Origin of the sequence: Pseudomonas marginalis (genome assembly GCF_001645105.1) — a bacterium.
Lineage (GTDB): Bacteria > Pseudomonadota > Gammaproteobacteria > Pseudomonadales > Pseudomonadaceae > Aquipseudomonas > Aquipseudomonas petroselini.
Genome location: NZ_LKEG01000026.1, coordinates 649 through 57,386 on the forward strand (window position 1 = coordinate 649; position 56,738 = coordinate 57,386).

Here is a 56,738-nt window from a genome sequence, read left to right on the forward strand (position 1 = left end):
CTGGTGGCGGACTTGTTCGAAGCCGTACCCGAGTTGGAGAAGCTGGTCTAATCCAGTCGCTTCACTTATAAAGAGCCCGGTCCTTGTGACCGGGCTTTTTTTTGACTTGCTGGAGACACTCGCCATGGAACTGCGCCCCTGGGCCGTACTGCTGGGCCTCACACTGCTGCCGAGCCTGACGCTGGCCGCCGGCAAATGCGACCGCCTGGTGATCACCGGCAGCCCGGACGCACCGCCTTTGCTCTGGCGCGACCCGCAAGACCCCACGCACCTGATCGGCGCCACCGCTGATGTGTTGCAGCAAGTGGCCAAGGACCTCGGGTTGAAAATCGACCTGCTCTACGGCGGCAAACGCTCCCTGGCCCTGGATGAAGTGCGCAGCGGACGCATGGATATCCTGGCCGATGCGCCGCTGAACCTGGGCGAACTGGAAACCCTCGACTACATTCACCCGGCGCTGGTGCAGCTCGACTACCTGGTCTGGACGCGCAAGGATTCGGCGCTGGCCTACACCACGGCGGCCGACCTGCACGGGCACAAAGGTGCAGTGTCGGAGCGTGCACGTTTGAGCGCCGACTTTGAGACCTTCGCCGGCCAGCAACTGAGCCTGCAGCGCTTGCCTTCACTGACGCCGGCGTTCCAGAAGCTGCTGCTGGGGGAAGTGGACTATGTGCTGGCGAGCCGTTATTCCGGCATGGCCATGGCGCAGAGCCTGGGCATGAGCAATGACCTGATCGCCCGCGACGTGCCCATCGATCAGCCGGGCCTGTACCTGGCGATTTCCCACAACTCGGCCTGCAATGATCCGTGGTTACGCGGACAGCTCGCTAAAAAGATGACAGAATTGCCCGCGTCCGGTGTGGCGGAAACCGCGCTGCAGCGCAATCTGGAGCGCTGGAAAGCACAATTGCAGCAACCCGTCGGCACCCCAACAAAGTAGGGATTTTCAGTGACTCTTCGACCTCTTTTCGCGGCCCTCGCCGTTGTCGCTCTGGCGGGATGTGCAGCCGATCCTGCGCCGAATGAACAAATACGCCTCACCCAGCAAGCCTTGGAACAAGCCGGCGCCGTGGGTGCCAGTGCCGATGAATCACCCGAACTGAAACTGGCCGAAGACAAATTCGCCCAGGCCAAGGCCGATATGGCTGATCAATCCTACAAGGACGCACGCATGCAGGCCGAACAGGCCGAGCTGGACGCGCGCCTGGCCGAAGCCCAAGTGCTGACCCGCAAGAGCCAGGAACAACTGAACGTGCTTAACACCCGCATCACCCGTCTGCGCAAGCAATTGCAACTGGGGGAGGCCCAATGAGCCCGATGATCCGTGGTTTGGGCTGTGCCGTGTTGTTGGGCAGTGCGGTGCTGGGCGGTTGCGCCAGCCACCCCAATGGCGAGCAGGCCTTGCAGCAGGCGGGCAGTGACTTCCAGAAGGTCAAGGAAGACGCCAATGTGTTACGCATCGCGCCCAAGGATGTGATCCGTGCTGGCGAGTCCCTGGCCCGCGCCGATCGCTTGTCCAGCTACTGGGGCAGCGGCGCCGACGTGGTGCATTACGCCTACCTGAGCCAGCGCTACAGCGCCATTGCGCGCGAACACACCGAACAGGCGCTCAACGAAGAGCGCGGCGCCAAGCTCGAGCTGGAACGCCAGCGCCTGCAGCTGGCGCTGCGTGAAAGCAAGCTGATCAGCGTGCAGCAGCAAGGTAAGTGGCTCGAAGAACAGATCGCCAGCCTGGCCACCACCCAGACCGATCGCGGCCTGGTGATGACCCTGGGTGACGTGCTGTTCGACACCGGTGAGGCGGAGCTGAAAAACTCGGCCAACCGCACTGTGCTGAAAATCGTACAGTTCCTGCAACTGAACCCCAAGCGTGTGGTGCGCATCGAGGGGTATGCCGACAACACCGGCGGTGAGCGGGAAAACCTCAAACTGTCTCGCGACCGCGCACAGTCGGTGGCCGATGTACTGGTAGACCTGGGGATCGACGAAAAACGCATCCAGGTCGAGGGTTATGGCGACCAGTACCCGGTCGAAGCGAATGCCTCCGAGCGGGGCAGGGCGCAGAACCGTCGGGTGGAAATTGTGTTCTCCGACGCTAAAGGCCAGTTGGGCGCCGCCCGCTAGAAGCCTGGCGCAGATCAAAAATGTGGGAGGGGGCAAACCCCCTCCCACATTTTTTATGTGCACCTGAAATCCCAGTCACCCGCCCTACAGTTTTTACTGTCACTCCCGCCCGCGCTCGACTATTGTGGCAACTGTCCCCGTACACTTCTAAACTGTGCCGGTATGTTTCACACAAAAATAAAATACCCGTGAAATCGAGTGCTGCGTCATGACCAATCTGTTGCTTTACCAACGTATCGCCCAGCAACTGGCTGAGGATATCCGGCGCGGTGTCTATCAACCGGGGGAGCGCGTGCCTTCGGTGCGCAAGATGAGCTCCCAGCTCAACGTGAGCCACGCCACGGTGTTGCAGGCCTACGCCAACCTGGAAGACCAGGGGCTGATCCGGGCACGTCCGCAGTCCGGTTATTACGTGCATCAGACACCCGCGCTCACGGCCCCCACGCCGGACATCGCGCGGGTCGAGCGGCCGGGGTTGGTCACCCGCAGCAGCATCATTCAGCAAGTGTTGGGCGAATCCCGCCGCGAAGGGGTGTTCCCGTTGGGCGCCGCGGTGCCGAGCGTGGATTACCTGCCGGTACGGGCATTGCACCAGCAGTTGGCCAAGGTCACGCGCTTTCAGAGCCCTCGGGCCTTCAGCTATATGTTCAGCCCCGGTTTCGAACCGCTGCGCCGTCAGGTGGCGATCCGCATGCGCGATGCGGGTGTGGTGGTGGATCCTTCCGAAGTGGTGATCACCCACGGTTGCGTCGATGCCTTACAGATGTCACTGCGGGTGTTGACGCGGCCGGGCGACCTGATTGCCGCTGAGTCGCCGACGTATTACGGCCTGCTGCAGCTGGCCGATCTGCTGGGCCTCAAAGTCATCGAGATTCCCAGCGACCCGTCCACCGGCATGAGCCTGGAAGCCCTGCAACTGGCGGCGAACCAATGGTCGATCAAGGCGCTGGTATTGACCACGCGCCTGAGCAACCCGCTCGGCGGCACCATGCCCGAAGAACGGCAAAAACAGTTACTGCGCCTGGCCTCGGATTTCGATATCCAGATTGTCGAGGACGATATCTACGGCGAACTGATGTTCGAGCTCGGCCGCACCAAGGCCCTGAAAGCCTATGACCGCCTGGACCGGGTGATCTATTGCTCGAGTTTTTCCAAGACATTGTCCCCCGGCGTGCGCATAGGCTGGATGATCGCCGGCAAGTACCAGCAGGAAATCCAGCGCCTGCAGATGTTCAGCACCCACTCCGCATGCAGTGTCACGCAGATGGGCGTTGCCGCTTATCTTGAGAATGGCGGCTACGACCGGCACCTGCGCTACATCCGTCAGGAATACCGCAAGAACCTCAGCGCTTTCCAACTGGCGGTGCAGCAGTATTTCCCCGAAGGCACGCAGATGACTCGCCCGACCGGCGGTTTTATCCTGTGGGTCAGTTTGCCCGGACGGGTCAATACCCAGGAACTGCACGTGCGTGCCCTGCAACAGGGCATTAGCATTGCGCCAGGGTTGATTTTCAGCAACACAGAACAGTTCAACCACTGCATTCGCCTTAACTGCGGTACGCCGTGGAACCGCGAGGCAGAGCGGGCGCTGATGACCCTGGGGATGCTGGCCAGCCAGTTATGCCAGGAAACTGCAGCCGGCCTCTGAGGCGCAAAAAAGGGACAACTCCGACAGTGGGCTGATCACCACGCTTGTCATGCCGTGCACAACAAGCGAGCATATGGCCCTCTGCCGTTAATGCTGTAGGCAATATGACTCAGATTTTTCGCGCTGTTCTGGTAATTGGCCTGTTAAGCCTGTGCAACGTCAGCACAGCGCTGGCGGCGGCCCCTGTGAGCGAAACCAAGCCTGCTGCGAGCTCTGAACAGAAGACCCCTGCGAAAAAACCGGCGCCGGCCAAAAAAGCGCCCGCTGCGAAGAAGAACGCGGCCACTGCCAAAAAACGTGCTGCGAGCAAATCCAAGGCCTCCCGTGAAGTGGCCCAGACGCAATTGCCCCCTGCACAGTTGGACCTGTCACTGCCTTCGGACATGGTCAGGCACTTGCAGCCCATCGGCACCATGCCCAAGCCCAAGAGCGTGCCCCTGCTGCCGCCGATGTTCGGCGAGAAGCCCACCGACAACAGTGCATTCCAGATCAACGGCCGCCTGCTCAGCAATGAGATGAGGCTGCAATTGCGCAATGAAGAGCGGCGCGATGTGGAAGGTGCAGCGCTGGATTTCGAATTCAAGCAGTAAACTTTTCCCCCAGACGTGACGTGTCCCTTCGACCATCTGTCGCAGACTGGTCAGTCACTTTTGTTTTCTGCGAAAAACCCCTGTTAGACCATTTTAAAACGGCTGTTTTAGGGCGTACTCTAGCCCGGCCATCCACATTGAGTCGTCGAGGACCTGCTGGTCATGAATTGCCGTGAAGGCTGTGGCGCTTGCTGCATCGCCCCCTCCATCAGTTCGCCATTACCGGGCATGCCACAAGGCAAACCGGCCGGCGAACGCTGCCTGCACCTGTCGGTCGAACAGCTATGCCTGCTGTTCGGGCAACCGGAGCGACCGGCGGTGTGCAGCGATTTCAAGGCGGATATTGAGGTCTGCGGCACCGACCAGGCCGATGCGATTCGCTTGATCGGCTGGTGGGAGCAGATGACGGCGGCTTGATGGGCTTTACTATCGGAACTTTTTTCGGAACTTCGACAATAAGGAATACAACAATGGGTTCGCTGAAACGAATGGCTGTGCTGTGCGGTTTTACGGTGTTGTTTGCTGCCACTGCCCAGGCTGAGGATTGGCAAGTCGCCAAGGATGAAGACGGTATCAAGGTGTCCCTGAGCGAAGTGGCCGGCTCCAAGTACAAGGCGTATCGCGGTGTGACCACGATCAAGGCGCCTTTGGCAAAAATCGTCGCCTTGCAGGAAGACGTGGCCGGTGCCTGTAAATGGATTCACGAGTGCAAGTCCCAGAAGCTGGTCGATAAGAAAGGTGACGAGAGCTGGACCTACACCCAATTCAAAGCCCCGTTCCCCGTGACCGATCGCGATTCCTACCTGCATATCACCACGACCAAGGCCGCCGACGGCACGCTGACGCGTAAACTCGAAGGTGTCCCGACCTACAAGCCTGAAGAAAAAGGCTACGTCCGCGTGGCTCAGGTCGACGGTTTCTGGAAACTGGTGCCAAAGGGCGACAACCAGACCGAAGTCACTTACCAGGTGCACACCGAACCAGGTGGCAGCGTGCCTTCGTGGTTGGCCAACAAATTTGTGGTGGACGCGCCGTTCAACACCTTGAAAGCCTTGAAAGAACACGCTGAAAAATAAGCGCAGTTGATCGGGTGTCTCCGACCTTGGGTGGAACGTTTGCCAAGCCCCCAAGGTCCAGATAGAGGTAAGCCCACACACGGGTTTTATCGAGGAGGCACCGATGCAAAAGTGGCAGATTACCTTCGTTGATGATCACGGCGTGCAGTCCGTTGAACAGTTCACCTGTGACCAGAAGCCCAGCCTCGAAGATGCGGCACACATGATTCGCAACAAACTGGTGCCCGTTGCCGCCGAACTGGACCTCAACGACCTGGAGGGCCGCAAGCCCGAGCCTACGGTCAAGATCCTCAAAGACCAGAACAGTATCCAGATCCTCGACATCTCTCCTGCCGCCTGAATATTCCCTGTCCACCCTTAAAGCGCCTCTGGTGGAGGTGATAGCTTCGCGCTACTCTGCAAATGAGATCAGCGAATGAATCGCTAAGGTCTGGTCTTGTCAGCTACATGCTTGTTTTCCAGCGGTGATGTTATTGCCGTAGTCCCCACGCCAGTACGGCGTGGGCTTCGGGAAGCACGGAAAGTCTATCCATCAATTTGAGGAGCACTTTTCATGAGCACAGCCTATCAAGAAGATATCAGCACCAACGTTCTGCGCCGCATGAAAGAGGGCGGCTTCGACTTTTCGCGTTTTCACCCCATCGAGTTCTACGCCATTTTCCCGGATGAGGAACGGGCGCGCAGGGCTGCGGGTGAGTTTCGCGGGGAATCCCTGAATGCCCAGGTCAGTGCGCGCGACGATGGCGCCTGGTACCTGGAACTGAGCAAAATCATGTTCGCTACCTACGACGGCATAGGAGACTTCGAGCAAGACTTTGAGGCGGTGGTCGAGCCGCTGGGCGGGATCATCGAGGGATGGGGCGTGAAGCAGGAGGTGCGTGGGTTACCCATGTAGCAGTTAGCAGTATGAGAACCACAGCGTATCGGCTGACCTTTGGGTCGGCCGATTTTGTTTGTGCTGTAGGAAAACTACTCGGAACTTGTAGCCCACTTTTCTGCACCAAAAAAAAGCCACCCAGAGAGGGTGGCCTAAAGGGAAGAGCGGTGGGCTGAACCTGTAGGACGCATCCTGTTCAGCAGATGGTTGTGATTATCCGCAGGCTTGGCCGGGCAGTGAAATCAACTCTGGCTATGCTGTTGATAGTCAAAGCCCGCATTGCGATGAAGCGTGGGGCTGTGCACCGGGCATTCTGCGCACCAGGACGGTGCGGTCAGATTTTTATGTTTATTTAACTCACTGATTTTTAAGTGTTTATGCCGCTGGCACGGGCCTTGCGATGGTTCTTGCGTCCGGGTGACAAGGAGTTCGGCATGATCCGCACTTATTACGATGAGATGTACGATGGGGCAGGGCAGGTCCGGCCTCATTACCGCGAGTTCGCCCGCTGGTTGGCCGACACGCCTGCTGAACTGCTGGCGCAACGCCGGCGCGAAGCCGATTTGCTGTTCCACCGCGCAGGGATCACCTTCACGCTCTACGGGGACGAGCAGGGCACCGAGCGCCTGATCCCCTTTGACACCATCCCACGCAGCATCCCCGCCAGCGAATGGCGGATTGTCGAGCGCGGCTGCATCCAGCGGGTCAAGGCGCTTAATATGTTTCTCGCCGACCTGTATCACGAACAACGCATCATCAAGGCCGGGATCATCCCCGCCGAACAGGTGCTGGCCAACGAGCAATACCAACTGGCCATGCAAGGCCTGGACCTGCACCGCGACCTGTATTCCCACATCTCCGGGGTCGACCTCGTACGCGATGGCGACGGCACGTACTACGTGCTGGAAGACAACCTGCGTACACCGAGCGGCGTCAGCTACATGCTCGAAGACCGCAAGATGATGATGCGCCTGTTCCCCGAACTGTTCGCCGCCCAACGCATCGCGCCCATCGATCACTACCCCAACCTGCTGCTGGATACCCTGAAAAGCTCCAGCCCCCTGGACAACCCCAGCGTGGTGGTATTGACCCCGGGCCGCTTCAACAGCGCGTTCTTTGAACATGCCTTTCTGGCCCGTGAAATGGGCGTGGAACTGGTGGAAGGCGCCGACCTGTTCGTGCGCGATGACCGCGTCTTCATGCGCACCACCGATGGCCCCAAGGCCGTGGACGTGATCTACCGTCGCCTTGATGACGCCTTCCTCGACCCCTTGGCCTTCAACCCGGACTCCATGCTCGGCGTGCCCGGCCTGCTCGCGGCCTACCGCTCCGGCAATGTGGTGCTGGCCAATGCTATCGGCACCGGGGTGGCGGATGACAAGTCGGTGTACCCCTTCGTCACCGAGATGATCCGTTTTTACCTGGATGAAGAACCGATCCTGAAGAATGTTCCGACCTTCCAGTGCCGTAAGCCCGACGAACTTTCCCACGTATTGGCCAACCTGCCCGACCTGGTCGTGAAGGAAACCCAAGGCTCCGGCGGCTACGGCATGCTGGTGGGCCCGGCGTCCACCGCAGCGGAAATCGAAGCCTTCCGTGCCCGTATCAAGGCCAAGCCCCACGCCTATATCGCCCAGCCGACCCTGTGTTTATCCACCTGCCCGACGTTTGTCGAAAACGGCATTGCGCCCCGCCATATCGACCTGCGCCCGTTCGTGTTGTCCGGCAAGGAAACCCGTGTGGTCCCCGGCGGCTTGACCCGCGTTGCATTGCGCGAAGGCTCGCTGGTGGTCAACTCGTCCCAGGGTGGCGGCACCAAAGACACGTGGGTGGTCGAGGACTGATGCCATGTTGAGTAGAACTGCCTCGGATTTGTACTGGATGTCGCGCTACCTTGAACGCGCGGAGAACCTCGCGCGCATGCTCGACGTCAGCTATTCGCTGTCGCTGATGCCCCAGGATGGGCGCGGTGATGGCCTGCATGAACTGGCCATGCCGCTGTTGATCACCGGCACCCTGGAGGATTACCACGCACGTCACGGTGAATTGCACGCTGAACGCCTGCTGCACTTCTTTGCTCTGGATGCGGCCAACCCGGCCAGTATCTACAGTTGTCTCGGCGCCGCGCGGGCCAGCGCCCATGCGGTGCGTGGGCGAATTACCGCCGACATGTGGGAAAACATCAACGCTACCTGGTTGGATATCCGTGATATCGCCCAGCAGGGCCTGAGCCGTTATGGCATGAGTCGGTTCTGTGAGTGGGTCAAGGAGCGTTCCCATCTGTTCCGGGGCGCCACCTACGGCACCATCATGCGCAACGATGCCTTCCGCTTTATTCGCCTCGGCACGTTTATCGAACGCGCCGACAACACGCTGCGCTTGCTGGACGCACGCTATGAAATGGCCGGTGACCAGGCCGAAGCCGTCACCGATGGCACTGCGCATGCCTACTATCAATGGAGTGCTTTGCTGCGGGCCTTGTCGTCGTTCGAGGCCTACACTGAGATTTATCGCGATGCGCCCGGCGCCCGGCAAGTCGCTGAGTTGCTGCTGCTGCGCGCCGATGTGCCGCGCTCACTGCGTGCCTGCAGCGAAGAGATTGACCAGATCCTGGCCAGCCTGCCCGGCATCAACGGCCGCCCGGCCCAGCGCCTGGCCGCCGAGATGGATGCGCGCCTGCGCTTTACCGCCATTGATGAAATCCTTGAGGAAGGCCTGCATGCCTGGCTGACCGACTTTATCCCCTTGGTCCGCCAATTGGGCGACGCCATCTACAGTTCCTACCTGGAGGCCGCATGAGACTCTCCATCAGCCACGAAACCACTTACCACTACGAAGACCAAGTGCGCGCCAGCATCCAGTACCTGCGCCTGACGCCCCATGACAGCGAGCGCCAGCATGTGCTCAGTTGGCAACTCGACCTCCCGCGTCCGGTGCGTGCCCAGGTGGACCCGTTCGGCAACATCCTGCATGTGCTGACCCTGGATGAACCCCACGACGCCATCATCATCGGAGCGCGTGGCCAAGTGGACATCGACGAACTGCGCGAGGCCGAACACGAGAGCCAATCGCCATTCCCGTTCCTGCGCTGCACCCGCCTGACCGAGCCCGATGAAGCGCTGCGCGGCTTTGCCGACCAGCATTGCCATCAACGTCGCGATCGCACGGCGTTGATCGACCTGATGCATGCACTTAACCAAGCGATGGTCTACACGCCGGGCGCGACCGAAGTCGACACCTGCGCCGCCCAGGCTTTCGCCGGCCGTGCGGGCGTGTGCCAGGACCACACCCACGCGTTTTTGGCCTGCGCACGCAGCCTGGGCATCCCTGCGCGGTATGTGTCGGGGTATTTGTATTCCGAGGACAGCACGCACCTGGCCAGCCATGCCTGGGCCGAAGCCTGGCTGGATGACGCTTGGTACAGCTTTGACGTGACCAACCAGCTGGCCCGCCCGGAGCGGCATTTGAAACTGGCGGTAGGGTTGGATTACCTGGATGCCTGCCCGGTGCGCGGCATGCGTCGCGGCGGCGGTCATGAGCAGATGCACGCGAAGGTGTTCGTGGCGCCGACGCCGGTGATTTCCGTCCAGCAGCAATAGCCTGATCGTGGGTCTGCCAGCGGTTTTGTGGCTTGTAGTGAGCGGGCTTGCCCCGCGCTGGGCTGCGAAGCGGCCCTAATCAAGCAGAATGCGGTGCATCAGGTATTGCCGAGGCGCCTGGATCAGGGCTGCTTCGCCGCCCAGCGCGGGGCAAGCCCGCTCACTACAAGGGCTGTTTGCGCGCGGCCATGTGCTTTAGATACTCAACCAATAAATCCAGCTCATTGTCCGGCAACACGCTGGCGGCGAATGCCGGCATCTTCGCCTGTGGCCAATGCCGCAGGCTCTGCGGGTCACGGATATAGCGCTTGAGGAAATAACCGCCAAAATACTCGGTGGGGTTATAGGGGACATTCAGGTCCGGCCCCACCTGTGCATCACCGGCGCCATTGAGGCGGTGACAGGCCAGGCAGTTTTTCTGGAACAGCGCAAAGCCCTGGTTGATCGGGTCATTGGGCGCCAGCGTCGGGTCGGGCAACAACGCCGGAAAACGCTCCGCCACGGTCTTCAACTGCTTTATCCCGGAGATCTGGAACGGCCACTGCTCCGGGCTGATAGACCCGGCCTGTGGATCGGTCCACACCAGGTAGAACGGCCCGGCACTCGGTTTGCCATCCGCCAGTGCGGGCCATGGCTGGGCGGGGTCCTCCACCGCGAGCCAGGCGCGTGCACCGTGGTTTTCCAGCAGCGGCGCAGCCGTGAGTTCGGCGGCGAATCCATCGAGGGCAACGGCTTGCAGGTGGCTCTCAGGTTTCAAACCCGGTAGGAGCACCGCCAGCGGCACTGCACGATAGGTCATGGTGCGCTTGTAGGACACGTCATCAACGATCTGCACCGTTTGCGCTTGCGGGTGCTTGAGCAGGTCGGCGGTCTGCCAGGTCTTGCGGGTGTGGTCGAGTTCGACGGTCAATTGCGCGGCTGAAGCGGGAAGGCCGATCAGCAAGGCGAGGAGGGCAAGGATAGCTTTCAAGATGCAGGCTCGAATCAACGTGGCGATTGGGCTCACGATACCGGAAATCGGCGCGCAAAAAGACAGCCCCTGCAGGACCGCTATGCGCAATGTCCCGGCAGGCGCTGCCAAAAGCTGCAAACCCTGTGCTGTGATTGCACGGAATGGGGCCGTGGAGGGGTCACCCAATAACCTTGGTTAAGTTGGGCAAGATCAAAATCAGTGTGGTGGCGAACAGAATGAGTCCCGCCTGACGTACTTTCGAATGTTTAAACATGGCTGACTGCCTTTTGTTGTTATTCCTGAGCGTCAAATACGTGCCGGTTTTATTTCAGTATGGCGAGATGACGTGTCACTTTTCTTACAGCTGCTCCAGCAAAACCCGGCAGCAACTTCTTACTGATTCAACCTTAGAGCCCTCGTTCTTCTTGGCTTAGACCCATTTCATATCAGCTAATCAGCATTTCAGCTTAAAAAGGCATGAGGCATAACGCCATCTTGGCGCCAATGCCTTGGCTAGACAGCTAAAACGATTAATCAGGTAATTACCTTAGGAGGCTACCGTTCGTCCGAGCGAGGGGGTCAACAGCAATGAGCGCATCCGTCATTGAAACCGTGTCAATCGGGCCTAAGGTGGAGGCACACCTGCACATCGGTTCGAGGACATCATGACCCAAGCTTTGATCTTTGATGCGATACGTACGCCCCGTGGCAAAGGCAAGTCGGACGGCGCCTTGCACAGCGTCAAACCGGTTAACCTGGTAGCCGGTTTGCTCACCGCCCTGGCCCGACGCAGCGACCTCGACACCCAACAAGTGGACGACATCGTGCTCGGTTGCGTGACCCCGGTGGGCGACCAGGGTGCCGACATCGCCAAGACCGCCGCCCTGGTGGCCGATTGGGACGTCAGCGTCGCAGGCGTCCAGATCAACCGCTTCTGCGCTTCTGGCCTGGAAGCGGTCAACCTGGGCGCGATGAAGGTGCGCTCCGGCTTCGAAGATCTCGTGGTGGTCGGTGGCGTCGAATCCATGTCCCGCGTGCCCATGGGCAGTGACGGAGGCGCCTGGGTGCTCGACCCGCAGACCAATCTGCACAGCCACTTCACCCCACAGGGCATCGGCGCGGACCTGATCGCTACCCTCGAGGGGTTCACCCGCCAGGACGTCGACGCCTTTGCCCTGCATTCACAACAGAAAGCGGCCAGGGCATGTGCAGACGGTTCCTTCAACACGTCGCTGATTGCGGTGCAGGACCAGAACGGCATTGTGCTGCTCGACCATGACGAATTTATTCGCGGCGACTCCACCCTCGAAGGCCTTGGCAAGCTCAAGCCCAGCTTCGAAATGATCGGGCAGATGGGCTTCGATGCCACTGCGCTGCGGGTCTACAGCCATGTGGAGCGCATCAACCACGTACACACGCCGGGCAACAGCTCCGGCATCGTCGATGGCGCCGCATTGATGTTGATCGGCTCCGAGGCCAAGGGCCGCGAACTTGGCCTGCAGCCCCGGGCGCGTATTGTCGCCACGGCGGTCACCAGCACTGACCCGACCATCATGCTCACCGGCCCCGCGCCTGCCACGCGCAAGGCCCTGGCCAAGGCTGGGTTGCGCGTTGAAGACATCGACCTGTTCGAGGTCAACGAAGCGTTTGCCTCGGTGGTGCTCAAGTTCATCAAGGACATGCGCATCGACGCGGCACGGGTCAACGTGAACGGCGGCTCTATCGCCATGGGCCATCCGCTGGGCGCCACCGGCTGCGCGATCCTCGGCACCCTGCTCGACGAACTGGACGTGCGCCAGCAGCGCTACGGCCTGGCCACGTTGTGTGTCGGCGGTGGCATGGGCATCGCCACCATTATCGAACGCCTCTGAGCCCAAGGAATCTGTCATGACCCAAGCCATTCGTTACGAAAAAGGCCAGGACGGCATCGTCGTGCTGACCCTCGACATGCCCGGCCAGAGCGCCAACACCATGAACAGCGTGTACCGCGAGGCCATGGCGGCCACGGTCGAACGCCTGGAGGCGGAAAAAGACGGCCTTGCCGGGGTGGTCATCACTTCGGCCAAGAAGACATTTTTTGCGGGTGGCGACCTGAATGAACTGATCAAGGTCGACACGGCTCACGCCAAGGCATTTTACGACAGCGTGTTGGTGTTGAAGGCACAGCTGCGGCGCCTGGAAACCCTCGGCAAGCCCGTGGTGGCCGCCATCAATGGCGCGGCGCTGGGAGGCGGCTGGGAGATTTGCCTGGCGTGCCATTACCGTGTCGTGCTGGACGACAAATCGGTGCAGCTTGGCCTGCCGGAAGTCACCCTGGGCCTGCTGCCGGGTGGCGGTGGGGTGGTGCGCATGGTGCGTTTGCTGGGGCTGGAAAAGGCCTTGCCGTATTTGCTCGAAGGCAAGAAAGTGCGGCCGCAACAGGCACTGCAAGCCGGTCTGGTCAATGAGCTGGCGGCGGACCGCGAACAGTTGCTGGCCAAGTCACGCGCCTGGATCCTGGCCAATCCGGACGCCAAACAGCCGTGGGACAACAAAGCCTACCAGATCCCCGGCGGTACGCCGTCGAGCCCGAAAGTTGCCCAGATGCTGGCGATCGCGCCATCGATTTTGCGCAGTAAAACCCAGGGCTGTTTCCCCGCCCCGGAGAAAATCCTCTGCGCTGCCGTCGAAGGCGCCCAAGTGGACTTCGACACCGCACACCTGATCGAAACCCGTTATTTCACCGAGTTGGTGACCGGGCAGGTGGCGAAAAACATGATCGGCACTTTCTGGTTCCAGCTCAACGAGATCAACGCCGGCCGTTCACGGCCGCAAGGGTTTGCACCCTATGTCACACGTAAAGTCGGCGTGCTGGGTGCGGGGATGATGGGGGCGGGGATCGCTTATGTCAGCGCCAGCGCAGGCATCGACGTGGTACTCAAGGACGTCAACCTGGCCGCCGCCGAGAAGGGCAAGGCGCATTCGGTGGCGCTGCTGGACAAGAAGGTCAGCCGTGGTCAGTTGACGGCGCAACAGCGTGAAGCCACCTTGGCGCGCATTCATCCTACGGCCTCCGATGCCGACTTGGCGGGTTGCGACCTGATCATCGAGGCGGTGTTCGAAGACCGCGAACTCAAGGCCAAGGTCTCGGCTGCTGCGCAAAGCGTGGTCGGCGCCGAGGCCGTGATCGCCTCCAACACGTCCACCTTGCCGATCAGCGGTTTGGCCACGGCGGTGCCGGATCAGGCCAAGTTCATCGGCCTGCACTTCTTCAGCCCGGTGGACAAGATGCCCTTGGTGGAAATCATCAAGGGTACCCACACCAGCGACGAAACCCTGGCCCGAGGGTTCGATTTCGTACTGCAAATCAAGAAAACTCCGATCGTGGTCAACGACCGTCGTGGCTTCTTCTCCTCGCGGGTGTTCGGTACCTTCACCAATGAAGGCATCGCCATGCTCGGCGAAGGCGTGGCCGCGCCGATGATCGAGACCGAAGCCCGCAAGGCCGGCATGCCGGTGGGGCCGTTGGCGGTGTCGGATGAAGTCTCCCTCAGCCTGATGAGCCATATCCGACAGCAGACGTCCAAGGATCTGCTGGCAGAAGGCAAGGCCGTGCCGACACATCCGGCGACGGCGGTGATCGATCTGCTGGTCAACGAATACAAGCGCGTAGGCAAGGCGGCGGGGGGCGGTTTCTATGAATACCCCAGCGGTGGGCAAAAGTACCTGTGGCCAGAGTTGAAAAGCCGCTTTGAACGGCCCGACCAACGCATCTCGCCACAGGATGTGCGCGACCGCCTGCTGTTTATCCAGGCCATCGAGACCGTGCGCTGTGTGGAGGAGGGGGTGTTGATGTCCACGGCAGACGCGAACGTGGGGTCTATTTTCGGCATCGGTTTCGCGGCCTGGAGCGGCGGCGCTCTGCAGTTCATCAACCAATATGGGTTGAACGACTTTGTCGCCCGCGCTCGTTACCTGGCCGAGCAATATGGCGAACGGTTCGCACCGCCGACATTGTTGTTGGATAAAGCGGCACGCGGTGAAGTGTTCCGGTGATCGAGCGGGGGCTTGCCTTGAAGGGGTATTTCAAGGCAGGCTCTGGGGTGTGCAATATTCCCATCACCGTGTCAGGTATTTTTTATGTCGCTACGCGTCTGTATCCTGGAAACCGATATCCTGCGTCCAGGCTTGATCGATCAATACCAAGGGTACGGGCAGATGTTCAAGCGCCTGTTCTCCAAGCAGCCGATCCCCGCCGAGTTTGTCGTCTATAACGTAGTGAACGGTGAATACCCCTCCGACGACGAAGTGTTCGACGCGTACCTAGTGACCGGCAGCAAGGCCGATTCCTTCGGCACTGACCCGTGGATCCAGACCCTCAAGACCTATCTGCTCGAACGTTACGAGCGCGGCGACAAGCTGCTCGGTATCTGCTTCGGTCACCAATTGCTGGCGCTGCTGCTGGGCGGCAAGGCTGAACGCGCGAGCCAGGGTTGGGGCATTGGCATCCACGACTATAAGCTCGATGCCAAGGCGCCGTGGATGAGCCCTGAAGTGGAAGAGCTGACGCTATTGATCAGCCACCAGGACCAGGTCACCACACTGCCGGAAAATGCTACGGTCGTTGCGTCGAGCGCTTTTTGCCCGTTTGCGGCGTACCACATCGGCTACCAGGTGCTGTGCTTCCAGGGCCACCCGGAATTTATCCACGACTATTCCCGCGAGTTGCTGGAAATTCTTCAGACAACCCTGGGCGAAAAGATCTACACAAACGGCGTGGCCAGCCTGGAGCGCGACCACCACGGGGCGACTGTGGCGGAATGGATGATGCGTTTTGTGGCGCACAAACCCGAGGCCCGGGTTTAAAGCCAACCCGAACGCTTGAAACTCGCCCACAAGCCGGTGCAACCGGTCGCAATCAACCCGAGCACCGCAAAATAGCCGTAGTGCCATTGCAGCTCGGGCATGTTCTGGAAGTTCATCCCATAAATCCCCGCCACCGCGGTGGGGAACGCCAGGATCGCCGCCCACGCGGCGAACTTGCGCTGCACCACGCTCTGGCGCGAGGCCTCGAGTAGCACGCCGATTTCGATGGTCTGGCTGGCAATATCGCGCAGAGTGGTGAGGTCTTCCATCTGCCGCGTCACGTGAATCTGCACATCGCGGAAATACGGGCGCATGTTCTTGTCGATAAACGGGAAGTTGAGTTTCTGCAGCTCCTGACTGATCTCCACCATCGGCGCCACATAGCGCTTGAGCCGCAGCACATCGCGACGCAGGCCATGGATCTTCTGGATGTCGCGTTCACTCAGCGAACTGCACAGCACATTGCGCTCCAGCTCATCGATCTCGGCATGGATCGCTTCGCTCACCGGTTGGTAGTTTTCGGTGACGAAATCCAGCAGCGCATAGAGTACGAAATCTTCCCCATGCTCCAGCAACAGCGGCCGCGCCTCACAGCGCTGGCGCACAAAGCCGTAGGACGCGGAATGACCGTTGCGTGCGGTGATGATGTAGCCGTTGCCGGCAAAGATATGGGTCTCGATAAACTCCAGCTTGCCGTTCTCGCGCACCGGTGAATAGGTGACGATAAACAGCGCGTCGCCAAAGGTTTCCAGCTTGGGGCGGCTGTGTTTTTCCAGGGCGTCTTCGATGGCCAGTTCATGCAGGTTGAACTGGCGTTGTAGGTTGGCCAGTTCCTGTGCGTCGGGTTCTTCCAGGCCGATCCACACAAAGTGGCCGGGTTTGGCGGCCCAGGCCGCGCCTTCATCAAGGGTGATATCAGTGACTTTCTTACCGGCGCTGTAGACGGCGGCCGCAACAACTCTACCCATGGTGCTGATCACTTCTTATTGGGAGGACACGTGTTGGGCAGCTTAGCCTGAATGGCGTTCCGTCGTAGCCGTCGTTTCTGCAAGCTTTTGTAGTGAGCGAGCTTGCTCGCGCTGGGGTGCGAAGCGCCTTTGGCAGTCTTCAACCAGCCCGCACTTCGCGATCCATCGCCTCAATACACGCCGCCATCTGCGCATGGCAAGCCTGCATCAACGCCGGGATGTCATCCGAAGTCAGGCCAATTGTAGGAATTGGCGGCAACGAACGTATGATCACATCACCACTGTTCCAGCGATTGAGCTGCATGTGCGTGACGTAATTGCTGACGCACACCTGCACGATGGGCACCCCGGCCGCAATCGCCATATGGAACGCGCCCTTCTTGAACGGCAGTAAACCTTTGCCCAGGTTGCGTGTGCCTTCCGGAAACACCCAGATCGACGTGTCTTCGTGCTGCAAGGTTCGGGTGGTGGTGAGCATCGCGCGGCGTGCCTTGTGCGCATTGCCCCGGTCGATCAGCACATTGCCCGCCAGCCAGAACAACTGGCCGAACAGCGGCACCCATTTCAGGCTTTTCTTGGCGATACACACCGTGCGGTGGGGCACCACGTTGCCGAACACAAACAGGTCATAGTTGGACTGATGGTTGGCGATGATCACGCAGGTGCCAGGCTTGTTGCGCAGCGAGTCCACATCGGCCTTCACCTTCAGCCGCAGGATCCACATGGCCGGCAACGCGTAGAGGCGAGCACACAGGCGGCTGTTGTCCGGGTTGAATGGCCGGCACAGACCGACCAGCACACCCAGCACGCCAGCGAGCATAAAGTGCAGGCCCATCAACAACATACGCAACAGAAAAAGCATCGACACGGTCCATCGGGACAAAAGGTGGCGCAGTGTACGGTTGTGCACTGTATTCGGCAATTACCCCGGTAGAGGTAGGAGATAGGCGATGTTTAAGAGCATGTTTCAACATCTGCCGACACGGGCACGCTAGAGGGGCTGAAGGTGTTGCGAAAGTGTGTGTAAGAAAAAGCCCGACTCTGGGCCGGGCTTTGACGTATCAGGCGTAGGGCTTAACTCAGAATATGCCCCTGGTCCTGAATAATGGCGTCATCCAAGGCTTCCAACAGTTCTTTACGCACCTTCAACTTGGTGTGTTTGTGGGCGTTCATATTGAGCTTCTTCAACTGACGCGCGGCTTCCAGCGCGGCGGCATGCAACTCCTCCGGTGCCACCACCTTGTCGAGGAAGCCCGCTTGCAACGCGCCCTGCGGGTCAAACATCTCGGCATTGATCACCGAGCGGTGGAAGGCTGACTTACGCAAACGATCCCGCGCCAACTCGATACCGGCGTGGTGCATGGTCATGCCGATCGCCACCTCGTTCAGGCCAATGCTGAACGGGCCTTCCACCCCAATCCGATAATCCGCCGATAGCAGCAAAAAGGCGCCCTTGGCCACCGCATGCCCAGGGCACGCCACAATCACCGGGAACGGGTGCGACAACAAACGACGCGCCAACGTCGAACCCGACGTCACCAGGCCGATCGCCTCTTTAGGGCCGGCGGTCATCACCTTCAAATCATAACCACCCGACAGAATTCCCGGCGTGCCGGTGATCACCACCACCGCCCGGTCCTTCTCGGCCTGGTCCAGCGCTTCATTAAACGCACTGACCACCGCCGGAGAAATGGCATTCACCTTGCCGTTGCTCAAGGTCAGGGTCGCGATACCGTCTTCGAGGTGGTAGGCAATCAACTCACTCATGACGCGGTTCCTTGTAGGACTTGTTATAGAAGTATGCAGCAGACGTTACCCACCACGCCCGCCCCGGTAAAGCGCTGTGACTGACTGGCCAGTCAGGGTTTTCCCCTGCGCAGGGCGTCCAAATGCCGGGGGCAGGGCGCAATCGCCGTCCCAGACACACACCGCCAATGCCTGAGAATGGCACAATCACTGCCCCTTGCCGGGCATTGAGCGGCACAACCTGCTAACCGCATGAATATTCTGAAAAAAACCTTTGCCATCAGAAAGGCTTTCGACTACATTAGCGCGCCTCGACAGACTGAACTGGTTTGACGAGATACGGTGAAGTGTCCGAGTGGCTTAAGGAGCACGCCTGGAAAGTGTGTATACAAGAAATTGTATCGAGAGTTCGAATCTCTCCTTCACCGCCACATTCTTGAAAAAATCCCGCGAGTTAACCACTCTGCGGGATTTTTTTTGCCAGCGATCTCGCAGCGTACCCCCGTCTGTCCCCCGTTCGTGACAGGACTCGAGTCATCAAAAGTAGCTGAAAATAGCGTGCTGCCTCACCTGGCATGACGCTGCGAGCGAACCGTTGCGCCTTCGATCACGTCTGTGCGAATGGCCGATGGTTGCCCGGTGTTGTTGCGTGCATAGCTGCATAACGTGATCGGCAGCTCTGCTATATCGAGGAAAATGCCGTCCAGGGCCAGGGTGTAGCGTTCGTCGTCAATATCGCCACAGGGGGTGCTGATCGCCGAGTTCACGCTGTAGTAGTAATGCCGGCTGAAACTGCTGTGCTGGTTTTCCCAGGTGATGTGGTAGCGGTGTTTGAGCTGCGGTGCCGGGGCTGGGTTGGTCAGGAATACTGAATGGGTGAATACATTGCGCAGCAGCGGTACGGTCAGCGGTTGTTCGGCCTTTTGCACGCCGAGTATGCACAGCACATGCGACCCCAGCACTGGGCCGATGGGCAGGTTGATGTAGGCCTCGTCAGAGGCGACAGCGACCTGGTAGCCATGCGTGCGTGCGCAATCGCTGATGTCATTCACGGCCTTGAATCGGTAGAACGGTTCCTGGATCGAGAACCTCAGGTTCCACGTCGGACGGATAACTTGGTCGGCGGCGTCACGTTGTAAATGCACATAGGGTTTCAGGTTCCACGGCTCGTCCAGCGTGATTTCAACGGCCTTGAGCTGGCAGGTCAGGGTGTCGTTACGGAAAACACCGTCTACAAAGCAGTAGTACAAGTCGTTGGCGGGATAGCTGTAGTTGAATTTCGCGGCTTCGCACGCCGAGTTGTTCTGGCAGCTGTTGAGAATGTCCCTCTGAATGGCAGACGCGACCTTGCTGATGATGCTGGTGATTTCATTGGTGTTCCGGTCCAGCATTGGACTGCCGGAGCTGCCTGGGCGCAGACCATTGCAGCGGTTGCGCAAGGCGCTGGGGAACACGCCGGGATGTTCGGCAAAATTGTTGATGGTCGACTCCACGCAGGCACTCATGCGTAGTCCCTTTTTCAGAAAACCGGTTGGCGCTCCCACGTTGATCACTTCTCGATCTGTCGCCTGACGCTGAGATGCCAGCTTGAGTGGCATGATTGCGTTGGTCACCAGCACGGCCAGTGACGTATCCAGTTCGAGCACGGCCAAATCGGTACCCGCCATGCTGCTCCAGTGTGCTGTCTTGACGGCGTAGGTGACATGCCGTTCGGGCGTGTCATGAAAGTAATTGAAGGTGACATCGGCGGTGATCGCCTGACGCAGTCGCGCTGTACCGTAGCTGAAGAACACGCAGTGCCCGCTGGTCAGCACATAAGCCGGGCCGATGGCCTTACCCCGGTGATCACGAGTGTCGAGTAGAACGGCATTGCAGGTCTGGCCTAAGGCGTTTTTCAGTGAGCCAATGCCGGTCCATTGCGGGTAACGGTGGTCTTTATTTTCAAGGGCCGCGGAAGGTGACTGTTCGGTAAGTCCCTCGGCCAGGTCTCTGGCGTGGCTGGGCCAGACAGTGCTGAGCAACAGGAAATACAGGAAAACGCGAGCGGTGCGAGTAAGTGACATGAGGAGCCTCGACAAGGAAGTCATTGATTGGCTGAAACTATCCAATCAGGCCAAGGCAGGAGACATACATGGCTATTGAATAACGCGCTCGAGCTCTCGGTCAGCACGTGTAGGGTTTGGCGCTTGAGCCATACGAGCGCCTCTCTGACCAGTAGTCTTGGGCAATTGATCTTTAGTGCTTGCGATCGTAGGCATGATCTCTGATTTAAGTAGTACATTTCCCAAACGCTAAAAACACCCCAGTACGCGTCTTACCTCGCTTGTAGCTCGTTCTTATAGTCGTGCGCCTCAGTCATTTGGAGGTGCACGCATGCAGGGACCTTACGCATTTATCAATGAGCGACCGCGGCCCTATCCACTGCTCAAACTCAGCCTTTCGCTGAATCCCCATACACAAACCAAATTCGACACCCTCAACCAGCACATCCGCAACACCGTTGTTTTGCCTGGGCAATTGGTGATCATCGGGGATAACCGAACCGCCTCTTGCACCGCTGAAGAGGCATGGCTGATGCGCTCGGCGCAGAATATAAAACTTGCCCTGTTGGCGCACTCAGCAACTGATCAATTCCTGATCAAAAACTATGATCAGTTACAAGCCATCTTGTCCTATACCTCCCTCGGCATCGGAAGCGCCAGCACTGCCTGGAGCAAGCACTTGGCGCAAGTCGAGAAGACCCTTATGGACATCGACGATTTGCACAAGCAGTACTTGAGGAGGGGAACCTCGGGGGCTAGGGAAGCGTTTCTGGTTAAGCGCAGAGCGCTGTTTGCAAGGCTGGATAGCCAAGTCTCGGGTATGGCGCGCTTGGGTACGGGGTTGAAAAACGAAGGGTCGATTAAAAAAATGCTCGGCATTTCCAGTAGGAGCTACTGGCACCATGGAGAGATTCGAGGGTATGAGGAACGGGTCAGGCGTGTAGCCAAGGCTTCGCAGATTTTGAAGAAGGGAACTTACATTGGTATAGCGCTGGACGTTGGTGCCACAGCGCTGGAGATAACGGAGGCGTGTTCCACTGGGCGTGAGCAAGAGTGTACGCAGGCGAAGTATGTTGAGGGAGGCAAATTGGTGCTAGGCGTTGGGGGGGCATCCGCGGGCGGGGTGTTTGGGGCTCCTATAGGTGTAGCCGCCTGCATGATTGTTTTTGGCATACCCACAGCAGGTGCCGGAGCGTTGGCATGCGCCATCGTCGGCGGTGCCGCAGGTGGACTTGCTGGAGGTAAGTCCGGAAGCGTTTTGGGAGAAAGCGCGGGGAAATTTCTCTATAGGACTGTGGGGGATTAAATGCTCTTTGAATATATCGGCATGTGCGCTGGGTTGGTCATGATATTAAGCTTCCCACTCTTTTTTTGTGCCATGTTCAAAAAACTCGACGCAGCAGAGCGCTATGTGGAGTGCAGCGCTTACATCGTTGTGCACAGGGATATTTTCCGTCATGCACCCTTTGATGGAAGGCCTCAGCGGCTAGTTGCCATGGCGCTCATTATTCTTATGCCCAAAGTGCTCCAATGGAGGCGTTTAGTACGAGTTGAGGACGTCGAAAAAATCCCACGGCATCTCAAGTACTGGATGGTCATGCCGACGCTGATTGGTTTCACATCTATTACCGTCATGTGTATCAGCTTGCTTCTTATGGAAAAATAATCCTCCCAGCAATACGGGCGACTCGCTGTCGCCCTCAATGCCTATGCCGATGATGCACATCCGGAAAATGCGCATGGCTATGCCTCATCGCGCTATGCACATGCACATGACTATGCGGCTCCGCCGGATCCCATTCAAAGTGATGCTCATGCTGATGGTGTTCATCATGCACATGTCGGTGCCCGTGCTCCGTCGCCTCATGCAGATGTTCATGGGCATGCCGCTCCGTCAGGTGCAGCCAAACCCCCACGGCCATCAGCGCCGACGCAATCCAGAACGCGACGGTCACCGACTCCCCGAACGCCAGCAGGGCCACCACGGCGCCCAAGAACGGCGCCGTGGAGAAGTAGGCACCGGTGCGCGCACTGCCCAGCCCACGCAGCGCCAGCACAAACATGACCAGGCTGATGCCATACCCTAGAAACCCCACCAACAAGATAGGCGCCAACTGCGCCACAGCCGGTATCTGCGCGCCTAGATAAAGCGCCAGGCTGCAATTCACCACCCCGGCAATCAGCCCTTTGGCCCCTGCGATAAACAACGCGTCCGACGCTGAAACCTTGCGCGTCAGGTTGTTATCAATCCCCCAGCACAAGCATGCCACGGCCACTGCAAACGGGCCGGTCCAGTCGTGGGTGGCGCCGCCGCCGTCGGACCATGACAACACTAAACCGCCCATGACTATCGCGATCATCCCGAGGATTAGGCGGCGGTCTGCGTTTTCTCTAAACACCACCCAGGCGATAACGGCGGTCAACACCGATTCAAGGTTAAGCATCAGCGAGGCGGTTGCGCCGGCGGTGCGGGTCAAGCCGAACATCAAGGCCACGGGCCCGAGGATGCCGCCAAAGGTGATGGCGCCGATCAGCCAGGGCCATTCGGATGCGGTCAGGCCGGTGGGTTTCCAGCCGCGATCGCGGATAAGGCGCACGCCGGCGAGACCGATGCCGCTGCCCAGATAGAGCAGGCCGGCGAGCAGTACGGGCGAGAGACCGAGGCCGAAACTTTTGGCGAGCGGGATGCTGGCGCCGAACAGGGCGGCGGCCGCGAGGGCATACAGAATACTAAGGTTCATGGGCCGTCCTCGAGAGTTCAGCCCATGATACGTCGCTTGCTCAGGTTAAATCCCGTGGGATTTACTGCGCGGTTTTCAGCTTGATCACATCACCCGAAATCTTGGTGGTATAGCCACTCAACACCCAAGCCCAGAACCAGTTTTCCTGCACTTGGGTATTGATCAGTGCGTCGCCGCCTTTTGCCTTGATGGCTGCATCCTGGGCGCGGACAAAACGGCTGTTCTGGCCGATCGGGATAACCCCGAACAACATGATGCCGGTGGCGCTGCCTTCGCCGTGTCCGAGCACGGTGTATTGGCTGCTGTCGTATTGCGGGGATTTGATGGCGGTGCCGGTGCAGCCTGCAAGCGCGAAACCGAGAACTGCTGCTGCAACCACTTTACTGACGTACTTCACTGGGTAACTCCATGGGCTGAATGTTCGAGATTCAATTCTCGAAGGCGCGCCACTCTAATACCCGTAATCCTAGAATGGAATTAGTGATTCAGAAATTTCATCTTCAAGCCTGCACGTACACCCAGGCAGCCCCTAAGCGAGTAGGTCTTCGTAAAAAGCACCATAGGGTTTGCTCGGATGGGCGATCTGGATTTCCAGGATCCACAGCCCAGCATTCGGATAGTGCTCGAAATCACCCAGGTCGCCGCCGCGATGGATGGCGTGGGGGAAGTCGCTGACGCGGTGGCCCTTGATGTTGAGGTTGAGTTGCCAGCCCATGGCCTGGGCTTGTTCTTCGGCGTAGCGGTAAAGCTCCAGGCCGACGACTTGGTCGTTTTTCCAGCGGGCCTGTACGCGGTCGAAGAGTGCTTTGGCGGCATTGGCGCAGGCGTGCATGTGAGGGTCGTCGCCGATGGCGAAGGTGGCGCCGGCGTCACCTTCGTGGCCTTGCCAGACGGCGCCCATGTCGATGAAGAAGATGTCGTTGTCGCCCAGCACCGGGTCGCCGTCGGAGCGTTGTTTGAAGGTCTTGAGGGTGTTGGCGCCAAAGCGAATCAGCAATGGATGCCAGATGCGTTGCATGTCGAGGTCGGCGAGGACTTGTTTGCCGAGGTCGCGGGCTTCGGATTCGAGCATGCCCGGGCGGATGCGTTGGGAGAGTTGTTCAATGGCCTGCCAGGTCATGGCTTGGGCGTAACGCATGGATTCGATGCTGTAGGCGGCGCCCACGGCTTCTTTGGGTTGTGCGGTCACCGGCTTTTTCCTCGGTTTGAACTGTACTGGTCGTTATTCCTTTTACTATATAGCGATGTAATGGCAAAGGACTCATAAACGCTGGTGGTGAATTCCAGGACTTGCTAAGGTCGCCGCCTTTCCAATACGCCATTCAGAGGGATCTAAATGCACCCGATACTTCGCAAGACATTCGGCGGGCTTTCTGCCCAGTACTACATTCGCAATTTTCTGTTCGGGCTGATTTTCCCCGTACTGATCTACACCGCGCTGACCCATTCGAAAACCGGTGTGTTCACACTCGGCGCGTTGGCCTATTGCGTCGTCAACAGCGTGCTCTACCCCTACGCGCGTTTCGTTTACGAAAGCATCATGGATTACATTTTTGGCAACAACGTGTTCTTCGTGAACGCGATTCTGATGCTGACCGTCAAGGTGTTCACCATGGCGATCTGCTGGACCATGGCGGTTTTCATTGCGCCTATTGGGCTGGCTTATCTGTACTTCCACCACAGCCGTGCGGTGGATCAGGCCTGATTCGATGCCACACCCTGCATAGACTGTGGCGAGGGAGCTTGCTCCCTCGCCACGGGTACATCGGTTGCCCGTAACTGATGGGGTCAGATATGCAGCCAGGCCAAACTACCCAACACCACCGCCACACCCGCCGCCGCATACGACATCCGCTTCAACCATTCCCGCCGGGTCAACAACGTAATCGCCGCCAATGAAATTGCGATCTGGATCGCTGTCATCGCCTGGGCCCAGCGATGATGCTGGTGCAACGCCTGCTCCGACTTCTCATCCCATTCCTTCGACGTGGCTTCAAGTTTTTCGGCCTGCTTGCGCACGTCTTCCTTCTGGCTCTTGTAGCGCTCGATCTCATCCTTGTAATGCGCCGCGTCCACACCGGGAATATGGGTGGCCAGTTCCGCAAGATTCTGCCGGCTGGATTTGGCCTGGTAGTAATTCCACTGGTTGGCGGCTTCGGTCTTGATGATGGCGGCGTTGTTTTTGTCCATCGCCGCCTCGCTTTCGGTAGAGCCGGCCTGGTAGCTGAGCATCGCGCCGAGGGTGGCCATCAGGGCGGTCATCACGGCGATGCGGCTGGCGAAATTGTCGCCACGGCCGTGGGCATGTTCGGTGGTGTGTTCGATGTGTTTTTCGTGGGGGCTGGGGACTTCGAAGGCTTCGGACATGGGGGCGTCTGTGAAGGGACTGAGGAACTCTGATTCTTCACCAGTGAAGCTGTCTCAAGCCTGTCCGTAACGCCGGATCAACCGCCCATACACCAGAATGTTGATCGCCAGCACCAACGCGCCCAAGCCCAACTGGATCTGCGGGGTCAGTCCTGCGGGGTAGATCAGGGTCAGGAGGTAGTGCTCGATAAACCCGCCGCCATAGCCGTCTTGCCCGGCAAGATGGCGAAACAGGTTTTCCCATCGAGTGAGCGGGCAGGGCAGGTGGAACACTTCAACGGCAATCCCCCAGGCCACAGCCGGCAGGTGCAGCCAGAGGACAGGCCGCCACTTGAGGGCAAGCAGGCCTCCAAACAGCACAAACAGGATGAACGTGAGGTGAAACAGCACCAGGCTGTCGGCAGCTAGACGGTAGAGCATTACGCACACTTCAAAAGGGGAGGTCCATAGTCTAAAGGGTTGCTTGCGTGCAAGCGTGGCCGTTATTGTGCTGAATCCTTTTAGTCTTCCCCCAAGGTTCTGTTGCGATGAATGCACCGCGTACCGCAGTCGGTCCGATCAAGGCCGTGATTTTCGATATGGACGGGTTGTTGCTGGATACCGAAGGCATCTACACCGAAGTCACGCAGATCATCGCCGAACGCTACGGCCGTACCTATGACTGGGGCATCAAGCAGCACATCATCGGGCGCGGCGCCCAGGACCTGGCGGACTACGTCGTGAAGGCGCTGGATCTGCCGATTACACCGGCCGAGTTCCTGGAGATCCGTGAACCACTGATGAGCGAGCGCTTCCCCAAGGCCTTGGGCATGCCCGGCGCCGAAGCATTGGTGCGGCACTTGAAGGCGCACAATATTCCGATCGCCGTGGGTACCAGTTCGTCGCGCAATTCGTTTGGCCACAAGACCACGTTGCACCGTGAATGGTTTGGACTGTTCGGGACCATTGTCACCGCCGACGACCCGGAAGTCGGCGCCGCCAAACCTGCGCCGGACATCTTCCTCACCGCCGCCCGCCGCTTGGGCGTTGCACCCGAGGATTGCCTAGTGTTCGAAGACTCCCCGTTTGGGGTCACCGCCGCGAAAGCAGCCCACATGACCGCCATCGCCGTGCCGGATGAGGCCATGGCCGACAGCAAGTACCAGCACGCTGACCAGATCATCCGCAAGCTCGCGGATTTTGATTTGGCGGCTTACGGCCTGCCACCTTTCCCCTGAATAAAACACGCTCGAAAAGGTGGGACGGGGCAAGCCTCCTCCCACCTTTGATTTTGCAGTGTTGCGGAAAGCCTAGGCGCTGAAGCCACCATCAATGGTCAGGCTTGCACCGGTGATGTAACCGGCTTCCGGCCCAGCCAGGTAAGCCACGAAGCTGGCAATCTCTTCCACGTGTCCATACCGACCCACGGCCATCAACCCGATCAGGCTCTCGGCAAAATCACTGTTCGCCGGGTTCATGTCGGTATCCACCGGCCCGGGCTGCACGTTATTGATGGTGATTCCGCGAGGCCCCAAATCCCGCGCCAACCCCTTGGTCAACCCGACCAGCGCCGCCTTGCTCATCGCATACGGGCCGCCGCCGCCAAACGGCATGCGTTCGGCGTTGGTGCTGCCGATGTTGATCACGCGGCCACCTTCACCCATGTGCTTGGCCGCTTCCTGGGTCGCGATAAACACGCTGCGTACGTTGATCGCCAAGGTCTGGTCAAAGTCTTCCAGCTTGAAATCTTCCAGCGGGGCGATGGCCAGCACTCCTGCGTTGTTGACCAGGATATCGATGCGCCCAAAGGCTTCAACGGTGGCGTTGACCGCATTGCGAATCGCGGCCGCATCGGCGCTGTCGGCCTGAATCGCCAAGGCTTTGCCGCCTTCGCTGATCACGCTGTTCTGCAATGCGTCGGCCTTGGCGGCGGAGCTCACATAGGTAAAGGCAACCGCTGCGCCTTGTGCTGCGAGGCGCTTGACGATGGCGGCACCGATGCCGCGCGAACCGCCTTGAATCAAGGCGACTTTGCCGCTGAGGTTCTGTGTGGTCATGTCGATCTCCTAACTGTTCAAGGCGGGATGCCTTGTTGATGGAGCCGAGTATCGACCTGGGCAGTGCCTACCGGTAGACCGTGATTGCTATAGTCTGTGTAAACCAAAAGTTTAGAGTGAGCGATATGGAAAGCTTTGGCAGTATCGAATGCTTCGTGCGCAGCGCCGAAGGTGGCAGCTTTGCCGAGGCCGCCCGGCACCTGAGTCTCACACCGGCAGCCGTCGGCAAAAGTGTCGCCAAGCTGGAAGCGCGCCTGGGTGTGCGCCTGTTCCAGCGCAGCACCCGACGACTGACCCTGACCGAAGCCGGCAAACTGTTTCTCGACGAAGTCAGCGGCAGCCTTACCACCATTCAGAACGCCGTCGCCAACCTGGCCAGCGCCGAAGGGCGGCCGGTGGGTACGCTCAAGGTCAGCATGGGCACGGTATTCGGTAATCGGTATGTGGTGCCACTGTTGGGGGCGTTCATGCAGCGCTTTCCGGATATCAGCCCGGACTGGCATTTCGATAATCGTCAGGTTGACCTGATCGGCCAGGGCTTTGATGCGGCCATTGGCGGTGGCTTCGAGCTGCCTCAGGGCGTGGTGGCGCGTAAGTTGACGCCGGCGCATCGGGTGTTGGTTGCCTCAAAGGACTACCTGGCGCAGCGAGCGCCCGTACTGACCCCCGAAGATCTGGCACGGTGCGCGGGTATTCTGATTCGCTCTCCCCAAACCGGCCGCATACGTTCCTGGCAATTGACCAGTATCGAGCGTGAACACCGCCCGCTGGTGCTCAAACCGAGCATGACCATGAGCGACTCCGAAGCCGCCTGCTGTGCCAGCGCCCAGGGCCTGGGCATCGCGTTGGTGAGCATGCCCATGGCGGTGCCGTTCCTCGACAGTGGCGCGGTGGTGCGGGTGTTGCCCGACTGGTACGTCGACGACGGCAACATCTCCATCTATTACGCCGAACACAAACTGCTGCCCGGCAAGACCCGGGCGTTTGTGGATTTCATCATCGAGCAGTTTGCTGAAGCGATGCTGGGCCAAAGGTTCAGCGCGATCTAAATGTGGGAGGGAGCCAGCCCCCTCCCACAGTTGACCTTCACCGGCCGAACTTGCCCGGCCAGCCAACCACTTTCTTTGCCCTTGGCGTCGCGTAAGTCCTGATCTTCGAGGTCGACAACCCCAACCGCACCAGCGATTCGGCAATGGTCACCGCTGCGGTCACACCGTCCACCACCGGGACGCCAGTGCGCTGGCGAATGTGCTCGTCCAGTCCGGCCATGCCGCCGCAGCCCAGGCAGATCACCTCGGCCTTGTCTTCGCTGATGGCCAGTTCCGCCTGGCGCACGATGGCTTCCATCGCGGCCAGTGGGTCTTGTTCCAGCGCCAGCACGGCCATCCCACTGGCACGCACCGAGGCGCAGCGTTGGTACAGGCCGGCCAATCTCAAGCGGTCTTCGATCAGTGGCACCGTGCGGTCCAGGGTGGTCACCACCGAATAGGCGTGCCCCAGGAACATTGCCGTGCTGGCGGCCGCTTCGGTGATGTCGACCACCGGCACGTTCAACAACTCCTGCAGGCCTTCGCGGCCATGTTCACCGTAGCCGGCCTGGATCACCGCGTCGAACGGTTGGTCGTAAGCCATGACCCGGTCCATCACCGCAATGGCCGCCAGGTAGCTTTCAAAATTGCCCTCCACTGACTCCGCGCCGAAGTAAGGCGTGAGCCCGACAATCTCGGTGCCCGGCGCGGCCACCGCCCGTGCCTGCTGGGCGATGGTTTCAGTAATGGATTCGGTGGTGTTGACGTTGGCCACGAGGATGCGCATGGAAGGTCCTTGATTAATGACTGACGTTATCGACTGCAATGCTTTCGCCGCTGACATCGGCGTAGAACGGCTGGCGCTTGGCAATCAGCAAGTACAGCAGCCCTGCAATACCGGCGCCAAACATCCAGGAAAACGGTGAGACGCTGGCGAAACCGGGCAGCAGGGCCAGGAGAATGGCGATCACGGCTGCGGGAATGAACGCCGCCACCGCCCGCAGATTGACGCCACGGCTGTAGTAATAAACGCCGTTCGGGTCTTCGCTATACAGCTGCGGTACGTCTACCTGGCTTTTACGGATCAGCCAGTAATCGACCATGATCACCCCGTACAACGGCCCCAGCAGTGCGCCCAGGCCGGAGAGGAAATACACGATCACCAGCGGGCTGTTATAGAGATTCCACGGCAGGATCAGCACCGCCACGGTGGCGCTGATCAGCCCGGCACGCCGGAAGTTCAGGTACTTGGGCGCCAGGTTGCTCAGCACGAAGGCCGGCGCGACGAAGTTGGCCATGATGTTCACTGCCACGGTGACAATCAGGAAGGCCAGGCAGCCCAGCACTAGGAAGAACGTATTGGGGATGGCGGCGATGATTTCGGTGGGGCTTTCGATCACCCGGCCATTGAGTTGGAATTGGCCACCGCACAGCAACACGGTAATTGCGGCGAACACCAGGATATTCACCGGCAGGCCCCAGAAATTGCCGACTTTGATGGTCTTGCGGCACGGGGAGGAGCGCGCGAAGTCGCAGAAGTTGAGGATCAACGTGCCGTAGATCGCCAGCCACAGCGCGCCACCGGCGAAGATATTGCGCCACATCTCACCACCGGTCAGCGGCTCGCGGACCGACCAGGCAATATGGCCGCCCGCCTGGAAGTACATCCAGCCGGCCAGTGCGGCCACGGTCAGCAGGATCACCGGCCCGGCGAAACCTTCATAGCGGCGCACCATTTCCATGCCGTAGGCCAGGATCACCAATTGCACAAACCAGATCGCCACAAAACACACCCAGCCCAGGGTTGATAAGCCCAGGATCGAGTTGTGGTCGTAATCGGCGAACCCCGGGTGAATCGCGCTCAGCAACACGCGCAACACCACCGAAGCCAGGTAGGTCTGGATACCGAACCAGGCGATCGCAATCACTGCGCGGATCAGCGCCGGTATCTGCGCGCCATGGATGCCGAAGCTGATACGGCTGATCACCGGAAACGGCACGCCGGTCTTCTGCCCCATGTAGCCCGACAGGTTCATGAAGAAATACACCAGCGCCGCCCCGATCCCCAGTGACAGCAAGATCTGCCAGCCGCCCAGGCCCAACGCATACAAGCCGATGGCGAACGAGTAGTTGGCGATGTTGTGCACATCATTGGTCCACAGCGCGAAGATGCTGTAACGCCCCCATCGCCGGCCTTCGACCTTGGTCGGCGCCAGGTCCTTGTTGTGCAGGCGCGGGCTCAGTACCAACGGACCGGGAACCATGGCTTCGGGGTTCAGGGAAGAGGAGGGCAGATCCAGTGCGATAGTGTTCGAGAGGCTTGTACGCATTCCGGCAGGCTCCAGCACATCGGCAGCCGGGCCGCGGATGGCAAAGTGTATGTAGGTTTTGTATTTATTGTATACAAAGCGCATTTCACCTTAAGCCACATGCGTGCCAGTTTTCGATCTATGAAAACTGCGGGTCATTTCGTTTTTGCAGTCAGTGAAAATAACTTACTGAATTGAAAGCGATATAAATTGACCGTTTGAACAGCTATTTATTTTTCTGTCGGAAAGGAACATAGAAGAGCGCAAAAAATGCGTGGGGAAAGGTGTTACATAACGGTGCGGGTTTAGATGGATTGCACACATAAATGGCACCGATGGTTACATCTGTGTGTACATCTTTGGTGGCAAACACAAACAAGATGTGGGAGGGGGCAAGCCCCCTCCCACATTTTCTTGCCGCGCCAGTGCTTACGCCTTGCTGATGATATTCCCCGCGTGCAGCCCGCATTCCTTCTGCGTGGCTTCCTCCCACCACCAGCGGCCTTCACGCTCATGCTGGTTCGGCAACACCGGACGGGTGCAGGGCTCACAGCCGATGCTGATAAAACCGCGCTCGTGCAGGCTGTTGTACGGCAACTCCAACATGCGGATGTAACCCCAGACTTCCTCACTGGTCATCTGCGCCAGTGGGTTGAATTTGTACAGGGTACGTTCCGGCGTGGAGAAGGCCGTGTCGATTTCAAGCGCTGCCACCTGGCTGCGGGTGCCGGGGCTCTGGTCGCGACGCTGGCCGGTGGCCCAGGCATTCACGCCTGCGAGTTTACGGCGCAGCGGCTCGATCTTGCGCACGCCGCAGCATTCGCCATGGCCGTCCTTGTAGAAGCTGAACAGGCCTTTCTCTTTGACAAAGGGTTCCAGCTTGCTCTGGTCCGGCGAAATCAGCTCGATGTCGATCTTGTAGAAGTCGCGCACCTGCTCGATAAACCGGTAGGTTTCCGGGTGCAGGCGGCCGGTATCGAGGCTGAACACCTTGACGTTCTTGTTCAGCTTCCAGGCCATGTCGACCAGCACCACGTCCTCGGCGCCGCTGAAGGAAATCCACAGGTCATCACCGAACTGGCTGAACGCCAGTTTGAGAATGTCCTGGGCGGATTTGTTGGCGTAAGTCGCGGCGAGTTCAGCGACGTCGAAGGTTTGGTTCATCAGGACGGTTCCTACAGGTCAGTGGCGCTGAGCGCTCTATAGGGAAGCGATGGTATCAAAATACGCTCTGCGTTGCGGCGACGAGCTTGAATCGCTAGAGTTCGGCAGTCCTTTTGCTCGCTCAATCAACAACATCAAAATGGAGTGTCTTGTGGAAATTGCCTGTCTCGACCTGGAAGGGGTGCTGGTTCCGGAAATCTGGATCGCCTTCGCCGAAAAAACCGGTATTGAATCCCTGCGGGCTACCACCCGGGACATTCCCGACTACGACGTACTGATGAAGCAACGTCTACGCATACTCGATGAACACGGCCTCAAGCTCGCCGACATCCAGGAAGTGATCGCCACCCTCAAGCCGCTGGACGGCGCCATCGAGTTCGTCAACTGGCTGCGCGAGCGCTTCCAAGTGGTGATCCTGTCAGACACCTTCTACGAATTCTCCCAGCCGCTGATGCGCCAGCTGGGCTTCCCGACCTTGCTCTGCCACCGTCTCATCACCGACGAAAACGACCGCGTGGTGAGCTACCAGTTGCGCCAGAAAGACCCCAAGCGTCAATCGGTACTGGCCTTCAAGACGCTGTACTACCGCGTGATCGCCGCCGGCGACTCCTACAACGACACCACCATGCTGGGGGAAGCCGATCGGGGGATCCTGTTCCATGCACCGGAGAATGTGATTCGTGAATTCCCGCAGTTTCCGGCGGTGCATACGTTTGAGGCGTTGAAGAAAGAATTTATCAAGGCGTCGAATCGGCCGTTGAGCTTGTAGGTTATTCGGCGTTGCTGATGGCCTCTTCGCGAGCAAGCCGGCTCCCACATTCGACCGCATTCCACGGGATGTACGCGTACCCATGTGGGAGCGGGCTTGCTCGCGAAGGGGCCAGTACAGCCACCGTACATTTCCCCGTTAAACCCCTGCAAGCAACCGCTCATAAGGAATGCTCAAGCCTTCATGCAGGCGCTTGATCATCGACAGGCTCAGCTTGCGTTTGTGGTTCAACACCTCCGACACCCGCCCACTGGTGCCGATAAAGGGCTCCAGATCGCGGGCGGTCATACCCAGTTGCTCCATCCTGAACTTGATGGCCTCCACTGGATCCGAAGGTGGCATCGGAAAATGCTCTGCCTCGTACTTCTCAATGAGCACTGCAAGAACTTCCAGCTCGTCCCCTTCGGGTGAGCCCATTTCCGCTCCCCAGAGCTGCTCCACCCGTGCGAGCGCAGCGGTCAGGTCTTCCTGGGAATGTATAGGTTTGATGTTCATCACACGGTCTCCGCGTTGATCTGATCGTACTGCGCGTGAGTCCCTACGAAACGTACGAACCCAAGCTGTCGCTGATAGTCGATCGCCATGATTACTCGATACTTGTTGCCGCCGACGTTGAATACAACCCTGCCACTTTTAAGGATGCTTGCCGTTCTAAGTTCCGCTTTGAGCGCTTGTGGTGTTGGGTAAGTCGCTTTTTCCATATGGCGGTACAGCTCGACCAGCGGTGTTTTGGCGTCGGAATAGGCTGAGTGGCTTTCCCAAAACAGTCTTAGGGTAGAGAGAGCGATTATTCGCATCGCTGCAACCTCCCAATTTGGGAGATGATAGATGCGGTTTGGGTGAGATGCAATCTCGGAAATAATTTCTGACAGGTAAGCAGTCGTTTCATGTGATCCCTCACAGACGGCCATTGGGCGTACGGGCTGGACGCTATCTTCCAGCTCAAACGCCGTCCATAGACGTTCTGATTCAGGTTCTTTCCAGTCGAGCGGCTCTGCACCCGAGAGCCAGGAGGGGCGTGGCTAAGGCAGGTTTTCCAACGTGTGTAACAACACCCGTACCTTCGTCAGCGACTCCTGATACTCCGACTCCCACTGCGAATCCGCCACAATCCCACCGCCGCCCCAGCAGCAGACCTGCCCATCCTTGACCAGCAAGCTGCGGATGGCGATGGAACTGTCCATTTCGCCGCGCACGTCTAGGTACAGCAGCGAGCCGCAGTACAAGCCGCGCCGGGTTGGCTCCAGTTCGTCGATGATCTGCATCGCGCGAATCTTCGGCGCGCCGGTGATGGAGCCGCCGGGAAAGCTGCCGGCGATCAGGTCGAGGGCGTCTTTGTCGTCGGCCAGTGTGCCGATGACGCTGCTGACCAAGTGGTGCACGTTGGGGTAGCTCTCCAGGCTGAACAGCTCCGGCACGCTCACAGAGCCGGTGCGGCAGGTGCGGCCGAGATCGTTGCGCAGCAGGTCGACGATCATCAGGTTTTCGGCGCGGTCCTTGGGGCTGGCCAGCAGTTCGGCGGCGTTGGCGGCGTCTTCTTCGGGAGTCACACCCCGTGGGCGAGTGCCTTTGATCGGGCGGGTTTCGACTTGGCGTTCGGCGATGCGCACGAAACGCTCCGGCGACAGGCTCAGCACCGCGCCGTCTTCCGGCAGGCTCTGGAACCCGGAGAACGGCGTCGGGCAGGCTTCGCGCAGGGCGCAATAAGCCACCCACGGATCGCCGCTGCACGGTGCTCGAAAACGCTGGGCGAAGTTGACCTGATAGCAATCGCCGGCCTGGATGTAGTCCTGGATACGCACGATGGCTTGCCGGTAAGCCTCGGCGGTGAGGTCCGGCGCCATGCTGCCCTGAAGTGTGAAGGTGGCCGAGGTGTGAACAACATCCTGGCTGAACAAGGCGATCAAGCGGTGTCGCTCGCTATCGGCCAGCGCGGGATGAAAGACCAACTGGCTGGTCTGCGCCTGGTGATCACTGATCAATGCCCAGGCATACAGCCCGAAGCGCGCATCCGGCAGGTGCAGATCGTCTGTGGCCAGATGCGGCATTTGTTCCAGGTGGCGGCCGAAATCGTAGCTCAGGTAACCGATCAGGCCACCGGCAAACGGCAGCGTGTAACCGGTCGGCAAGTCCGCTTTCCCCAACTGGGTGAGGTTTTCCCGCAAGCGTTGCAGGAAATCACTACCGCTTTCGTCAGGCGATACCGTCAACGTCGCCTGCGGCCAGGCGCTCAGCAGGTCATACCGCCCGCGTTCGGCCGCGGGTCGGCCACTGTCCAACAGCACGGCACCAGGCGCATGGCGAATCGCCGCAAAAAACTCGGCGGGGTTGGCCCGGTAGGGGAGTGAGTGTACGGAGCAGGTCGACATGCGAGGCGAATCAGCTATGAGCATAGAGGGGCGGGGATTGTACCGCATTCCACTGTAGGCGCCGGCTTGCCGGCGATGCGGTCTTCAGCCTTCCACAGGCGGAATATGCCCAAACATTTCCTGCACGAACTTCACGCGTTCCTCCGGCGTTTCCGTCACGCCGTCGGCTTTCAGTTCTTCCAACCGCGCTTCCACCGCATGGGTGCGCAGGGTCAAACCGCAGTCATTGGCAATCTGGATATTCAATCCTGGCCGTGCATTCAGCTCCAGGATCAGGGGGCCTTTCTCCTGGTCCAGCACCATGTCCACACCGATATAACCCAGCCCGCACAGTTCATAGCAACCGGCCGCGAGCTTCATGAAGCCGTCCCAGTTGGGCAGTTGCACGCCGTCCACCGCGTTGGTGGTGTCGGGGTGTTTGGTGATGATGTTGTTCAGCCAGGTTCCGCGCAGGGTCAGGCCGGTGGCGAGGTCGACACCCACGCCTATCGCCCCTTGGTGCAGGTTGGCCTTGCCGCCCGACTGGCGGGTCGGCAAGCGCAGCATGGCCATCACCGGGTAGCCCATCAGCACGATGATGCGGATGTCCGGCACGCCTTCATAGCTGATGCTCTTGAAGATCTGGTCAGGCACCACGCGGTATTCGATCAGCGCACGATCACGGTGGCCGCCCAGTGAATAGAGGCCGGTGAGGATGCTGGAGATCTGATGCTCGATCTCTTCATGGCTGATGATCTTGCCGGACACTGTGCGATAGCGCCCTTCAAAGCGGTCCGCCACCACCAGGATGCCGTCACCGCCGGCACCTTGGGCCGGTTTGATCACAAAGTCGCTGCGCCCGCCGATAATCTCGTCGAGCTTGTCGATTTCCTTCTCGGTGGAGATCACGCCGTACATTTCCGGCACGTGGATGCCCGCCGCGAGCGCGCGCTCCTTGGTGATGATCTTGTCATCCACAATCGGGTACAGGCTGCGCTTGTTGTACTTGAGCACGTAGTCGGCGTTACGCCGGTTGATGCCCATGATCCCCCGCGCCTCGAGGGCCTTCCAGGTCTTCCAGAAACCGAACATTACTGGTCAGCCTTGAGAAAAGCCTTGAACCGCACCAGCTCGGTCAGGCGGTAGCCGCGATAACGACCCATGGCCAGCATGAAACCCACCAGGATCAGCAGGATCGCCGGGAAGGTGAACACAAAGTAGATCAGCTCCGGCACGCTCATGATCAGGTGCGCCAGGGAGGCGGCGAACAGCGTACCAATCGCCACTTTCAGCGCATGGTTCGCGCCGCGCTCTTCCCACGTGATCGACAGGCGTTCGATGGTCATTGTCAGGATCACCATCGGGAACAGCGCCACCGACAATCCGCGTTCCAGCCCCAATTTATGGCTGAACAGGCTGATGGCTGCGATCAGTACCACCACGAAGGTCAACACCACGGACAACCGCGGCAGCATCTGCAATTTCAAGTGTTCCAGGTACGACCTGAGCGACAGCCCCAGTGCCGTGATAATCGTGAACAGCACAATCCCGAAGCCCAACTGCGTCTCGCGGAACGCCAGGGCGATCAGCACCGGGGTGAAAGTGCCCAGGGTCTGCAGGCCGATCAGGTTGCGCAGGATCAGGATCACCAGCACGCCAATCGGGATCATCACCATGATCATGAACGTCTGCTGGGTCTGCAGCGGCAGGCCGTAGAGCGAGTATTCGAGGAAGTTGGCGTCCGTGTTCTCGTCGGTCAGCTTGGCCAGGCGAATCGCGTTCATCTCGCTGTTGTTCAGGCTGAAGGTCACCATGGCCTTCTTGCCGCCGTCGACGGTGATCAGGTTTTCATCACCGGTCCACCACAGCAGGCGGTCGGCGGGCAGGCCTTGTTCGCCGGTTTCAGGGTTGAAGTACAACCAGTCATTGCCGTTGAAGCTGCGCAGCCACAGTTCCGGGGTTTGCGGCTGGTCGGCCACCAGGCGGATGGTATGCACCTTTTCCACCGGCACGTGAGCAATAGAGAGCAGCAGCTCGACAATCTTGGCCTTGTGCGGGATAGACGGATCGCCCGCCAGCAGCAGCTTTACATTGTCGTCGTTGAGGTTATTGGTGCGCTTGATGGCTTCGGTAATAAAGGTCTCGACGTCGGCCGAGTGCTGGCGGATAGGCGCCAGCAAGGCTTCGGCGGCGATTTTCTCCGGACCTTCCACGGCGATGCTGTCGCGGAACGTGGGGCCCTTGACCTTGACCTTTTCGCCGCTGTAACGCTTGGTCAGCACCAGCCGGTAATACAGGGTCTGGTTGCCCTTGGCGCGGCGTGCCGACCAGGTGACCTTGCGGTTGCCGTCGGTGCGGTTGACGCTCACCCCGTAGTTGTTCGAGATAAAACTTTCGTTGAGGCTGACGAAGTCGCGGCTCAAGGGCGGCACGAACATCTGGATTTTTACCGGGTCTTTCGGGTTGGCGACGAACTCGACCTTGGCGTCGATGTTCCACAAGTCGTCGGTGGCGTCCTCGGTGACGGGGATCCCCAACACGAAGATCTGATAGGCGGTGACCGAAATACCCAGCACCACCAGGATGGCGATCAGGATTTTCAGGTGCAGGGTCAGAGAGCGCATTCGGTTTACTCGGCGGTATGAGCGTCGGCGGCACAGGCGGGCTTGCCTGCTGCATATTTAAGACTGGGGTCGACCAGCGCATCAAAGCGTTTCAACGCTTCGGAGCCGATCAGCAGCGGATATTGGAAGGCGCTGCGGTCAGTCAAGTTCACTTCGATGCTGCGTAAAGCGGTGCCCATGCAGATATCCAGAGCGATCACCGGACGGGCGGTGTAGTTCTTGTCCTCATCGGGGTCGTAGTCACCGGCGCGGCGCTTGATCTTGCTGACGCGGGCCAGGGGGCGCTCGATGGGATGGGAATGGGCGGTGTCGATGGCCAGGTAGAAGCGCACCCAGGACTCGCCGTTGCGCTTGAAGCGCTTGATATCACGGGCACTGAGGGAAGCGGTCTTGGCGCCGGTGTCCAGTTTGGCGGCGACTTCCAGGTCGATGCCGGCCAATTGGGCGTATTCGTTGAGTCCATACACAGTCTTCTCGGCGGCAGCGCCAAGGCCTGGAATGAACATTAGGCAAAACAGGGGGAAGGGCTTGAGTCTCATAAATCCTGAGGCGGTGCAGTGCGATGTTTGATTCAAGGCGACTGGCATTACTGCGCAAGCTCCCTCGTGCGCCGTTTCATCTAGTGATGTCAGGCAAATGCGGCGGGCATTCTAACATGATGCTTTTTTGGCGCCAGCGCTGGCAGGCGGCCATGCCCCAGGAGCGTGCACTCAGGGTTATTAGACGATTGTCGACAATGTTGATTTATTCTTTGACTAATGGGGGCTTATTGGCTAGTTTTTGCCACATTGCTTTTAAAGGTGTCGACAATATGCTGGATCAGCTGGAAACCCCAGTGGTGGTGCAAGACGATTCCCAGACCATGTCCGAGAACGTCTTCCGGCGTATCCAGGCCGCCATCGTCAAAGGCGAGATCGCCCCCGGCAGCAAAATTTCCGAGCCGGAGCTGGCGCGCACCTACGGCATCAGCCGTGGCCCGCTGCGCGAGGCGATCCACCGCCTGGAAGGCCAGCGCCTGCTGGTGCGCGTGCCTCACGTCGGCGCGCGGGTGGTGTCGCTGAGCCACGCTGAACTGATCGAACTCTATGAAATCCGCGAATCCCTCGAAGGCATGGCGTGCCGCCTGGCGGCCGAGCGCATGACCGACGCGGAGATTGAAGAGCTGCGCCAGGTGCTGCACACCCATGAACGCGATGCCGCGTTCCAGGCCGGTGTCGGCTACTACCAGCAGGAAGGCGACTTCGATTTTCATTACCGGATCATTCAAGGCGCCGGCAACCGCACCCTCACGCAAATGCTCTGCGGTGAGCTGTACCAATTGGTGCGCATGTACCGCATCCAGTTTTCCGCTACCCCCAATCGTCCACGCCAGGCCTTTGCCGAGCACCACCGCATTCTTGACGCGATTGCCGATCGCGACGGTGAACTGGCCGAACTGTTGATGCGCCGGCATATCGGCGCTTCCAAACGCAACATTGCCCGTCACTTCCCGGACGGTGCTGCCCAATCACGAGGTGAGTCATGAGTTCCAACAATAAGAGCACTCCAGGCCAGCGTTTCCGTGACGCCGTTGCCAGTGAACAGCCGTTGCAAGTCGTTGGCGCGATCAATGCCAACCACGCCCTGCTGGCCAAGCGCGCCGGGTTCAAGGCGATCTACCTGTCGGGTGGCGGGGTGGCGGCGGGCTCCCTCGGTGTACCGGACCTGGGCATCACCGGCCTGGACGACGTACTCACTGACGTACGCCGCATCACCGACGTATGCGACCTGCCGCTGCTGGTAGACGTCGACACCGGTTTCGGCTCCTCGGCCTTCAACGTGGCGCGTACGGTCAAGTCGATGATCAAGTTTGGCGCCGCCGCGATCCACATCGAAGACCAGGTCGGCGCCAAGCGCTGCGGTCATCGTCCGAACAAAGAAATCGTGTCCCAGCAGGAAATGGTCGACCGCATCAAGGCCGCTGTGGATGCGCGCACCGATGACAGCTTTGTGATCATGGCCCGTACCGATGCCCTGGCCGTCGAGGGGTTGGAGTCGGCCCTGGAACGCGCCGCCGCCTGCATCGAAGCCGGCGCCGACATGGTGTTCCCGGAGGCCATCACTGAACTGGAGATGTACAAGCTGTTCGCCGCCCGTGTGAAAGCGCCGATCCTGGCCAACATCACCGAGTTCGGCGCCACGCCGCTGTACACCACCGAACAGTTGAAATCTGCCGATGTTTCCATCGTGCTGTACCCGCTTTCGGCCTTCCGCGCCATGAACAAGGCCGCCGAAAACGTCTACACCGCGATCCGTCGCGACGGCACCCAGCAGAACGTGATCGACACCATGCAAACCCGCATGGAGCTTTACGATCGCATCGACTACCACACCTTCGAGCAGAAGCTTGACGCGTTGTTTGCCGCGAAAAAGTGACGAACACGCCTCCCTGAATAAAGACAAAATTGGAGAAAAACCATGGCTGAAGCAAAAGTACTGAGTGGCGCCGGCCTGCGTGGCCAGGTCGCCGGGCAGACCGCACTGTCCACCGTGGGCCAGGCCGGTGCCGGCCTGACCTACCGCGGCTACGACGTGCGCGAACTGGCCGCCGATGCGCAATTTGAAGAAGTCGCCTACCTGCTGCTGTACGGCGAGCTGCCGACCCAGGCCGAGCTGGCGGCCTACAGCGCCAAGCTGAGCAAGCTGCGCGACCTGCCGCAGGCGTTGAAAGAAGTGCTGGAGCGCATCCCCGCCGACGCCCACCCAATGGACGTGATGCGCACCGGTTGCTCGTTCCTGGGCAATATCGAGCCGGAAAAAGACTTCAGCGTGCAGCGCGACGTCACCGACCGCCTGCTCGCCGCCTTCCCGGCGATCATGTGCTACTGGTACCGCTTCAGCCACGACGGCAAGCGCATCGACTGCGTGACCGACGAGCCGACCATCGGCGGCCACTTCCTGCACCTGCTGCATGGCAAGCCGCCGAGCGAACTGCACGTCAAGGTGATGAACGTGTCGCTGATCCTCTACGCGGAGCACGAATTCAACGCCTCGACCTTCACCGCCCGGGTGTGTGCGTCGACCCTGTCCGACCTGTATTCCTGCGTCACTGCCGCCATCGGCTCCCTGCGCGGCCCGCTGCACGGCGGCGCCAACGAAGCGGCGATGGAAATGATCGAGCGTTTCTCGTCGGCTGAAGAAGCCGTCGAAGGCACCCTCGGCATGCTGGCGCGCAAGGACAAGATCATGGGCTTCGGTCACGCGATCTACAAAGACAATGACCCACGTAATGAAGTGATCAAGGGTTGGTCGAAAAAACTCGCCGACGAAGTGGGCGACACGGTGTTGTTCCCGGTGTCCGAAGCCATCGACAAAACCATGTGGGAGCAGAAGAAGCTGTTTCCCAACGCCGACTTCTACCATGCCTCGGCGTACCACTTCATGGGCATCCCGACCCAGTTGTTCACGCCGATCTTCGTGTGCTCGCGCCTGACGGGCTGGGCGGCGCATGTGTTCGAGCAGCGCGCCAACAACCGCATCATCCGTCCAAGCGCCGAGTACACCGGCGTTGAGCAGCGCAAGTTCGTGCCAATCGAACGTCGCTGAAGGCTGGCTCTTCCGGAATTGGAATGGGGTCAAATGTGGGAGGGGGCTTGCCCCCGATAGCGGTGTATCAGTAACAGATGGGTTGATTGACACACTGCCATCGGGGGCAAGCCCCCTCCCACACTTGAACTGCATTTCAACGCTGGATCAATCGGCTCCTTTTGCAACCACCGTGACCGAGTCCTGACGATGAACACTGAATTTCGCAAACCGCTTCCCGGCAGCCGCCTGGATTACTTTGACGCCCGCGCGGCTGTCGAGGCAATCACCCCCGGCGCCTATGCCGCGTTGCCCTACACCTCCCGCGTGCTCGCCGAAAACCTCGTACGCCGCTGCGACCCGGCCACCCTCAATGCTTCCCTGAGCCAACTGATCGACCGCAAACGCGACCTCGACTTCCCGTGGTTCCCGGCACGCGTAGTCTGCCACGACATCCTCGGCCAGACCGCGCTGGTGGACCTCGCGGGCCTGCGCGATGCCATCGCCCTGCAAGGCGGCGACCCGGCGCAGGTCAACCCGGTGGTGCCGACTCAACTGATCGTCGACCACTCCCTGGCCGTCGAAGCCGGTGGTTTTGACCCGGATGCGTTCGAGAAGAACCGCGCCATCGAAGACCGTCGCAACGAAGACCGTTTTCACTTTATCGAGTGGACTAAAAAGGCCTTCAAGAACGTCGACGTCATCCCGCCCGGCAACGGCATCATGCACCAGATCAACCTGGAGAAAATGTCCCCGGTGATCCAGGTACGCGACGGCGTGGCCTTCCCGGATACCTGCGTCGGCACCGACAGCCACACCCCGCATGTAGACGCCTTGGGCGTGATCGCCATCGGCGTCGGCGGCCTCGAAGCCGAAAGCGTGATGCTTGGCCGCGCCTCGTGGATGCGCCTGCCGGAAAGCGTCGGCGTAGAGCTCACCGGTAAATTGTTGCCGGGCATCACCGCCACCGACATGGTGCTGGCGCTGACCGAATTTTTGCGTCAGCAGAAAGTGGTGGGTGCCTGGCTGGAGTTCTTCGGTGAAGGGGCCTCAAACCTCACCCTCGGCGACCGCGCAACCATCTCCAACATGGCCCCGGAATACGGCGCCACGGCGGCGATGTTCTACATCGACCAGCAGACCATCGCCTACCTGAAACTCACCGGTCGCGAGGACGAACAAGTCACCCTGGTGGAGCAATATGCTCGCCACACCGGCTTATGGGCCGATGACCTCAAGGGCGCGCAATACGAGCGTGGCCTCACCTTCGACCTGTCCAGCGTCGTGCGCAACATGGCTGGCCCGAGCAACCCGCACGCCCGCGTGGCGACCAGCGACCTGGCATCCAAAGGCATTTCCGGCCAGTGGGATGACGTGCCAGGGCAAATGCCCGACGGTGCGGTGATCATCGCGGCCATCACCAGCTGCACCAACACCAGCAACCCGCGCAACGTGATCGCGGCAGGCCTGCTGGCGCGCAATGCCAACACACTGGGGCTGACGCGCAAACCGTGGGTCAAGTCGTCCCTGGCACCCGGCTCGAAAACCGTGGCCATGTACCTGGAAGAGGCGGGGCTGGGCCTGGAGCTGGAGAAGCTCGGTTTCGGCGTGGTGGCCTTCGCCTGCACCACCTGCAACGGCATGTCCGGTGCACTGGACCCGGTGATCCAGCAGGAAATCATCGACCGCGACCTGTACGCCACGGCCGTGTTGTCCGGCAACCGCAACTTCGACGGGCGGATTCATCCGTACGCCAAGCAAGCCTTCCTCGCGTCGCCGCCGCTGGTGGTGGCGTATGCGATTGCCGGCACCATCCGTTTCGATATCGAGAAAGACGTGCTCGGCCTCGACGCCAACGGTAAGGAAATCCGCCTGCAAGACATCTGGCCGAGCGATGAAGAGATCGACGCTGTGGTCAAGGCTTCGGTGAAGCCTGAGCAATTTCGCGCGGTGTACATTCCGATGTTCGCGATTCACGAAGACACCGGCCCGAAAGTCGCGCCGCTGTACGAATGGCGCCCACAAAGCACCTATATCCGCCGCCCACCCTACTGGGAAGGCGCGCTTGCGGGTGCACGCCCGCTCAAGGGCATGCGCCCGCTGGCGGTGCTGCCGGACAACATCACCACCGACCACTTGTCGCCGTCCAACGCGATCATGCTCGACAGCGCCGCGGGCGAATACCTGGCGAAAATGGGCCTGCCTGAAGTGGACTTCAACTCTTACGCAACGCATCGCGGCGACCATTTGACCGCGCAGCGCGCGACCTTCGCCAACCCGAAACTGTTCAACGAAATGGTGGTTGAAAACGGCAAGGTCAAGCAGGGTTCCCTGGCGCGCCTCGAGCCGGAAGGCCAGGTCACGCGGATGTGGGAAGCCATCGAGACCTACATGGAACGCAAGCAGCCGCTGATCATCATTGCCGGCGCCGACTACGGCCAGGGCTCGTCCCGTGACTGGGCGGCCAAGGGCGTGCGCCTGGCCGGTGTGGAAGCGATTGCCGCTGAAGGTTTCGAGCGCATCCACCGCACCAACCTGGTGGGCATGGGCGTGTTGCCGCTGGAGTTCCTGCCCGGCACCGACCGCCACACGCTGAAGATCGACGGCAGTGAGACCTACGATGTGGTTGGCGAGCGCACCCCGCGTGCGCGGTTGACCCTGGTGATCAACCGCAAGAATGGCGAGCGTGTCGAAGTGCCGGTGACCTGCCGCCTGGACACCGCCGAAGAAGTATCGATCTACGAAGCGGGCGGCGTGTTGCAACGTTTTGCCCAGGACTTCCTGGAATCGGCGGCGACGGCCTGAGGGGTAACCATGGCACACGTAGCGCAAATCAAGATCCCCGCCACCTACATGCGTGGCGGTACCAGCAAGGGTGTATTTTTCAACCTCAAGGACTTGCCCGAGTCGGCGCAGGTGCCGGGGGCGGCGCGTGACGCCTTGCTGTTGCGGGTAATCGGCAGTCCAGACCCTTACGACAAACAGATCGACGGCATGGGCGGCGCCACATCGAGCACCAGCAAAACCGTGATCCTGGCGAAAAGCAGCCGCGCCGATCACGACGTGGACTACCTGTTTGGCCAGGTCTCCATCGACAAGCCGTTTATTGATTGGAGCGGCAACTGCGGCAACCTGTCGGCGGCGGTCGGCGCCTTCGCCATCAGCGCCGGGCTGCTCGACCCCGCCCGCGTGCCCCACAACGGCGTAGCCGTGGTACGGGTGTGGCAGGCCAATATCGGTAAAACCATCATCGCCCACGTGCCGATCACCGACGGTGCAGTGCAGGAAACCGGCGACTTCGAGCTTGACGGCGTGACCTTCCCGGCCGCCGAGGTGCAGTTGGAGTTCATGGACCCAGCAGCGGAAGAAGAGGGCGGCGGCGGCTCGATGTTCCCCACCGGCAACCTGGTCGACGACCTGGAAGTGCCCGGTGTCGGCACCTTCAAGGCCACGTTGATCAACGCCGGTATCCCGACGATTTTCATCAACGCCGAAGACCTCGGCTACACCGGCACGGAGCTGCAAGGCGCGATCAACAGCGACCCCAAGGCCCTGGCGATGTTCGAAACCGTGCGGGCCTACGGCGCGTTGCGCATGGGCCTGATCAAGCACCTGGACGACGCTGCCCAGCGCCAGCACACCCCGAAGGTGGCGTTTGTGGCCAAGCCGGCGGATTACGTGGCGTCCAGTGGCAAGGCGATCAAGGCCGGTGATGTGGACCTGCTGGTGCGCGCGTTGTCCATGGGCAAGCTGCACCACGCAATGATGGGCACGGCGGCCGTGGCGATTGGCACGGCCGCGGCGATTTCCGGGACGTTGGTCAACTTGGCGGCGGGCGGTATTGAACGCAATGCGGTGCGCTTCGGGCATCCGTCCGGCACTTTGCGTGTCGGTGCTGAAGCCACTCAGGTGAACGGCGAATGGGTTGTGAGGAAAGCCATCATGAGCCGCAGCGCCCGAGTGCTGATGGAAGGCTTCGTCCGCGTCCCGGGCGACGCTTTCTAGCAACCCACACTGTCTCCAATGTGGGAGGGGGCTTGCCCCCTCCCACATTGGATCTCCATACCCCCAAGCAGGCGGCCAGATCTGCGATGGAGCGATCAACCGTGATCCTGAGGACTAACCCAACCTTTTAGGAGTAACTGCCATGAGCGCCAACGCCGACCAGAACAACCGTCCCGACTATGACCAGGTCCTGCAGGACATCGCCGATTATGTCCTCAACTACCGGATCGACTCGCAGGACGCCTTGGACACCGCCCGCAACTGCCTGATGGATACGTTGGGCTGCGGCCTACTGGCCTTGCGTTTCCCCGAATGCACCAAGCACCTGGGGCCGATCGTCGAGGGCACGGTGGTGCCGTTTGGCGCGCGGGTGCCGGGCACGTCGTTCCGGTTGGACCCGGTCAAGGCCGCGTGGGACATCGGCTGCATCGTGCGTTGGCTCGACTACAACGACACCTGGCTCGCCGCCGAATGGGGTCATCCCTCGGATAACCTCGGCGGCATCCTCGCCGTGGCTGATCACCTGTCGCAAAAGCGCGTGGCCAACGGCGACGCACCGCTGACAGTACGCGCGGTACTGGAAGCAATGATCATGGCCCATGAAATCCAGGGGGTGATTGCCCTGGAAAACTCTTTTAACCGTGTCGGCCTCGACCATGTGCTGTTGGTGAAAGTCGCCTCTACGGCGGTGAGCGCGAAGCTGATGGGCGCCAACCGTGAGCAGTTGCTTGCGGCGTTGTCCCATGCGTTTGTCGATGGGCAGGCGTTGCGTACGTATCGGCATGCACCGAATGCCGGTTCGCGCAAATCCTGGGCGGCGGGGGATGCGTCGAGCCGGGGCGTGCGTTTGGCGGATATCGCGTTGCGCGGTGAGATGGGCATTCCCGGGGTATTGAGCGCGCCGCAATGGGGGTTCTACGACGTGCTGTTCAGCCACACCAACAAGGACCTGGCACTCAAGCCGCAGGACCAGCGCGCGTTCAGCCTTTCCCAGCCCTACGGCACGTATGTGATGGAAAACGTGCTGTTCAAGATCAGCTTCCCCGCCGAGTTCCACGCGCAAACCGCCTGCGAAGCGGCGGTGACCTTGCACCCGTTGGTGAAAGATCGCCTGCACGAAATCGAGCGTATCGTGATCACCACCCATGAGTCGGCAATTCGCATCATCTCCAAGGTGGGCCAACTGGCCAACGCCGCCGACCGCGACCATTGCCTGCAATACATGACCGCCGTGCCGTTGGCGTTCGGCAATTTGGTGGCGGAGCAGTACGAAGATGAATTCCATGCTGCCCACCCGATCATCGATGCGCTCCGCGACAAGATGGTCATCGTCGAAGACCCACGCTACAGCCGGGAATACCTGGAGGCCGACAAGCGCTCCATTGCCAACGCGGTGCAGGTGTTTTTCAATGACGGCAGCTGCACCGAGCAAGTGGCGGTGGAGTACCCGATCGGCCATCGCCGCCGTCGGGTCGATGGCATTCCGTTGCTGGAAGACAAGTTCAAGGCTAACCTGGCCACACGGTTTACCGCGCAGCGCAGTGCCGAGATTTTTGCGCTGTGCAAGGACCAGGCGACGCTTGAAGCCACAGCGGTCAATCGGTTTGTGGACTTGTTCGTGATCTAGCAGACACCCCGTATTCATCTGTCTAAACCCAATGAATGTGGGAGGGGGCAAGCCCCCTCCCACAGTTGACCGTGTTCACTCGAATCGCAGTATCACCCGGCGATTGTGCTTGCTCTTCTTCTCGATCTTCTCGCAGAACACCCGGCCGATTTCCTCGGTACTGAGCACATGGGTGCCCCCGCAGGGCTGGATATCGATCCCGGCAATTTCAATGACCCTCACCGAGCCCTGGATTACCGGCGGCGCCACCGCCTGGGTGCGGGTGATCTGCAGCAGGGTGGAATATTCCGAGGCCGGCATCGACAGGGTTTTCACCGCGTGGGCCTGTTCGATCAGGGCGTTGAGGTCGCGGGTGATGCTGTCTTTGTCGAGGGTCATTTCCGGCAGGTCGAAATCCAGGCGGCCCTTGTCGGCACTGATGCTGCAACCGGTCACCGGGGCATCAATGATTGAGCACAGCAGGTGCAGGCAGGTGTGCATTTTCATGTGCTGGTAACGACGTTCCCAATCGAGGCCGGCGTCCACCTGCACCCCTGCGGTCAACTGCTCGGGCCAGTGCTCCACTTGGTGCCAGATAATCGAGCGCAGCACCGGGTCGCGCACTGTGCCGGTCACCTCGACGCGCGTACCGTCCGCCAATGTCAGGTGGCCGGTGTCTCCCGGCTGCCCGCCGCCGGTGGGATAGAACAGCGTGTGTTCCAGGGCAATGCCGTGTTCGCTGACGGCAATCACCCGGGCGCTGAACGCGTTCTGATAAGGCGCGCTGTCGAACAGCGCCAGGGTTTCCATGGTGTGCACGGACATGTTCAACCTCCGACGATCAATGGGCTGGCTTGCAGCAGGTGACGCACCATTGCACTCAAGCCAGGGGGGGAGAGCAGGGTGATTTCAAATTCGGGGCCGCAGACCTTCAGGTTCAGCGGCAGGCGCGGCAAGTGGTGGCCCGACTCGACGCGGTGCAGGCGAAATTGCAGGTGATGACGCTCCTTCACCGTGGGCTCCAGCATCAGCCCCTGCAACGGATGAAAGTCGGCGTCCAGCACGGTGACCTTGTGGCTGGCGTTGATCTCGCCGACCACATGCAAGCGCTCGTCCAGGGCGAATGCACCGAGGTAGTTGCTGTTGTCCGATTCATCGTTTTTTTGCAGCTGAATCTGGTTGACCACCTTGACCTTGGTGCCGGCGGGCACGTCCTGGGTGATCACGCAGGATGGGCTGATAAATACGTTGTCGCCGATCAACACATAACCCAGCACGCGTGCGCCGGCGCCCACCTCAACGTTATTGCCCAGGCGTGGATGGCGCTTGCCGTCAGGGTTGTTGGCGATGCCGCGGGCGCCCAGGGTCACGCCGCAGAGGATGTAACAGTCGTTACCGATCTCGCAGGTTTCGCCGATCACAGTGCCGTAGCCGTGGTCGAGCACGAAGCGTCGCCCGATGCGCGCCGCCGGGTGAATTTCGGCGCCGGACAGAATCTTGCCCTGGTTGCTCAGCTTGAGCGCGATGCGCGAGAACACGCCATTGTGCTGGTCGGGGAAATTCCATACCACGTGTGCCAGGCGGTAATACAGCACCGCCTTGAACGAGGCGTAGGACTCCAGGATCAACTCGCCGCGCCCACGCGACGCCGGGTCACGGTAGGCATAGGCGATCAGGTCTTCGGCCACCGCCTGGGCGGCATTCTGGATCAGCGGCGCGAGGTGCGGTTCCAGCTGTTTCATCTGTACGGGTGTGAGGGTCTTGATGAGGTGAGTCAGCAACTCATCGTGCAATTGTTGCATGTCGATAAAGCCGCCCATCGAGGCACCCCCGCATTCTGTGTGGTTGGAAAACCCGTTATTCAAAACTGGGCAGGTAGCTGTCGGCATTGTCGTAGACCATGGTCAACACCACCGTGTCGGGCGGTAGTTCGGGAGCGAGCTTGGCGATAGCCACCATGTTGGCGGCGGACGACAGACCCAGGCTGATGGCGTCGGTGCGCATGATGCGTTTCATCATATCGATGCAGTCCTGGCGCGAGACCTTGAGCATGCCGTCGATCACGCCCAGGTTGAGGATGCTCGGGATCAGGCCGATCGACAGGCCCTGGATATGATGCGGCGCGTGCTGGTTTTTCAGCAGGTCGCATTCTTCCGGTTCCACGCCCATGACGCGCAGGCCCGGCCAGGCGGCTTTCAGGGTTTCGCCGATGCCGGTGATATGCCCGCCGGTGCCGATGCCGCTGACAAAGTAGTCTGCGCGTCGCTCGCCGAAGGCGCGGAGGATTTCCGGTGCGGTGGTGTCGCGGTGGGTCTGCGGGTTGGCACCATTACGCTGCTGGTTGAGCATCACGTAGCTGGGGTTTTCCAGCTGCAGTTCCATGCACTTTTCGCCGTGGGAATTGTTACCCAGACGACTGTCCGACAGCACCACCTTGGCCCCATATAAACGCAGCAGCTTCTGTTTTTCGGGGCTGTAGTTGTCGGGGATTACCAGCACCACTTTGTAGCCCAGCACATTGCCGGCCATCACCAGGCCGATACCGGTGTTGCCCCCGCTGGGCTCGATGATGGTTTGCCCGGAGTCACGGATCAGCACGCCCCGGCGCTCGGCGTCGAGGATCATGCCCAAGGCGATGCGCGCCTTGTGGCTGCCGCCGGGGTTGAGGGATTCGAGCTTGGCGTAGACCTCGATACCGAGGTCTTCGGAGAACTGCGCCAAACGCACGATCGGCGTTTGGCCGATCACCTCAAGAATGGAGTTATGCAACATCATTCAGCCCTCGGTTCAATACAAAGGCATGTCGGGTTCGACGTCGCGAACCCAATGTTTCATGCCGCCCTGCAGGACTTTGGTGTTGGCGAAACCGGCGGCCAGCAAGGTGCTGGCGGCTTGCTCTGCGCGGCTGCCGGCGTAGCAGATCAGGTAGTGGGTGTTGTCACGGCTGAGGCTGTCGAGGTGGCCGTCCAGTTCGGCGAGGGGGATGTGCACCACCCCCGGCAACTTGCATACCTCTAATTCGCTGGCGTCGCGCACGTCCAGCAGCACGTCGGCGCTGCTGGGGTGTTCAAGCACTTGCTTGAGTACCTGGGGCTTGATGTAGCGCTCTTCGGCCAGGGACGGTGGGTTGGGCACGGCATCCGCGCAGACAGCGGGCGCCAGGGTTTCACTGTGGCGCGCCTCGGAACAGCAGGGGCAATCGGCGCGGCGCTTGAAGCGGATCTCGCTGAACTTCATCGCCAGCGCGTCAAAGCGCATCAAGCGGCCCGACAAGGGTTCACCAATACCGATCAGCAGTTTGATGGCCTCGGTGGCCTGGATCATCCCGACCACGCCGGGTAATACCCCGATCACGCCACCGGCGCTGCAATTGGGTGCCAGTTCGGCGGGCGGCGGGCTGGGGAACAGGCAGCGATAGCAAGGCCCGCCTTGATAGTTGAGCACGCTGATCTGCCCGTCGAAGCGGTAGATGGCGCCGTACACCAAGGGTTTGCCCAGTTGCACGCAGGCATCGTTGACGAGGTAGCGGGTGTCGAAATTGTCGGTGCCGTCGATCACCAGGTCGTAGGCGCCTACCAATTCCAGGGCGTTGTCAGCGTTCAACGCGGTGTCGTGGGCGTTGATCTGGATATGGCCGTTGAGGTCTTGCAGGCGTTGCTTGGCGGACTCGACCTTGGGCATGCCGAGTGTGCTGTTGCCGTGGACGATCTGGCGTTGCAGGTTGCTGCTTTCCACCACATCAAAGTCCACCAGCCCCAGGGTGCCGATGCCGGCGGCGGCCAGGTACAGGCTGATCGGTGAGCCGAGGCCGCCGGTGCCGATGATCAGCACCTTGGCTTTCTTCAGGTTCAGCTGACCTTCGCGACCGACGCCGGGCAAGGTGATATGGCGCACGTAGCGCTGTACTTCTTCATTGCTCAGTGCGTCGACATCCATGCCGCCAGAGGTCGCGAGCAGGACTTCGATTTTGGCCTTTTGCGGCAAAGGCTCGTCGGCATCGATCAGCGCTTCCTCTGCCGTAAACAGGAAGTGTTCCTTGAGCTGGTTGTTCTTCTCGTGGAACAGGTGCGAACGCAACTGTGGGTGGCTGCTGCAGAGGTTTTCAATGACTTCGCGCAATGTCGATCCGGTGCCCTCAAGGGTCGATTCCGGCAGCTTGGCCACGCGAACCAGAATGTCGGGGAAAGAGACAGCGTTCATGGACAACTCCGTGTGCAGGTCGTTGAAAGGTTGAAGGGCGAAATGCTTGCCATCCCAGGCAAACAGCTTGGAGCCCAGGGCCTGGCCCTGGCGAACGTCGACCACCAGGTAGCTCACGGGGTAGATCGGCTCGCCCAGGAACAGCGCCTTGTCCTGGTCTTCGTCACTGAAATAGGCACCGACGTCCGGGTGGGAGTGGTAGATCACCACCACTGGGTTGTCGCTGCGAAACGCTTTGTTCAGCAGCAGGGTGTCGGCCACCGAGAACGTGTAGCCGTTGGCTGCGCTGCGCGGGTACACCTCGGGGTTCTTGCGGTGCAGTTCATTCTGGATATTGCTGCCCAGGTACACGCTGCCGTCGGCGAAGATGAAACCGCAGCATTCTTCGGGGTAACTGCGGCGGGCGTGGGCGTAGATCTGTTCCAGGGCGGTGGGGCGGAGGACGTCCATGTGGCTCTCGCGTTGCTGATGTTGATGGGGCAGGGAAGGGGTCATTTTTTCTTGGCCAGGAGTTTTTCAACCGGCAACTTGGTGATCGCAAAGCCGGCCAGCAGGATGGCCGAATACAGCATCAGGTCACGGGAAATCGACACGCCTTCGTACCAGGCGCCAATGATCACCGCGAACACTGGGAAGATGATGAACACGAATGACAGGATGATCGGGCTCAAGCGCTTGAGCAGCATGAAGTACACGATGAACCCGCCCACCGAGGCCACCAGGCCCAGGTAGAACAGGGCGCCCCAAGAGCGCAAGGTGATGGCGTCGAAGGTCGGCGCTTCAAACCACAGCCCGGCGACGAACAGCATCATCCCGGCAATGCCGATGGGCAGGGTGTTGTAGGTGATCACGCTGATGGCGCTGCCTTTCTGCTTGGTAATGACGTAGCACAAGGCATGCATGATCGCAGCGGTCAGAATCGCCAGTACCCCGAAGAACTCGGCGTGGTCCAGGTGCAGGCCCTGGCTCTTGATGATCATGTAGAGGCTGCCGAAACCGATACCGATACCGACCACCTGGGAAAAGTAGATGCGCTCGCGCAGGAACAGCGCGGAGAAGATCAGGATGAACACCGGCATGCAACTGAACAGCAGCGCGGTAAGGCCGGACGAGACATGCATTTCGCCGTAGTTGAGCAGGTAGTAGGGCACGCTGAAGTAGGACAGGGTTACAAACACAAAAAACCAGCGGCTTTCACGGGGAAACAGGATCGGCTCGCGGCGCACCATGGCAAAACACAGGAACAGCGGGAAAGCGATCAGGAAGCGCAGGCCGGCGGACGTCAGCGGCGGCACGCTCTCCACGGCAATCTTGATCCCCAGCCACGTAGTGCCCCAACTCAGGCAAACGATCAGGAACATCACGCTGGTGATCAGCCCGGCCAGCCACTGTTTTTGGGTTTTGGTCTTGGCGGTGTTTTCGAGAACGGCGGACATTGGCATCGTTTATTGCTTCCCTGAGCCGGAATTGAACTCTATATTGAGCTTGTAATGAGTTGTAAAAATCGGCGATTGAACCCGTAAAAGCACACTATTAGGGCGAAAGATGGCTGTCAAAACAAATATTGACATGGTGTCAATTATGCGTGAGGGGTTGTCCAACGGGCAGGGCGTGAAGTACAAGCGCCTGTCCGATGTCATGGAACGGGGCATCCTTGAAGGCTTGATTGAACCGGGAAGAAAACTGCCGCCCCATCGGGTGCTTTCCGACAACCTGGGTGTGACGATAGGCACCATCAGCCGGGCCTACGGCGAACTGGAACGCTTGGGCTTGGTTGTGGCGCGAGTCGGCGACGGCACGTTCGTGCGCAAGCGTGGGATGGAGCGCCAGCGCGATGAAGGTTTTCGCAACTTCAGCGAAGAGCCGCGTCAGTACTTCGACATGAGCCGCAACATGCACATCCCCGGGCAGGAGACGGTGTTCCTGGCCCAGAGCTTCCAAACCCTGTCGACCAACGCCAAGTTCCTCCAGGACATCAGTGCCTACACCCCGGACGCCGGCCTGCCGCGCTACCGTGAAGCGGGCGCGCAATGGCTGGTGCAGCGTGATTTTCATCCGATTCCCGAGCAAGTCATCTGCGTCAACGGCGGCCAGCACGGCCTGCTGTGCTCAATGATGGCGCTGTTGCGGGCGGGCGATACGGTGGTCACCGAACAGCTGACGTATCCGGGCCTTATTACGGCCGCGCGGATGCTGGGTATCCGCCTGATCGGCCTGGACATGGACGAGGAGGGCGTGCTGCCGAGCGCGCTGGACGAAGTCTGTCGTAATCACCGGATTTCAGCGCTGTACTGCACGCCCACGATCCAGAACCCGACCACGGCGGTGCTCTCGGTCGCGCGCCGCGAAGCGCTGGTCAAAGTGTGTCGGGAACACAACCTGCTGATTCTTGAGGATGAAGCCCACGGTGTGTTGGTCGAAGACCGGCCGCCGCCACTCAGCTATTTCGCCCCTGAGCGTACGATTCTGATCAGCAGCCTGAGCAAAGCGGTGTCCGCCGGGCTGCGCGTGGGCTATGTGCATGCGCCGCCGGCGTTGGTCAGCCGTATTTCGGCAGCCCTGCGTTCGACCTGCTGGATGGCCACGCCCGTGACCCTTGAGCTGGCCACCCAGTGGATCGAAAACGGCACGGCGGAATACCTGCTGCGCCAGCAGATCAACGAAATCAGCCGACGTAAAGCCCTGGTCCGCGACCTGCTGACCGGGCTGGAATACCGCACCCATCTCAACAGCCCGCATTTCTGGATTGAAGTGCCGGAGCCGTGGCGTGCGTCGGAAATCGAGGCGGAGCTCAAGCAGAATAATTACCTGATCGCTACCGCTGAAGCCTTTGCGGTGGGGCAGACGGCGGTGCCTCAGTTCATTCGGGCGAGTATCTGCAATACGTCGGGGGATGATCAGTTGTTACGGGCGGGGTTTGATGCGCTGGCTACAGCATTGGGGCAGGGAGGCGGGCGCTTCCACCTGTAACGGCGGGCTCGCTTTATTGTGGTGAGCGGGCTTGCCCAGCGCGAGGCAAGCTCGCTCACTACAAAAGCGGCAGGCGGTAATGACTATTTGAAGCGCCGCTCCACGCCTTTCTCCACCAGAATCTTCGCCGAAATCTCCTCCACCGAAAAATGCGTGGAATTGATGTGCGCAATATTCTCGCGACGGAACAGATTTTCTACTTCGCGCACTTCGAACTCACACTGCGCATAGCTGGAATAGCGACTGTTGGGCTTGCGCTCATTGCGGATCGCCGTGAGACGGTCCGGGTCGATGGTCAGGCCGAACAGCTTGTGCGAGTGCGCGCGCAGGGCGGCCGGCAGCGTCAGGTGCTCCATGTCGTCCTCGGTCAGCGGGTAATTGGCTGCGCGAATACCGAATTGCATGGCCATGTATAAACAGGTGGGCGTTTTGCCGCAGCGCGACACGCCGACCAGGATCAGGTCGGCCTTGTCGTAGTAATGGGTACGGGCGCCGTCGTCGTTGTCGAGGGCAAAGTTCACCGCCTCGATACGCTCCATATAATTGGAGTTATGCCCAATGGAATGGGACTTTCCGACCGAATAGGAGGAGTGTTCACTCAACTCCTGCTCCAGCGGGGCCAGGAAGGTCGAGAAAATGTCGATCATGAAACCATTCGACGTTGCGAGAATCTCACGGATGTCTTGATTGACGATGGTGTCGAAAATGATCGGCCGGAAACCGTCTTTTTCAGCCGCCAGATTGATTTGTTGTACCATGGCCCGCGCTTTATCCACGCTGTCGATGTACGGACGCGTGAATTTGGCGAAGGTAATGTTTTCGAACTGCGCGAGCAGGCTCTGGCCCAATGTTTCGGCTGTGATGCCGGTGCCGTCGGAGATAAAGAAAGCAGATCGTTTCATTTGAGCCCTGGGCCTTAAGCTGATGGCGAATCTTGGATATGATAGGCGCGATTTTGCCGTCCCGCGGTGGGCCGCATTCTCACTTATTTTCCAGGTCCAGGCCACAAGCGCTGGCGAACGCTCCTACTGAGCAGCCAGCGTCCTGAGCTTTTCCAACACAGAAAGTGGAGAGATCACCTTGGTAGAGTACGTAGTTTCCCTCGATAAGCTCGGCGTCCATGATGTAGAGCACGTGGGGGGCAAGAACGCATCCCTCGGCGAGATGATCAGTAATCTTGCAGGCGCAGGTGTATCGGTGCCCGGTGGTTTCGCCACCACGGCCCAGGCTTACCGCGATTTCCTCGAACTGAGCGGCCTCAATGCTCAGATCCACGCCGCGCTGGACGCTCTGGACGTTGATGACGTCAATGCCCTCGCCAAGACCGGTGCCCAGATCCGCCAATGGATCATGGACGCCGAGTTCCCTGAGAAGCTCAACGAAGAAATCCGCACCGCCTTCGCCACCCTGTCGGCCGGCAACCCGGACATGGCTGTTGCCGTGCGCTCCTCGGCCACCGCCGAAGACTTGCCGGATGCCTCCTTCGCCGGCCAGCAAGAGACCTTCCTGAACATCCGCGGCGTCGAAAACGTGATCCGCGCAGCCAAGGAAGTCTTCGCCTCGTTGTTTAACGATCGCGCGATTTCCTACCGTGTGCACCAGGGTTTCGACCATAAGCTGGTGGCTTTGTCTGCCGGTGTACAGCGCATGGTGCGTTCGGAAACCGGCACTGCCGGCGTCATGTTCACCCTCGATACCGAATCGGGCTTCCGTGACGTGGTGTTTATCACCGGCGCCTACGGCCTGGGCGAAACCGTCGTACAAGGCGCGGTCAACCCCGACGAATTCTACGTACACAAACATACCCTTGAGGCTGGTCGCCCGGCCATCTTGCGCCGCAACCTGGGCAGCAAGGCCATCAAGATGATCTACGGTGACGAGGCCAAAGCCGGTCGCTCGGTTAAAACCGTTGAGGTGGACAAGGCCGAACGCGCCCGTTTCTGCCTGAGCGACGCGGAAGTCAGCGAGTTGGCCAAGCAAGCGATGATCATCGAAAAGCACTACAAGTGCCCGATGGACATCGAATGGGCCAAGGACGGTGACGACGGCAAGCTGTACATCGTGCAGGCCCGTCCGGAAACCGTGAAGAGCCGTACTTCGGCCAACGTCATGGAACGCTACCTGTTGAAAGAGACCGGCACGGTGCTGGTGGAAGGTCGCGCCATCGGCCAGCGCATCGGCGCGGGCAAGGTGCGGATCATCAAGGACGTGTCCGAAATGGACAAAGTCCAGCCAGGTGACGTTCTGGTCTCCGACATGACCGACCCGGATTGGGAACCGGTGATGAAACGCGCCAGCGCCATCGTCACCAACCGTGGCGGGCGTACCTGCCACGCGGCGATCATCGCCCGTGAGCTGGGGATTCCGGCCGTAGTGGGTTGCGGCAACGCCACCCAACTGCTCAAGGACGGCCAGGGCGTGACCGTGTCCTGCGCCGAAGGCGATACCGGCTTCATCTTCGAAGGCGAGTTGGGCTTCGACATCAAGCAAAACTCCATCGACGCCATGCCGGACCTGCCGTTCAAGATCATGATGAACGT

General features: G+C 60.0%; 55 protein-coding genes and 1 tRNA gene (1 of these 56 running past the window's edge). 30 read left to right on the forward strand and 26 right to left on the reverse strand.

What is annotated here, in order from left to right:
- Window positions 1–124 precede the first annotated feature (124 nt).
- From AO064_RS04985 to AO064_RS05040, 12 genes are all read left to right on the forward strand, one after another.
- Window positions 125–940, forward strand: a complete 816-nt coding sequence (locus tag AO064_RS04985; protein ID WP_064052616.1) for a substrate-binding periplasmic protein — start codon at window positions 125–127, stop codon at window positions 938–940.
- 9 nt (window positions 941–949) lie between these two features.
- Window positions 950–1,312 carry a DUF4398 domain-containing protein gene (locus AO064_RS04990; protein WP_015885402.1) on the forward strand — a complete coding sequence of 121 codons (363 nt, stop codon included), beginning with the start codon at window positions 950–952 and terminating at the stop codon, window positions 1,310–1,312.
- Window positions 1,309–2,124, forward strand: a complete 816-nt coding sequence (locus AO064_RS04995) for an OmpA family protein (protein ID WP_064052617.1) — start codon at window positions 1,309–1,311, stop codon at window positions 2,122–2,124. Before AO064_RS04990 ends, AO064_RS04995 begins: the two co-directional genes overlap by 4 nt.
- Before the next feature lie 208 nt (window positions 2,125–2,332).
- Entirely contained in the window at window positions 2,333–3,772 is a 1,440-nt protein-coding gene (locus AO064_RS05000) for an aminotransferase-like domain-containing protein (RefSeq protein ID WP_015885400.1), read from the forward strand.
- A 104-nt stretch (window positions 3,773–3,876) separates the two neighbouring features.
- A complete protein-coding gene (locus AO064_RS05005) occupies window positions 3,877–4,362 on the forward strand; it encodes a hypothetical protein (protein ID WP_015885399.1) in 486 nt (161 codons plus the stop codon).
- Window positions 4,363–4,524: 162 nt separating this feature from the next.
- Entirely contained in the window at window positions 4,525–4,779 is a 255-nt protein-coding gene (locus AO064_RS05010) for a YkgJ family cysteine cluster protein (RefSeq protein ID WP_015885398.1), read from the forward strand.
- A gap of 53 nt (window positions 4,780–4,832) precedes the next feature.
- Entirely contained in the window at window positions 4,833–5,438 is a 606-nt protein-coding gene (locus tag AO064_RS05015) for an START domain-containing protein (protein ID WP_064052618.1), read from the forward strand.
- Between the two features lie 103 nt (window positions 5,439–5,541).
- Complete coding sequence (locus tag AO064_RS05020; protein WP_015885396.1) at window positions 5,542–5,778, forward strand: hypothetical protein; 237 nt, start codon at window positions 5,542–5,544, stop codon at window positions 5,776–5,778.
- 213 nt (window positions 5,779–5,991) lie between these two features.
- On the forward strand, window positions 5,992–6,333 hold the full coding sequence (locus AO064_RS05025) for a ribonuclease E inhibitor RraB (protein ID WP_015885395.1): 342 nt from the start codon (window positions 5,992–5,994) through the stop codon (window positions 6,331–6,333).
- A 416-nt stretch (window positions 6,334–6,749) separates the two neighbouring features.
- Window positions 6,750–8,159 carry a circularly permuted type 2 ATP-grasp protein gene (locus AO064_RS05030; RefSeq protein ID WP_015885394.1) on the forward strand — a complete coding sequence of 470 codons (1,410 nt, stop codon included), beginning with the start codon at window positions 6,750–6,752 and terminating at the stop codon, window positions 8,157–8,159.
- A gap of 4 nt (window positions 8,160–8,163) precedes the next feature.
- Window positions 8,164–9,114, forward strand: coding sequence for an alpha-E domain-containing protein (locus AO064_RS05035; RefSeq protein ID WP_015885393.1), 951 nt, complete (start codon window positions 8,164–8,166; stop codon window positions 9,112–9,114).
- Window positions 9,111–9,914, forward strand: a complete 804-nt coding sequence (locus tag AO064_RS05040; protein ID WP_064052619.1) for a transglutaminase family protein — start codon at window positions 9,111–9,113, stop codon at window positions 9,912–9,914. The genes AO064_RS05035 and AO064_RS05040 overlap by 4 nt, the downstream gene beginning before the upstream one ends.
- A gap of 163 nt (window positions 9,915–10,077) precedes the next feature.
- Here the strand turns inward: AO064_RS05040 and AO064_RS05045 are convergent, their stop codons facing one another.
- On the reverse strand, window positions 10,078–10,884 hold the full coding sequence (locus AO064_RS05045) for a cytochrome c (protein WP_064052620.1): 807 nt from the start codon (window positions 10,882–10,884) through the stop codon (window positions 10,078–10,080).
- Between the two features lie 647 nt (window positions 10,885–11,531).
- Here AO064_RS05045 and AO064_RS05055 point away from each other — a divergent pair.
- The 3 genes from AO064_RS05055 (at window position 11,532) to AO064_RS05065 (ending at window position 15,711) form a co-directional block, all read left to right on the forward strand.
- Entirely contained in the window at window positions 11,532–12,737 is a 1,206-nt protein-coding gene (locus tag AO064_RS05055; protein ID WP_064052622.1) for an acetyl-CoA C-acetyltransferase, read from the forward strand.
- Window positions 12,738–12,753: 16 nt separating this feature from the next.
- Window positions 12,754–14,901, forward strand: coding sequence for a 3-hydroxyacyl-CoA dehydrogenase NAD-binding domain-containing protein (locus AO064_RS05060; RefSeq protein WP_064052623.1), 2,148 nt, complete (start codon window positions 12,754–12,756; stop codon window positions 14,899–14,901).
- Window positions 14,902–14,985: 84 nt separating this feature from the next.
- Window positions 14,986–15,711, forward strand: coding sequence for an amidotransferase (locus AO064_RS05065; protein ID WP_064052624.1), 726 nt, complete (start codon window positions 14,986–14,988; stop codon window positions 15,709–15,711).
- Here AO064_RS05065 and AO064_RS05070 read toward each other — a convergent pair.
- The 3 genes from AO064_RS05070 to AO064_RS05080 form a co-directional block, all read right to left on the reverse strand.
- Window positions 15,708–16,679, reverse strand: coding sequence for a magnesium and cobalt transport protein CorA (locus AO064_RS05070; RefSeq protein WP_015885387.1), 972 nt, complete (start codon window positions 16,677–16,679; stop codon window positions 15,708–15,710). The genes AO064_RS05065 and AO064_RS05070 overlap by 4 nt on opposite strands.
- A gap of 139 nt (window positions 16,680–16,818) precedes the next feature.
- The gene (locus AO064_RS05075; protein WP_046035666.1) at window positions 16,819–17,541 is read right to left on the reverse strand and encodes a lysophospholipid acyltransferase family protein; all 723 of its coding nucleotides are present in this window, start codon (window positions 17,539–17,541) and stop codon (window positions 16,819–16,821) included.
- Window positions 17,542–17,753: 212 nt separating this feature from the next.
- On the reverse strand, window positions 17,754–18,446 hold the full coding sequence (locus AO064_RS05080) for a crotonase/enoyl-CoA hydratase family protein (RefSeq protein ID WP_015885385.1): 693 nt from the start codon (window positions 18,444–18,446) through the stop codon (window positions 17,754–17,756).
- Window positions 18,447–18,766: 320 nt separating this feature from the next.
- Between AO064_RS05080 and AO064_RS05085 the strand changes: the two genes are divergently transcribed.
- A tRNA-Ser gene (locus AO064_RS05085) sits at window positions 18,767–18,856 on the forward strand.
- Between the two features lie 135 nt (window positions 18,857–18,991).
- Here the strand turns inward: AO064_RS05085 and AO064_RS05090 are convergent.
- Window positions 18,992–20,488 (reverse strand): trypsin-like serine peptidase, encoded by a 1,497-nt coding sequence (locus AO064_RS05090; protein WP_064052625.1) that lies wholly within the window; start codon window positions 20,486–20,488, stop codon window positions 18,992–18,994.
- Window positions 20,489–20,798: 310 nt separating this feature from the next.
- On the opposite strand from AO064_RS05090, the gene AO064_RS05095 reads away from it, so the two are divergent.
- Together AO064_RS05095 and AO064_RS05100 are read left to right on the forward strand one after the other, a co-directional pair.
- A complete protein-coding gene (locus AO064_RS05095; RefSeq protein WP_064052626.1) occupies window positions 20,799–21,773 on the forward strand; it encodes a hypothetical protein in 975 nt (324 codons plus the stop codon).
- The gene (locus AO064_RS05100; RefSeq protein ID WP_064052627.1) at window positions 21,774–22,133 is read left to right on the forward strand and encodes a hypothetical protein; all 360 of its coding nucleotides are present in this window, start codon (window positions 21,774–21,776) and stop codon (window positions 22,131–22,133) included.
- Window positions 22,134–22,167: 34 nt separating this feature from the next.
- Here the strand turns inward: AO064_RS05100 and AO064_RS05105 are convergent, their stop codons facing one another.
- The 3 genes from AO064_RS05105 to AO064_RS05115 all read right to left on the reverse strand — a co-directional run bounded on the left by AO064_RS05105 (window position 22,168) and on the right by AO064_RS05115 (window position 24,397).
- Complete coding sequence (locus tag AO064_RS05105) at window positions 22,168–23,208, reverse strand: DMT family transporter (protein WP_064052628.1); 1,041 nt, start codon at window positions 23,206–23,208, stop codon at window positions 22,168–22,170.
- Between the two features lie 61 nt (window positions 23,209–23,269).
- Window positions 23,270–23,605: a hypothetical protein gene (locus AO064_RS05110; protein ID WP_064052629.1), complete on the reverse strand. Its 336-nt coding sequence runs from the start codon at window positions 23,603–23,605 to the stop codon at window positions 23,270–23,272.
- 132 nt (window positions 23,606–23,737) lie between these two features.
- Complete coding sequence (locus AO064_RS05115; protein WP_064052630.1) at window positions 23,738–24,397, reverse strand: M24 family metallopeptidase; 660 nt, start codon at window positions 24,395–24,397, stop codon at window positions 23,738–23,740.
- A gap of 147 nt (window positions 24,398–24,544) precedes the next feature.
- Here AO064_RS05115 and AO064_RS05120 point away from each other — a divergent pair, with 147 nt between their 5' ends.
- A complete protein-coding gene (locus tag AO064_RS05120; RefSeq protein ID WP_064052631.1) occupies window positions 24,545–24,913 on the forward strand; it encodes a hypothetical protein in 369 nt (122 codons plus the stop codon).
- Window positions 24,914–24,996: 83 nt separating this feature from the next.
- Here AO064_RS05120 and AO064_RS05125 read toward each other — a convergent pair whose 3' ends face one another.
- Both AO064_RS05125 and AO064_RS05130 read right to left on the reverse strand, forming a co-directional pair.
- Window positions 24,997–25,575, reverse strand: a complete 579-nt coding sequence (locus AO064_RS05125; RefSeq protein ID WP_015885377.1) for a DUF4337 domain-containing protein — start codon at window positions 25,573–25,575, stop codon at window positions 24,997–24,999.
- A 54-nt stretch (window positions 25,576–25,629) separates the two neighbouring features.
- Window positions 25,630–25,995, reverse strand: coding sequence for a DUF2784 domain-containing protein (locus AO064_RS05130; RefSeq protein WP_064052632.1), 366 nt, complete (start codon window positions 25,993–25,995; stop codon window positions 25,630–25,632).
- A 107-nt stretch (window positions 25,996–26,102) separates the two neighbouring features.
- Here AO064_RS05130 and AO064_RS05135 point away from each other — a divergent pair, with 107 nt between their 5' ends.
- The gene (locus tag AO064_RS05135) at window positions 26,103–26,792 is read left to right on the forward strand and encodes an HAD-IA family hydrolase (protein WP_015885375.1); all 690 of its coding nucleotides are present in this window, start codon (window positions 26,103–26,105) and stop codon (window positions 26,790–26,792) included.
- Between the two features lie 72 nt (window positions 26,793–26,864).
- On the opposite strand, the gene AO064_RS05140 is transcribed toward AO064_RS05135, so the two are convergent.
- Complete coding sequence (locus AO064_RS05140; RefSeq protein ID WP_015885374.1) at window positions 26,865–27,611, reverse strand: 3-oxoacyl-ACP reductase family protein; 747 nt, start codon at window positions 27,609–27,611, stop codon at window positions 26,865–26,867.
- A 125-nt stretch (window positions 27,612–27,736) separates the two neighbouring features.
- Here AO064_RS05140 and AO064_RS05145 point away from each other — a divergent pair, with 125 nt between their 5' ends.
- Entirely contained in the window at window positions 27,737–28,660 is a 924-nt protein-coding gene (locus AO064_RS05145; RefSeq protein WP_064052633.1) for a LysR family transcriptional regulator, read from the forward strand.
- A gap of 37 nt (window positions 28,661–28,697) precedes the next feature.
- Here the strand turns inward: AO064_RS05145 and AO064_RS05150 are convergent, their stop codons facing one another.
- The 3 genes from AO064_RS05150 to AO064_RS05160 all read right to left on the reverse strand — a co-directional run bounded on the left by AO064_RS05150 (window position 28,698) and on the right by AO064_RS05160 (window position 32,112).
- Complete coding sequence (locus tag AO064_RS05150) at window positions 28,698–29,426, reverse strand: aspartate/glutamate racemase family protein (RefSeq protein WP_064052634.1); 729 nt, start codon at window positions 29,424–29,426, stop codon at window positions 28,698–28,700.
- A 13-nt stretch (window positions 29,427–29,439) separates the two neighbouring features.
- The gene (locus AO064_RS05155; protein ID WP_064052850.1) at window positions 29,440–30,969 is read right to left on the reverse strand and encodes an NCS1 family nucleobase:cation symporter-1; all 1,530 of its coding nucleotides are present in this window, start codon (window positions 30,967–30,969) and stop codon (window positions 29,440–29,442) included.
- 408 nt (window positions 30,970–31,377) lie between these two features.
- Entirely contained in the window at window positions 31,378–32,112 is a 735-nt protein-coding gene (locus AO064_RS05160; protein ID WP_015885370.1) for a phosphoadenylyl-sulfate reductase, read from the reverse strand.
- 151 nt (window positions 32,113–32,263) lie between these two features.
- On the opposite strand from AO064_RS05160, the gene thrH reads away from it, so the two are divergent.
- Window positions 32,264–32,881, forward strand: coding sequence for a bifunctional phosphoserine phosphatase/homoserine phosphotransferase ThrH (gene thrH, locus AO064_RS05165; RefSeq protein ID WP_015885369.1), 618 nt, complete (start codon window positions 32,264–32,266; stop codon window positions 32,879–32,881).
- Between the two features lie 138 nt (window positions 32,882–33,019).
- On the opposite strand, the gene AO064_RS05170 is transcribed toward thrH, so the two are convergent.
- The 6 genes from AO064_RS05170 to rloA form a co-directional block, all read right to left on the reverse strand.
- Complete coding sequence (locus AO064_RS05170) at window positions 33,020–33,376, reverse strand: helix-turn-helix domain-containing protein (RefSeq protein ID WP_043205753.1); 357 nt, start codon at window positions 33,374–33,376, stop codon at window positions 33,020–33,022.
- Window positions 33,376–33,678 carry a type II toxin-antitoxin system HigB family toxin gene (locus tag AO064_RS05175; protein ID WP_064052635.1) on the reverse strand — a complete coding sequence of 101 codons (303 nt, stop codon included), beginning with the start codon at window positions 33,676–33,678 and terminating at the stop codon, window positions 33,376–33,378. The genes AO064_RS05170 and AO064_RS05175 overlap by 1 nt, the downstream gene beginning before the upstream one ends.
- 225 nt (window positions 33,679–33,903) lie before the next feature.
- A complete protein-coding gene (gene pabB, locus AO064_RS05180) occupies window positions 33,904–35,250 on the reverse strand; it encodes an aminodeoxychorismate synthase component I (protein ID WP_064052636.1) in 1,347 nt (448 codons plus the stop codon).
- Window positions 35,251–35,334: 84 nt separating this feature from the next.
- Window positions 35,335–36,321, reverse strand: coding sequence for an alpha-L-glutamate ligase-like protein (locus AO064_RS05185; RefSeq protein ID WP_064052637.1), 987 nt, complete (start codon window positions 36,319–36,321; stop codon window positions 35,335–35,337).
- Window positions 36,321–37,853 (reverse strand): osmotic stress tolerance membrane protein RloB, encoded by a 1,533-nt coding sequence (gene rloB, locus AO064_RS05190; protein ID WP_015885365.1) that lies wholly within the window; start codon window positions 37,851–37,853, stop codon window positions 36,321–36,323. The genes AO064_RS05185 and rloB overlap by 1 nt, the downstream gene beginning before the upstream one ends.
- Before the next feature lie 5 nt (window positions 37,854–37,858).
- Complete coding sequence (rloA, locus tag AO064_RS05195; protein ID WP_046036401.1) at window positions 37,859–38,392, reverse strand: retropepsin-like aspartic peptidase RloA; 534 nt, start codon at window positions 38,390–38,392, stop codon at window positions 37,859–37,861.
- Window positions 38,393–38,664: 272 nt separating this feature from the next.
- On the opposite strand from rloA, the gene AO064_RS05200 reads away from it, so the two are divergent.
- The 6 genes from AO064_RS05200 (at window position 38,665) to prpD (ending at window position 47,049) form a co-directional block, all read left to right on the forward strand.
- Window positions 38,665–39,378, forward strand: a complete 714-nt coding sequence (locus AO064_RS05200; RefSeq protein WP_046036402.1) for a GntR family transcriptional regulator — start codon at window positions 38,665–38,667, stop codon at window positions 39,376–39,378.
- Window positions 39,375–40,268 carry a methylisocitrate lyase gene (gene prpB / locus AO064_RS05205; protein WP_015885362.1) on the forward strand — a complete coding sequence of 298 codons (894 nt, stop codon included), beginning with the start codon at window positions 39,375–39,377 and terminating at the stop codon, window positions 40,266–40,268. Before AO064_RS05200 ends, prpB begins: the two co-directional genes overlap by 4 nt.
- A gap of 42 nt (window positions 40,269–40,310) precedes the next feature.
- A complete protein-coding gene (prpC, locus tag AO064_RS05210; protein WP_064052638.1) occupies window positions 40,311–41,438 on the forward strand; it encodes a bifunctional 2-methylcitrate synthase/citrate synthase in 1,128 nt (375 codons plus the stop codon).
- A 189-nt stretch (window positions 41,439–41,627) separates the two neighbouring features.
- On the forward strand, window positions 41,628–44,222 hold the full coding sequence (acnD, locus tag AO064_RS05215; RefSeq protein ID WP_064052639.1) for a Fe/S-dependent 2-methylisocitrate dehydratase AcnD: 2,595 nt from the start codon (window positions 41,628–41,630) through the stop codon (window positions 44,220–44,222).
- Between the two features lie 9 nt (window positions 44,223–44,231).
- Window positions 44,232–45,422, forward strand: a complete 1,191-nt coding sequence (gene prpF, locus AO064_RS05220) for a 2-methylaconitate cis-trans isomerase PrpF (protein ID WP_064052640.1) — start codon at window positions 44,232–44,234, stop codon at window positions 45,420–45,422.
- Window positions 45,423–45,564: 142 nt separating this feature from the next.
- A complete protein-coding gene (gene prpD, locus AO064_RS05225; protein ID WP_064052641.1) occupies window positions 45,565–47,049 on the forward strand; it encodes a 2-methylcitrate dehydratase in 1,485 nt (494 codons plus the stop codon).
- A gap of 75 nt (window positions 47,050–47,124) precedes the next feature.
- Here the strand turns inward: prpD and AO064_RS05230 are convergent, their stop codons facing one another.
- The 5 genes from AO064_RS05230 to AO064_RS05250 are packed head-to-tail and all read right to left on the reverse strand — an operon-like array spanning window position 47,125 to window position 52,613.
- The gene (locus AO064_RS05230; RefSeq protein WP_064052642.1) at window positions 47,125–47,853 is read right to left on the reverse strand and encodes an alanyl-tRNA editing protein; all 729 of its coding nucleotides are present in this window, start codon (window positions 47,851–47,853) and stop codon (window positions 47,125–47,127) included.
- Between the two features lie 2 nt (window positions 47,854–47,855).
- Window positions 47,856–48,848, reverse strand: coding sequence for a serine O-acetyltransferase (locus AO064_RS05235; RefSeq protein WP_064052643.1), 993 nt, complete (start codon window positions 48,846–48,848; stop codon window positions 47,856–47,858).
- Between the two features lie 37 nt (window positions 48,849–48,885).
- A complete protein-coding gene (locus AO064_RS05240) occupies window positions 48,886–49,800 on the reverse strand; it encodes a PLP-dependent cysteine synthase family protein (protein WP_064052851.1) in 915 nt (304 codons plus the stop codon).
- A gap of 15 nt (window positions 49,801–49,815) precedes the next feature.
- A complete protein-coding gene (gene moeB / locus AO064_RS05245) occupies window positions 49,816–51,678 on the reverse strand; it encodes a molybdopterin-synthase adenylyltransferase MoeB (RefSeq protein WP_064052852.1) in 1,863 nt (620 codons plus the stop codon).
- Window positions 51,679–51,719: 41 nt separating this feature from the next.
- Entirely contained in the window at window positions 51,720–52,613 is an 894-nt protein-coding gene (locus AO064_RS05250; RefSeq protein WP_167355309.1) for a DMT family transporter, read from the reverse strand.
- Window positions 52,614–52,773: 160 nt separating this feature from the next.
- Here AO064_RS05250 and AO064_RS05255 point away from each other — a divergent pair, with 160 nt between their 5' ends.
- Entirely contained in the window at window positions 52,774–54,198 is a 1,425-nt protein-coding gene (locus AO064_RS05255; protein ID WP_046036409.1) for an aminotransferase-like domain-containing protein, read from the forward strand.
- An 83-nt stretch (window positions 54,199–54,281) separates the two neighbouring features.
- Here the strand turns inward: AO064_RS05255 and ppsR are convergent, their stop codons facing one another.
- Window positions 54,282–55,100 (reverse strand): posphoenolpyruvate synthetase regulatory kinase/phosphorylase PpsR, encoded by an 819-nt coding sequence (gene ppsR, locus AO064_RS05260; RefSeq protein ID WP_003193298.1) that lies wholly within the window; start codon window positions 55,098–55,100, stop codon window positions 54,282–54,284.
- Between the two features lie 178 nt (window positions 55,101–55,278).
- Here ppsR and ppsA point away from each other — a divergent pair, with 178 nt between their 5' ends.
- Window positions 55,279–56,738, forward strand: partial view of a phosphoenolpyruvate synthase gene (gene ppsA, locus AO064_RS05265; RefSeq protein WP_015885351.1) — the 5' portion only. It continues 916 nt past the right edge of the window; the window shows 1,460 of its 2,376 coding nt (coding positions 1–1,460); the start codon lies at window positions 55,279–55,281; the stop codon falls past the right edge of the window.

Bases quoted from the DNA above. Each gene is read 5' to 3' on its own strand.
- AO064_RS04985 (WP_064052616.1), top strand. From the start codon at position 125: ATGGAACTGCGCCCCTGGGCCGTACTGCTGGGCCTCACACTGCTGCCG.
- AO064_RS04995 (WP_064052617.1), top strand. From the start codon at position 1,309: ATGAGCCCGATGATCCGTGGTTTGGGCTGTGCCGTGTTGTTGGGCAGT.
- AO064_RS05000 (WP_015885400.1), top strand. From the start codon at position 2,333: ATGACCAATCTGTTGCTTTACCAACGTATCGCCCAGCAACTGGCTGAG.
- AO064_RS05005 (WP_015885399.1), top strand. From the start codon at position 3,877: ATGACTCAGATTTTTCGCGCTGTTCTGGTAATTGGCCTGTTAAGCCTG.
- AO064_RS05010 (WP_015885398.1), top strand. From the start codon at position 4,525: ATGAATTGCCGTGAAGGCTGTGGCGCTTGCTGCATCGCCCCCTCCATC.
- AO064_RS05015 (WP_064052618.1), top strand. From the start codon at position 4,833: ATGGGTTCGCTGAAACGAATGGCTGTGCTGTGCGGTTTTACGGTGTTG.
- AO064_RS05020 (WP_015885396.1), top strand. From the start codon at position 5,542: ATGCAAAAGTGGCAGATTACCTTCGTTGATGATCACGGCGTGCAGTCC.
- AO064_RS05025 (WP_015885395.1), top strand. From the start codon at position 5,992: ATGAGCACAGCCTATCAAGAAGATATCAGCACCAACGTTCTGCGCCGC.
- AO064_RS05030 (WP_015885394.1), top strand. From the start codon at position 6,750: ATGATCCGCACTTATTACGATGAGATGTACGATGGGGCAGGGCAGGTC.
- AO064_RS05035 (WP_015885393.1), top strand. From the start codon at position 8,164: ATGTTGAGTAGAACTGCCTCGGATTTGTACTGGATGTCGCGCTACCTT.
- AO064_RS05040 (WP_064052619.1), top strand. From the start codon at position 9,111: ATGAGACTCTCCATCAGCCACGAAACCACTTACCACTACGAAGACCAA.
- AO064_RS05055 (WP_064052622.1), top strand. From the start codon at position 11,532: ATGACCCAAGCTTTGATCTTTGATGCGATACGTACGCCCCGTGGCAAA.
- AO064_RS05060 (WP_064052623.1), top strand. From the start codon at position 12,754: ATGACCCAAGCCATTCGTTACGAAAAAGGCCAGGACGGCATCGTCGTG.
- AO064_RS05065 (WP_064052624.1), top strand. From the start codon at position 14,986: ATGTCGCTACGCGTCTGTATCCTGGAAACCGATATCCTGCGTCCAGGC.
- AO064_RS05070 (WP_015885387.1), bottom strand. From the start codon at position 16,679: ATGGGTAGAGTTGTTGCGGCCGCCGTCTACAGCGCCGGTAAGAAAGTC.
- AO064_RS05075 (WP_046035666.1), bottom strand. From the start codon at position 17,541: ATGCTTTTTCTGTTGCGTATGTTGTTGATGGGCCTGCACTTTATGCTC.
- AO064_RS05080 (WP_015885385.1), bottom strand. From the start codon at position 18,446: ATGAGTGAGTTGATTGCCTACCACCTCGAAGACGGTATCGCGACCCTG.
- AO064_RS05090 (WP_064052625.1), bottom strand. From the start codon at position 20,488: ATGTCACTTACTCGCACCGCTCGCGTTTTCCTGTATTTCCTGTTGCTC.
- AO064_RS05095 (WP_064052626.1), top strand. From the start codon at position 20,799: ATGCAGGGACCTTACGCATTTATCAATGAGCGACCGCGGCCCTATCCA.
- AO064_RS05100 (WP_064052627.1), top strand. From the start codon at position 21,774: ATGCTCTTTGAATATATCGGCATGTGCGCTGGGTTGGTCATGATATTA.
- AO064_RS05105 (WP_064052628.1), bottom strand. From the start codon at position 23,208: ATGAACCTTAGTATTCTGTATGCCCTCGCGGCCGCCGCCCTGTTCGGC.
- AO064_RS05120 (WP_064052631.1), top strand. From the start codon at position 24,545: ATGCACCCGATACTTCGCAAGACATTCGGCGGGCTTTCTGCCCAGTAC.
- AO064_RS05125 (WP_015885377.1), bottom strand. From the start codon at position 25,575: ATGTCCGAAGCCTTCGAAGTCCCCAGCCCCCACGAAAAACACATCGAA.
- AO064_RS05130 (WP_064052632.1), bottom strand. From the start codon at position 25,995: ATGCTCTACCGTCTAGCTGCCGACAGCCTGGTGCTGTTTCACCTCACG.
- AO064_RS05135 (WP_015885375.1), top strand. From the start codon at position 26,103: ATGAATGCACCGCGTACCGCAGTCGGTCCGATCAAGGCCGTGATTTTC.
- AO064_RS05140 (WP_015885374.1), bottom strand. From the start codon at position 27,611: ATGACCACACAGAACCTCAGCGGCAAAGTCGCCTTGATTCAAGGCGGT.
- AO064_RS05145 (WP_064052633.1), top strand. From the start codon at position 27,737: ATGGAAAGCTTTGGCAGTATCGAATGCTTCGTGCGCAGCGCCGAAGGT.
- AO064_RS05150 (WP_064052634.1), bottom strand. From the start codon at position 29,426: ATGCGCATCCTCGTGGCCAACGTCAACACCACCGAATCCATTACTGAA.
- AO064_RS05155 (WP_064052850.1), bottom strand. From the start codon at position 30,969: ATGCGTACAAGCCTCTCGAACACTATCGCACTGGATCTGCCCTCCTCT.
- AO064_RS05160 (WP_015885370.1), bottom strand. From the start codon at position 32,112: ATGAACCAAACCTTCGACGTCGCTGAACTCGCCGCGACTTACGCCAAC.
- AO064_RS05170 (WP_043205753.1), bottom strand. From the start codon at position 33,376: ATGAACATCAAACCTATACATTCCCAGGAAGACCTGACCGCTGCGCTC.
- AO064_RS05175 (WP_064052635.1), bottom strand. From the start codon at position 33,678: ATGCGAATAATCGCTCTCTCTACCCTAAGACTGTTTTGGGAAAGCCAC.
- pabB (WP_064052636.1), bottom strand. From the start codon at position 35,250: ATGTCGACCTGCTCCGTACACTCACTCCCCTACCGGGCCAACCCCGCC.
- AO064_RS05185 (WP_064052637.1), bottom strand. From the start codon at position 36,321: ATGTTCGGTTTCTGGAAGACCTGGAAGGCCCTCGAGGCGCGGGGGATC.
- rloB (WP_015885365.1), bottom strand. From the start codon at position 37,853: ATGCGCTCTCTGACCCTGCACCTGAAAATCCTGATCGCCATCCTGGTG.
- rloA (WP_046036401.1), bottom strand. From the start codon at position 38,392: ATGAGACTCAAGCCCTTCCCCCTGTTTTGCCTAATGTTCATTCCAGGC.
- AO064_RS05200 (WP_046036402.1), top strand. From the start codon at position 38,665: ATGCTGGATCAGCTGGAAACCCCAGTGGTGGTGCAAGACGATTCCCAG.
- prpB (WP_015885362.1), top strand. From the start codon at position 39,375: ATGAGTTCCAACAATAAGAGCACTCCAGGCCAGCGTTTCCGTGACGCC.
- prpC (WP_064052638.1), top strand. From the start codon at position 40,311: ATGGCTGAAGCAAAAGTACTGAGTGGCGCCGGCCTGCGTGGCCAGGTC.
- acnD (WP_064052639.1), top strand. From the start codon at position 41,628: ATGAACACTGAATTTCGCAAACCGCTTCCCGGCAGCCGCCTGGATTAC.
- prpF (WP_064052640.1), top strand. From the start codon at position 44,232: ATGGCACACGTAGCGCAAATCAAGATCCCCGCCACCTACATGCGTGGC.
- prpD (WP_064052641.1), top strand. From the start codon at position 45,565: ATGAGCGCCAACGCCGACCAGAACAACCGTCCCGACTATGACCAGGTC.
- AO064_RS05230 (WP_064052642.1), bottom strand. From the start codon at position 47,853: ATGTCCGTGCACACCATGGAAACCCTGGCGCTGTTCGACAGCGCGCCT.
- AO064_RS05235 (WP_064052643.1), bottom strand. From the start codon at position 48,848: ATGGGCGGCTTTATCGACATGCAACAATTGCACGATGAGTTGCTGACT.
- AO064_RS05240 (WP_064052851.1), bottom strand. From the start codon at position 49,800: ATGTTGCATAACTCCATTCTTGAGGTGATCGGCCAAACGCCGATCGTG.
- moeB (WP_064052852.1), bottom strand. From the start codon at position 51,678: ATGGACGTCCTCCGCCCCACCGCCCTGGAACAGATCTACGCCCACGCC.
- AO064_RS05255 (WP_046036409.1), top strand. From the start codon at position 52,774: ATGGCTGTCAAAACAAATATTGACATGGTGTCAATTATGCGTGAGGGG.
- ppsR (WP_003193298.1), bottom strand. From the start codon at position 55,100: ATGAAACGATCTGCTTTCTTTATCTCCGACGGCACCGGCATCACAGCC.